This is a genomic window from Bacillus sp. FG16 (assembly GCF_057809515.1).
On sequence record NZ_JBMDKC010000042.1, the window covers coordinates 1 to 47,098 of the forward strand.

Annotated in this window: 56 protein-coding genes, 1 pseudogene and 1 riboswitch; of the genes and pseudogenes, 39 read left to right on the forward strand and 18 right to left on the reverse strand. The window is 36.6% G+C overall.

Annotated elements, in window-relative coordinates; all coding sequences use genetic code 11:
* Window positions 1-324: 324 nt before the first annotated feature.
* From ACODS7_RS16410 to ACODS7_RS16445, 8 genes are all read left to right on the forward strand, one after another.
* Window positions 325-2,109, forward strand: a complete 1,785-nt coding sequence (locus ACODS7_RS16410; protein WP_000416293.1) for an acyl-CoA dehydrogenase FadE — start codon at window positions 325-327, stop codon at window positions 2,107-2,109.
* Window positions 2,110-2,247: 138 nt separating this feature from the next.
* Window positions 2,248-2,970: an MBL fold metallo-hydrolase gene (locus ACODS7_RS16415; RefSeq protein WP_029443536.1), complete on the forward strand. Its 723-nt coding sequence runs from the start codon at window positions 2,248-2,250 to the stop codon at window positions 2,968-2,970.
* 3 nt (window positions 2,971-2,973) lie between these two features.
* Complete coding sequence (locus tag ACODS7_RS16420; protein WP_029443535.1) at window positions 2,974-3,522, forward strand: TetR/AcrR family transcriptional regulator; 549 nt, start codon at window positions 2,974-2,976, stop codon at window positions 3,520-3,522.
* Between the two features lie 465 nt (window positions 3,523-3,987).
* A complete protein-coding gene (locus tag ACODS7_RS16425) occupies window positions 3,988-4,701 on the forward strand; it encodes a CPBP family intramembrane glutamic endopeptidase (protein ID WP_001232991.1) in 714 nt (237 codons plus the stop codon).
* Between the two features lie 143 nt (window positions 4,702-4,844).
* The gene (locus ACODS7_RS16430; protein WP_001180555.1) at window positions 4,845-5,030 is read left to right on the forward strand and encodes a hypothetical protein; all 186 of its coding nucleotides are present in this window, start codon (window positions 4,845-4,847) and stop codon (window positions 5,028-5,030) included.
* A 13-nt stretch (window positions 5,031-5,043) separates the two neighbouring features.
* Window positions 5,044-5,292, forward strand: coding sequence for a spore coat protein (locus tag ACODS7_RS16435; RefSeq protein ID WP_001002992.1), 249 nt, complete (start codon window positions 5,044-5,046; stop codon window positions 5,290-5,292).
* 246 nt (window positions 5,293-5,538) lie between these two features.
* Window positions 5,539-6,489: an L-lactate dehydrogenase gene (locus ACODS7_RS16440; RefSeq protein ID WP_016079827.1), complete on the forward strand. Its 951-nt coding sequence runs from the start codon at window positions 5,539-5,541 to the stop codon at window positions 6,487-6,489.
* Between the two features lie 22 nt (window positions 6,490-6,511).
* Window positions 6,512-7,525: a PTS sugar transporter subunit IIC gene (locus tag ACODS7_RS16445; protein WP_243168256.1), complete on the forward strand. Its 1,014-nt coding sequence runs from the start codon at window positions 6,512-6,514 to the stop codon at window positions 7,523-7,525.
* Window positions 7,526-7,587: 62 nt separating this feature from the next.
* Here ACODS7_RS16445 and ACODS7_RS16450 read toward each other — a convergent pair whose 3' ends face one another.
* Entirely contained in the window at window positions 7,588-8,235 is a 648-nt protein-coding gene (locus ACODS7_RS16450) for a phosphatase PAP2 family protein (RefSeq protein ID WP_016079828.1), read from the reverse strand.
* 144 nt (window positions 8,236-8,379) lie between these two features.
* On the opposite strand from ACODS7_RS16450, the gene ACODS7_RS16455 reads away from it, so the two are divergent.
* The 18 genes from ACODS7_RS16455 (at window position 8,380) to yunB (ending at window position 24,352) form a co-directional block, all read left to right on the forward strand.
* Entirely contained in the window at window positions 8,380-8,907 is a 528-nt protein-coding gene (locus ACODS7_RS16455) for a hypothetical protein (protein WP_000826910.1), read from the forward strand.
* A gap of 494 nt (window positions 8,908-9,401) precedes the next feature.
* Window positions 9,402-9,767 (forward strand): arsenate reductase family protein, encoded by a 366-nt coding sequence (locus tag ACODS7_RS16460; protein WP_000218968.1) that lies wholly within the window; start codon window positions 9,402-9,404, stop codon window positions 9,765-9,767.
* A 41-nt stretch (window positions 9,768-9,808) separates the two neighbouring features.
* Window positions 9,809-10,192, forward strand: coding sequence for a glycine cleavage system protein GcvH (gene gcvH / locus ACODS7_RS16465; RefSeq protein WP_000026896.1), 384 nt, complete (start codon window positions 9,809-9,811; stop codon window positions 10,190-10,192).
* A 556-nt stretch (window positions 10,193-10,748) separates the two neighbouring features.
* The gene (locus ACODS7_RS16470) at window positions 10,749-11,093 is read left to right on the forward strand and encodes a toprim domain-containing protein (RefSeq protein WP_000640870.1); all 345 of its coding nucleotides are present in this window, start codon (window positions 10,749-10,751) and stop codon (window positions 11,091-11,093) included.
* A gap of 3 nt (window positions 11,094-11,096) precedes the next feature.
* Entirely contained in the window at window positions 11,097-11,405 is a 309-nt protein-coding gene (locus ACODS7_RS16475) for a thioredoxin family protein (protein ID WP_002025020.1), read from the forward strand.
* Between the two features lie 152 nt (window positions 11,406-11,557).
* Window positions 11,558-11,902 carry a hypothetical protein gene (locus ACODS7_RS16480; RefSeq protein ID WP_029443533.1) on the forward strand — a complete coding sequence of 115 codons (345 nt, stop codon included), beginning with the start codon at window positions 11,558-11,560 and terminating at the stop codon, window positions 11,900-11,902.
* 125 nt (window positions 11,903-12,027) lie between these two features.
* Window positions 12,028-12,135, forward strand: a riboswitch (SAM riboswitch).
* Between the two features lie 177 nt (window positions 12,136-12,312).
* Window positions 12,313-13,338 carry a methionine ABC transporter ATP-binding protein gene (locus ACODS7_RS16485; RefSeq protein WP_029443532.1) on the forward strand — a complete coding sequence of 342 codons (1,026 nt, stop codon included), beginning with the start codon at window positions 12,313-12,315 and terminating at the stop codon, window positions 13,336-13,338.
* Window positions 13,331-13,996 carry a methionine ABC transporter permease gene (locus tag ACODS7_RS16490; protein ID WP_000359401.1) on the forward strand — a complete coding sequence of 222 codons (666 nt, stop codon included), beginning with the start codon at window positions 13,331-13,333 and terminating at the stop codon, window positions 13,994-13,996. The genes ACODS7_RS16485 and ACODS7_RS16490 overlap by 8 nt, the downstream gene beginning before the upstream one ends.
* 23 nt (window positions 13,997-14,019) lie before the next feature.
* Entirely contained in the window at window positions 14,020-14,832 is an 813-nt protein-coding gene (gene metQ, locus ACODS7_RS16495) for a methionine ABC transporter substrate-binding lipoprotein MetQ (RefSeq protein WP_043935771.1), read from the forward strand.
* 73 nt (window positions 14,833-14,905) lie between these two features.
* Complete coding sequence (gene metQ / locus ACODS7_RS16500) at window positions 14,906-15,712, forward strand: methionine ABC transporter substrate-binding lipoprotein MetQ (RefSeq protein ID WP_224413682.1); 807 nt, start codon at window positions 14,906-14,908, stop codon at window positions 15,710-15,712.
* Window positions 15,713-15,950: 238 nt separating this feature from the next.
* Entirely contained in the window at window positions 15,951-16,736 is a 786-nt protein-coding gene (sufC, locus tag ACODS7_RS16505; RefSeq protein WP_000929163.1) for a Fe-S cluster assembly ATPase SufC, read from the forward strand.
* 15 nt (window positions 16,737-16,751) lie between these two features.
* Window positions 16,752-18,044, forward strand: a complete 1,293-nt coding sequence (sufD, locus tag ACODS7_RS16510) for a Fe-S cluster assembly protein SufD (RefSeq protein ID WP_000152173.1) — start codon at window positions 16,752-16,754, stop codon at window positions 18,042-18,044.
* Window positions 18,044-19,264 (forward strand): cysteine desulfurase SufS, encoded by a 1,221-nt coding sequence (gene sufS, locus ACODS7_RS16515; protein ID WP_001020767.1) that lies wholly within the window; start codon window positions 18,044-18,046, stop codon window positions 19,262-19,264. Before sufD ends, sufS begins: the two co-directional genes overlap by 1 nt.
* Complete coding sequence (gene sufU / locus ACODS7_RS16520; RefSeq protein ID WP_000009523.1) at window positions 19,254-19,685, forward strand: Fe-S cluster assembly sulfur transfer protein SufU; 432 nt, start codon at window positions 19,254-19,256, stop codon at window positions 19,683-19,685. Before sufS ends, sufU begins: the two co-directional genes overlap by 11 nt.
* Before the next feature lie 48 nt (window positions 19,686-19,733).
* Window positions 19,734-21,131 carry a Fe-S cluster assembly protein SufB gene (gene sufB, locus ACODS7_RS16525; RefSeq protein WP_001118824.1) on the forward strand — a complete coding sequence of 466 codons (1,398 nt, stop codon included), beginning with the start codon at window positions 19,734-19,736 and terminating at the stop codon, window positions 21,129-21,131.
* Window positions 21,132-21,806: 675 nt separating this feature from the next.
* Window positions 21,807-23,198, forward strand: coding sequence for a bifunctional metallophosphatase/5'-nucleotidase (locus tag ACODS7_RS16530; protein WP_289668894.1), 1,392 nt, complete (start codon window positions 21,807-21,809; stop codon window positions 23,196-23,198).
* Between the two features lie 65 nt (window positions 23,199-23,263).
* Window positions 23,264-23,566, forward strand: a complete 303-nt coding sequence (locus ACODS7_RS16535; RefSeq protein ID WP_000248466.1) for a YunC family protein — start codon at window positions 23,264-23,266, stop codon at window positions 23,564-23,566.
* 54 nt (window positions 23,567-23,620) lie between these two features.
* Entirely contained in the window at window positions 23,621-24,352 is a 732-nt protein-coding gene (gene yunB / locus ACODS7_RS16540) for a sporulation protein YunB (RefSeq protein WP_243168254.1), read from the forward strand.
* Between the two features lie 73 nt (window positions 24,353-24,425).
* Here yunB and ACODS7_RS16545 read toward each other — a convergent pair whose 3' ends face one another.
* Window positions 24,426-25,409 (reverse strand): M23 family metallopeptidase, encoded by a 984-nt coding sequence (locus tag ACODS7_RS16545; protein ID WP_016079836.1) that lies wholly within the window; start codon window positions 25,407-25,409, stop codon window positions 24,426-24,428.
* A 189-nt stretch (window positions 25,410-25,598) separates the two neighbouring features.
* Between ACODS7_RS16545 and lipA the strand changes: the two genes are divergently transcribed.
* Complete coding sequence (gene lipA / locus ACODS7_RS16550; RefSeq protein WP_000166367.1) at window positions 25,599-26,495, forward strand: lipoyl synthase; 897 nt, start codon at window positions 25,599-25,601, stop codon at window positions 26,493-26,495.
* A 20-nt stretch (window positions 26,496-26,515) separates the two neighbouring features.
* Here lipA and ACODS7_RS16555 read toward each other — a convergent pair whose 3' ends face one another.
* Together ACODS7_RS16555 and ACODS7_RS16560 are read right to left on the reverse strand one after the other, a co-directional pair.
* Entirely contained in the window at window positions 26,516-26,995 is a 480-nt protein-coding gene (locus ACODS7_RS16555; protein WP_098138467.1) for a YbaK/EbsC family protein, read from the reverse strand.
* A gap of 74 nt (window positions 26,996-27,069) precedes the next feature.
* Entirely contained in the window at window positions 27,070-27,624 is a 555-nt protein-coding gene (locus ACODS7_RS16560; protein WP_243168252.1) for a histidine phosphatase family protein, read from the reverse strand.
* Window positions 27,625-27,757: 133 nt separating this feature from the next.
* On the opposite strand from ACODS7_RS16560, the gene ACODS7_RS16565 reads away from it, so the two are divergent.
* Window positions 27,758-28,201 (forward strand): hypothetical protein, encoded by a 444-nt coding sequence (locus ACODS7_RS16565; protein ID WP_043935767.1) that lies wholly within the window; start codon window positions 27,758-27,760, stop codon window positions 28,199-28,201.
* Between the two features lie 25 nt (window positions 28,202-28,226).
* Here ACODS7_RS16565 and ACODS7_RS16570 read toward each other — a convergent pair whose 3' ends face one another.
* The gene (locus tag ACODS7_RS16570) at window positions 28,227-29,042 is read right to left on the reverse strand and encodes a YhfC family intramembrane metalloprotease (protein WP_016079840.1); all 816 of its coding nucleotides are present in this window, start codon (window positions 29,040-29,042) and stop codon (window positions 28,227-28,229) included.
* Between the two features lie 100 nt (window positions 29,043-29,142).
* Between ACODS7_RS16570 and ACODS7_RS16575 the strand changes: the two genes are divergently transcribed.
* On the forward strand, window positions 29,143-29,877 hold the full coding sequence (locus tag ACODS7_RS16575) for a MerR family transcriptional regulator (protein ID WP_098138464.1): 735 nt from the start codon (window positions 29,143-29,145) through the stop codon (window positions 29,875-29,877).
* Between the two features lie 34 nt (window positions 29,878-29,911).
* Here the strand turns inward: ACODS7_RS16575 and ACODS7_RS16580 are convergent, their stop codons facing one another.
* The gene (locus ACODS7_RS16580) at window positions 29,912-30,490 is read right to left on the reverse strand and encodes a YhcN/YlaJ family sporulation lipoprotein (RefSeq protein WP_016079842.1); all 579 of its coding nucleotides are present in this window, start codon (window positions 30,488-30,490) and stop codon (window positions 29,912-29,914) included.
* A 115-nt stretch (window positions 30,491-30,605) separates the two neighbouring features.
* On the opposite strand from ACODS7_RS16580, the gene ACODS7_RS16585 reads away from it, so the two are divergent.
* Complete coding sequence (locus ACODS7_RS16585; protein WP_000970508.1) at window positions 30,606-30,917, forward strand: YutD family protein; 312 nt, start codon at window positions 30,606-30,608, stop codon at window positions 30,915-30,917.
* Window positions 30,918-30,962: 45 nt separating this feature from the next.
* Here the strand turns inward: ACODS7_RS16585 and ACODS7_RS16590 are convergent, their stop codons facing one another.
* From ACODS7_RS16590 to glpX, 3 genes are all read right to left on the reverse strand, one after another.
* Window positions 30,963-31,460: a hypothetical protein gene (locus ACODS7_RS16590; RefSeq protein WP_016079843.1), complete on the reverse strand. Its 498-nt coding sequence runs from the start codon at window positions 31,458-31,460 to the stop codon at window positions 30,963-30,965.
* A 372-nt stretch (window positions 31,461-31,832) separates the two neighbouring features.
* Window positions 31,833-32,099: a DUF3055 domain-containing protein gene (locus ACODS7_RS16595; protein WP_000392611.1), complete on the reverse strand. Its 267-nt coding sequence runs from the start codon at window positions 32,097-32,099 to the stop codon at window positions 31,833-31,835.
* 16 nt (window positions 32,100-32,115) lie between these two features.
* Window positions 32,116-33,087 carry a class II fructose-bisphosphatase gene (gene glpX / locus ACODS7_RS16600; RefSeq protein ID WP_000439090.1) on the reverse strand — a complete coding sequence of 324 codons (972 nt, stop codon included), beginning with the start codon at window positions 33,085-33,087 and terminating at the stop codon, window positions 32,116-32,118.
* Between the two features lie 147 nt (window positions 33,088-33,234).
* Between glpX and ACODS7_RS16605 the strand changes: the two genes are divergently transcribed.
* The 3 genes from ACODS7_RS16605 to ACODS7_RS16615 all read left to right on the forward strand — a co-directional run bounded on the left by ACODS7_RS16605 (window position 33,235) and on the right by ACODS7_RS16615 (window position 35,262).
* Entirely contained in the window at window positions 33,235-33,675 is a 441-nt protein-coding gene (locus ACODS7_RS16605; protein WP_016079844.1) for a DUF86 domain-containing protein, read from the forward strand.
* 80 nt (window positions 33,676-33,755) lie between these two features.
* A complete protein-coding gene (locus tag ACODS7_RS16610) occupies window positions 33,756-34,388 on the forward strand; it encodes a helix-turn-helix transcriptional regulator (protein WP_016079845.1) in 633 nt (210 codons plus the stop codon).
* Between the two features lie 109 nt (window positions 34,389-34,497).
* Window positions 34,498-35,262, forward strand: coding sequence for a TIGR01457 family HAD-type hydrolase (locus ACODS7_RS16615; protein WP_000276470.1), 765 nt, complete (start codon window positions 34,498-34,500; stop codon window positions 35,260-35,262).
* Window positions 35,263-35,431: 169 nt separating this feature from the next.
* Here ACODS7_RS16615 and ACODS7_RS16620 read toward each other — a convergent pair whose 3' ends face one another.
* The 5 genes from ACODS7_RS16620 to ACODS7_RS16640 all read right to left on the reverse strand — a co-directional run bounded on the left by ACODS7_RS16620 (window position 35,432) and on the right by ACODS7_RS16640 (window position 40,892).
* Entirely contained in the window at window positions 35,432-36,013 is a 582-nt protein-coding gene (locus tag ACODS7_RS16620; RefSeq protein WP_016079846.1) for an NAD(P)H-dependent oxidoreductase, read from the reverse strand.
* Window positions 36,014-36,561: 548 nt separating this feature from the next.
* Window positions 36,562-37,383 carry an HAD family hydrolase gene (locus ACODS7_RS16625; RefSeq protein WP_016079847.1) on the reverse strand — a complete coding sequence of 274 codons (822 nt, stop codon included), beginning with the start codon at window positions 37,381-37,383 and terminating at the stop codon, window positions 36,562-36,564.
* Window positions 37,380-38,492, reverse strand: coding sequence for a cysteine protease StiP family protein (locus tag ACODS7_RS16630; RefSeq protein ID WP_029443525.1), 1,113 nt, complete (start codon window positions 38,490-38,492; stop codon window positions 37,380-37,382). Before ACODS7_RS16630 ends, ACODS7_RS16625 begins: the two co-directional genes overlap by 4 nt.
* A 5-nt stretch (window positions 38,493-38,497) precedes the next feature.
* Window positions 38,498-39,844: a phosphoribosyltransferase family protein gene (locus ACODS7_RS16635; protein ID WP_042969147.1), complete on the reverse strand. Its 1,347-nt coding sequence runs from the start codon at window positions 39,842-39,844 to the stop codon at window positions 38,498-38,500.
* Complete coding sequence (locus ACODS7_RS16640) at window positions 39,789-40,892, reverse strand: HpcH/HpaI aldolase/citrate lyase family protein (protein WP_029443523.1); 1,104 nt, start codon at window positions 40,890-40,892, stop codon at window positions 39,789-39,791. The genes ACODS7_RS16635 and ACODS7_RS16640 overlap by 56 nt, the downstream gene beginning before the upstream one ends.
* A 162-nt stretch (window positions 40,893-41,054) precedes the next feature.
* On the opposite strand from ACODS7_RS16640, the gene ACODS7_RS16645 reads away from it, so the two are divergent.
* Complete coding sequence (locus ACODS7_RS16645) at window positions 41,055-41,534, forward strand: GNAT family N-acetyltransferase (protein WP_029443522.1); 480 nt, start codon at window positions 41,055-41,057, stop codon at window positions 41,532-41,534.
* A 23-nt stretch (window positions 41,535-41,557) separates the two neighbouring features.
* On the opposite strand, the gene ACODS7_RS16650 is transcribed toward ACODS7_RS16645, so the two are convergent.
* The gene (locus ACODS7_RS16650) at window positions 41,558-42,049 is read right to left on the reverse strand and encodes a phosphatidylglycerophosphatase A family protein (RefSeq protein WP_016079852.1); all 492 of its coding nucleotides are present in this window, start codon (window positions 42,047-42,049) and stop codon (window positions 41,558-41,560) included.
* Window positions 42,050-42,169: 120 nt separating this feature from the next.
* Between ACODS7_RS16650 and yutH the strand changes: the two genes are divergently transcribed.
* On the forward strand, window positions 42,170-43,171 hold the full coding sequence (gene yutH / locus ACODS7_RS16655; protein WP_016079853.1) for a spore coat putative kinase YutH: 1,002 nt from the start codon (window positions 42,170-42,172) through the stop codon (window positions 43,169-43,171).
* A 61-nt stretch (window positions 43,172-43,232) separates the two neighbouring features.
* Here yutH and ACODS7_RS16660 read toward each other — a convergent pair whose 3' ends face one another.
* Together ACODS7_RS16660 and ACODS7_RS16665 are read right to left on the reverse strand one after the other, a co-directional pair.
* A complete protein-coding gene (locus tag ACODS7_RS16660) occupies window positions 43,233-43,448 on the reverse strand; it encodes a hypothetical protein (RefSeq protein WP_001125507.1) in 216 nt (71 codons plus the stop codon).
* 195 nt (window positions 43,449-43,643) lie between these two features.
* Window positions 43,644-43,880 (reverse strand): NifU family protein, encoded by a 237-nt coding sequence (locus tag ACODS7_RS16665; protein ID WP_000431159.1) that lies wholly within the window; start codon window positions 43,878-43,880, stop codon window positions 43,644-43,646.
* A 195-nt stretch (window positions 43,881-44,075) separates the two neighbouring features.
* On the opposite strand from ACODS7_RS16665, the gene ACODS7_RS16670 reads away from it, so the two are divergent.
* From ACODS7_RS16670 to ACODS7_RS16685, 4 genes are all read left to right on the forward strand, one after another.
* Window positions 44,076-44,384: a YuzD family protein gene (locus ACODS7_RS16670; protein WP_000248590.1), complete on the forward strand. Its 309-nt coding sequence runs from the start codon at window positions 44,076-44,078 to the stop codon at window positions 44,382-44,384.
* Between the two features lie 52 nt (window positions 44,385-44,436).
* The gene (locus ACODS7_RS16675) at window positions 44,437-45,231 is read left to right on the forward strand and encodes a nucleotidyltransferase domain-containing protein (RefSeq protein WP_029443521.1); all 795 of its coding nucleotides are present in this window, start codon (window positions 44,437-44,439) and stop codon (window positions 45,229-45,231) included.
* 98 nt (window positions 45,232-45,329) lie between these two features.
* A complete protein-coding gene (locus ACODS7_RS16680; protein ID WP_029443520.1) occupies window positions 45,330-46,007 on the forward strand; it encodes a CPBP family intramembrane glutamic endopeptidase in 678 nt (225 codons plus the stop codon).
* 113 nt (window positions 46,008-46,120) lie between these two features.
* Window positions 46,121-46,789: a hypothetical protein gene (locus ACODS7_RS16685; protein WP_029443519.1), complete on the forward strand. Its 669-nt coding sequence runs from the start codon at window positions 46,121-46,123 to the stop codon at window positions 46,787-46,789.
* A gap of 50 nt (window positions 46,790-46,839) precedes the next feature.
* Here ACODS7_RS16685 and ACODS7_RS16690 read toward each other — a convergent pair.
* Window positions 46,840-47,046: pseudogene (locus ACODS7_RS16690) on the reverse strand (DUF4304 domain-containing protein); the annotation flags it as partial.
* Window positions 47,047-47,098 lie beyond the last annotated feature (52 nt).

Consider the following 47,098-nt stretch of genomic DNA (forward strand, 5'->3'; position numbering starts at 1 on the left):
TGCCTCACAGGAAGGGGTGAAACGACCGACTGTTCTAGCCACTGGAACTGGATTAGATAAAAAGTGCAGGTGGCTCGCTCAGAACAGAAGGGCGTTGGAAGCCCTGACGAAGAGGCGCTTTTTGCCTCACAGGAAGGGGTGAAACGACCGACTGTTCTAGCCACTGGAACTGGATTATAAAAAAAGTGCAAGCGGCTTGCTCAGAACGAGACGACGCTAAAGCAAAGAATGGAAGCAACAAAGGTTTATAAAAAATAAACGGGAGAGCCAGCTTCTTTCAAAAAGAGAGAAGCTGCTCATGAAAATATGAAGGAGGAAATTTTCATGGAAAAAACAGTAGGAAATGCGGTTAAAGGCGGTAGCTTTTTAGTTGATGAGATTACGATTGATCAAGTGTTTACGCCAGAAGATTTTTCATCTGAGCATAAAATGATTGCAAAAACGACAGAGGACTTTATCGTAAATGAAGTTCTTCCAGAGCTTGAATATTTAGAGCAACATGAATTTGATCGTTCAGTTCGTCTTTTAAAAGAAGCTGGGGAGCTTGGTTTATTAGGCGCTGACGTACCAGAAGAGTACGGCGGAATTGGTCTTGATAAAGTAAGTTCAGCGTTAATCGCAGAGAAATTCTCTCGCGCTGGTGGTTTTGCAATCACTCACGGTGCTCACGTAGGTATCGGATCTTTACCAATCGTATTATTCGGTAACGAAGAGCAAAAGAAAAAGTATTTACCATTACTTGCAACTGGTGAAAAATTAGCTGCATACGCATTAACTGAGCCAGGTTCAGGATCTGACGCATTAGGCGCAAAAACAACTGCACGTTTAAATGCAGAAGGTACACATTATGTATTAAACGGTGAGAAACAGTGGATTACAAACTCTGCATTCGCTGACGTATTCGTTGTATATGCAAAAATTGATGGAGAGCATTTCTCAGCATTTATCGTAGAGAAAGAATACGCTGGTGTATCTACAAGCCCTGAAGAGAAGAAAATGGGTATTAAATGTTCTTCAACTCGTACGTTAATTTTAGAAGATGCGTTAGTACCGAAAGAAAACCTACTTGGTGAAATCGGTAAAGGTCATATTATCGCATTCAACATTTTAAATATCGGTCGTTATAAATTAGGTGTTGGTACAGTTGGATCTGCAAAACGTGCAGTAGAAATTTCAGCACAATATGCAAACCAACGTCAACAGTTCAAGCAACCAATCGCTCGCTTCCCATTAATTCAAGAGAAACTTGCGAATATGGCAGCAAAAACATATGCAGCTGAAAGTTCTGTATATCGTACAGTAGGTTTATTCGAAAGCCGCATGAGCACATTATCTGAAGAAGAAGTAAAAGACGGTAAAGCAGTAGCAGCTTCTATCGCTGAATATGCAATCGAGTGCTCTTTAAACAAAGTATTCGGTTCTGAAGTATTAGACTATACAGTAGATGAAGGTGTTCAAATTCACGGTGGTTACGGATTTATGGCAGAATACGAGATTGAAAGAATGTACCGCGATTCTCGTATTAACCGTATTTTCGAAGGAACGAACGAAATTAACCGCCTAATCGTACCAGGTACGTTCTTACGTAAAGCGATGAAAGGTGAATTACCACTTCTTCAAAAAGCACAAAAATTACAAGAAGAGTTAATGATGATGATGCCAGAAGAAGTAGGCGATGAGCCATTAGCACTTCAAAAGTATTTAGTAACTAATGCGAAGAAAATAGGCTTAATGGTAGCTGGATTAGCTGCTCAAAAATACGGTAAAGCATTAGATAAAGAGCAAGAAATTCTTGTGAATATCGCTGACATCGTAAGCAACCTATACGCAATGGAATCAGCTGTTCTTCGTACAGAAAAAGCAATCAAAACAACTGGTCTTGAAAAGAATAAACAAAAAGTGTTATACACTGAAGTATTCTGCCAAGAAGCATTTAACGAAATCGAAGCAGACGCGAAAGAAACACTTATCGCAGTTGAAAACGGCGACATGCTGCGCATGATGTTATCATCATTACGTAAATTAACTCGCCACACACCACTTAACGTAATTCCGAAGAAACGTGAAATCGCTGCGAAAATTTTAGAAGATGAGCGTTACACAGTTTAATATCTTTAAAGAACAGTAGTCGTTTATACGGCTACTGTTCTTTTTTTTGAAAAAAAGAAATTTTTAGTGACATAAAACTAATACCATTAGTATAATAAAACTAATGGTATTAGTTTTCGTGAAAAGGGAGATGGGACTATGAGGATGATACATGAAAAAACGTTATATCAATTGTCATTTTTGCCAAGAGCGTTTCCTGTAAATTGTTACTTTGTAGAGGAAGATGATGGTTTAACTTTAATTGACGCGGCTTTGCCATATAGCGCAAAAGGTATTTTACAGGCGGCTGAGAAAATAGGAAAACCAATTACTAAGATTGTATTAACACATGCGCATGATGATCACATCGGTGCATTAGATGCATTAAAGGAAGTACTTCCTCATGTTCCAGTCCATATTTCTAAGCGGGACGCAAAGCTGTTAGAAGGAGATACGACGTTACAAAAGGATGAACCGAATATACCGATAAAAGGCGGTGTACCTAAAAAAGTAAAAACGGTACCTGATGTTTTATTAGAAGATGGCGACCGAGTTGGATCGCTTCTTGCGATTATGACACCGGGACATACACCAGGATCCATGTCGTTTCTTGATATACGAAATAAAGCTCTTATTGTTGGGGATGCATTTCAAACAAGAGGAGGTATGGCTGTTTCGGGACAAATGAAATTTTGGTTTCCGTTTCCAGCGATGGCAACGTGGAGCAAAGAAATATCATTACAAAGTGCACAGAAGCTAAGTGAATATGAACCTTCCTTGCTTGCGGCAGGGCACGGAAAAATGATAAAAAATCCAGGGGCCGTCATAGAGCTTTCTATTAAGGAAGCGAAGCGGAATATAGAAAGTAAGAGAGAGGGGTAATTTATGTCACCGAGAATCGGACTTACATTACAGAAAATTGTAGAAACAGCTGCAGAAATTGCAGATACAAATGGAATACAAGAAGTAACGTTAGCTTCATTAGCGCAAAGGTTAGGGATACGTTCGCCCTCACTATATAATCATGTAAAAGGGTTACAAGATGTACGGAAACATCTTGGTATTTACGGAATACAACAGTTGCATAACAAACTGGAAGAAGCGGCCGAGGATAAACAGATGGATGAAGCAATTCATGCATTAGGAGAAGCATATGTAGCATTTGTCCGAAAACATCCTGGACTATATGAAGCAACTTTTTTACGAGATGAAGAAGTAAGAAAAGCAGGTGACGGAATTGTAAAGCTTTGTCTTCAGGTTTTACAACAGTATGGCTTAGAAGGAGAGAATGCACTTCATGCGACACGTGGATTTAGAAGTATTTGTCATGGGTTTGCGTCAATTGAACAGCAAGGTGGATTTGGTTTGCCGTTAGATTTAGATACAAGTTTACATGTATTATTGGAAACGTTTATTAAAGGATTACGTGAATAAGAAACGAGGCAAACAAAAACCTTAGAAGTGATTCTAAGGTTTTTTAGTGCATATGATTCGAAAAGAGCGGTAGGCTTTTTCTCATTACATGATATTATTTAGCAGGTTTGAAAAATGTGTATATAGCTACGGAAAGGCAAACGAAAATAAAAGCAATAGGATCTTGATATGGACTAGGCTCAGAGCCCTTCTGGATTCCTGTAAGGAAGTCATGTGTTTTCATGTTCATTGCTCCTTTAACTAATAAATTTTATATGATGCGAGAGTTATGGTGGATAGATAAGAAATTTTTGGAATTTCATCTAATAATTATTCTATAGTAATCTAATTCCAAAAACTATATAATACAAAGCTTTCATGATATGTAAAATTGCATATTATTCTTTTTGAAAAAATTGTTATATTATCTATATATTTGTATTAAGGGTTTTTTGTTAAGGTAATGAAAACAAATGGAGGAATAGTATGAGAAAAACAGTATTAGACGCGTATAATGCAGAAAGAGAAGTAGATAACATAACATATAAAAATCTAGTTGTAACGATTGCAAGCATTCTAGGGTTCTCACTCTTAGGGGGATTATTCCTTGCTTTAGCCCTTGGAATTTTTGGAGAAGAGGTATTACGTGCTAATTTAGAGGGATATTATTTACTTCTATTTGATGCAGCTGTTGTTACTATTGTTTTATTTGCGTATAAACCAGTGCTTCATTTTATTAAGAACATATGGGATGTATCTATTTTAAAAAATGGGAAAACCTACTTGTATTTATTAATAGGTTTTATCATCATTGCATTAACTCAGTATGTAATGTTAGAGTTGTTTAGCTTTGAAAGTGCAGAGCAGCAAAGAGATCAATTAGGGAGCTTAGGACTTCAAAATAGTCTACAAAGTATTATATATGTGTTAAGTGTTGCTATAATTACACCAATTAAAGAAGAAATTTTATATAGAGGTATTTTGTATCGATTTTTTGAAAAGAAATATAGTTTTCTAGTTGGTATTATTATTTCTTCCTTTATCTTTGGGATTCTTCATGGTGGTTTTCCGGTTACGGCAATGATTATGGGGATTGTATTTGCTATGTTATATAAGAAAACACAATCTATTTTACCTAGCATCATTTTACATATTGTATGGAACCTACTTGTGAGTATAAGTATGATTGTTTCTTTATAAAATTGAATGAATATTTAGCATAAAAGATGAATGGCCTAGCTATTCATCTTTTATTTTGTTTATATGTGGGAAAAGTTGATGAATACAATCCAAAAAGAACCAAATACTAATGATGAATGAACAAAGAAAGGCGGGTATGTTATATGCAAAACTTAACAGAGCTTGAAGTAGAAAACTTACGTCATTTAATTGGTGGACATGCAACGATTATTAACAAGTTGGAGCAGTATGCACAGACGTGTACAGATCCACAACTGAAACAAATGCTACAAAAAGATGCGCAAGATGCAAGAAATACGAAACAGCAATTAATGACTTTCCTAGGATAGGAGGAAGAGAAAGATGAATGAAAAAGATATGGTAAATGATTATTTAGCAGGATTAAATGCAAGTTTAACAAGTTATGCAAATTATATTTCTCAGTCTGATAATGAACAGTTACATCAAACGTTAATCCAAATTCGTAATCAAGATGAAATGCGTCAACGTAATATGTATGAGTACGCAAAGCAAAAGAGTTATTACAAACCGGCAGCACCTGCGAATCCGATGATCGTGCAGCAATTAAAAAGTCAGTTAAGTGCAGAATAATAGGATGAAAAAACGGGCGAAAATAGATTCGCTCGTTTTATTTTTTTGTATGTCAATAAATACATAATAAATATTTTTCCAGTTGTAACAAATATGACGAAAATGTAATATAACAATTCACAAAAAGGACAAATACTTTGATCAATATTTCACAAAGTATCCATGGTTTCTATCGTGAGAACCTCTATAATTAAGAGTGTAAAGAACAAAAGAAATAGATTATATGATCACTTAGGAGAGATTGCTATGAAAAGACATACAAGAAAAATTGCAATTATCGGTACTGGATTAGTTGGATCAAGTTGTGCGTATTCCATTGTAAATCAAGGAATTTGCGAAGAACTATTATTAATTGATATAAATCATGAACGTGCAGTTGGGGAAGCAATGGATTTATCACATTGCATTAACTTTACAAATACAAGAACAAAAGTATATGCAGGAAGCTATGAAGACTGCAAAGATATGGACATTGTCATTATTACTGCAGGACCAGCACCAAAACCTGGACAAAGTCGCTTAGATACTTTAGGAGCGAGTGCGAAGATTATGGAAAGTGTTGTTGGCGGCGTAATGGCAAGTGGATTTGATGGTATTTTCTTACTCGCATCGAACCCAGTTGATATTATCACATATGAAGTATGGAAATTATCTGGATTACCTAGAAATCGCGTAATCGGTACAGGAACATCATTAGATTCTTCTCGCCTAAGAACAATTTTATCTGAAATGTTACATGTAGATCCTCGTAGTATTCATGGGTATTCATTAGGAGAACATGGTGATTCTCAAATGGTTGCTTGGTCTCATGTAACTGTTGGTGGAAAGCCAATTCTGCAAATTTTAGAAGAACAAAAAGAACGATTTGGTGAAATAGATTTAGATGAAATCGTTGAGAAGACTGCAAAAGCCGGATGGGAAATTTATAAACGTAAAGGAACTACTTATTACGGAATCGGAAATTCTCTAGCATATATTGCAAGCTCAATCTTTAATGATGATCACCGTGTCATTGCTGTATCAGCTATTTTAGATGGTGAGTACGGTGAATATGATATTTGTACAGGAGTACCAGCTATTATTACTAGAGACGGTATAAGAGAAATTGTAGAACTCAATTTAACAGAGGATGAAGAATCTCGATTCGCAAAATCAAACGATATTTTACGTGATTATATGAAAACAATTGGTTACTAACTTATAGGAGAAGGTGAAACAAATGAAGGAATATATAATGTCTCGTGTATTTAAAGCATCTGCTGGTATCGCACAAGGTATTTTCGTATCCCTCGGAATTGGTTTACTAATCGAAAATATAGGAAGAATTGTTGATATTCCGTTGCTTATTACAATTGGAGTTGTTGCAAAATCACTAATGGCACCAGCGATTGGTGCAGGAATTGCTTTTATGCTCGGTGCAAATGGTCTTGTAATCTTCTCGGCTATGGTGGCTGGAGCAATTGGTGCCGGATCCATTTCAATTACTGAAGCTGGTCTAATTATTAAAACAGGTGAGCCAATCGGTGCTTTATTAACAGCAACTTTAGCTGTATATATTGGTAAACGTTTAAGCGGAAAAACTGCTTTAGATATGATGCTCGTTCCATTTGCGGCCATATTAGGTTCTGGTTTAGTTGGTATTTGGTTATCTCATAATATTACTCCTGTTTTAAATGCAGTTGGAGCGTTCATTAAAGATAGCTCAGCTGGTAGCCCATTCATCGCTTCTATCGTCATTGCAGTAGTTTGGGGACTATTACTTATCTCGCCAGCTTCATCAGCTGCGTTAGCGATCGCACTTAGCTTAGACGGTGTTGCAGGTGGTGCAGCTCTTGCCGAATGCGTCGCTCAGTTTATCGGATTCTCTGTCATATCAGCGAAAGAAAACAATTTAGGTGGCATATTAGCTCAAGCTCTTTGTACTCCGAAAGTACAGTTGCCAAATATCACTAAAAATCCAATGATTCTCGTCCCAACTGTCGTCGCCAGTGCTATAGTCGGTCCGGTATCCGCATTAATTTTCCAACTGGAAGCAGGAAAAGAAATTGCAGGTCTTGGATTAAGTTCTCTTATCGCACCAATTAATTTAATTTCCAGCGAAGGATGGGAAGTTGTCCCGGCGATGGTAATTACTTATATCGTCATTCCAGTAGCTGTTTCTTATATACTTTACATTGCTCTTAAAAAAGCAGGTCGTATTCATTCTGGTGATATGACTGTACCGCAATCTTAAATTGAAAATCTCCTTAATAATAGATAAAAGCAGACTGAGAAGCCACAGTCTGCTTTTTTATGTTACATTTTATGATTTTGTTTTACTGGAACACGTACTGTTTCTTTTGCTAATAAAAGTTGAACACCGAAGTAAAGTATGCTTGCAAGTGTCATTCCAGAAACGGCATCTACAAAGGCATGTTGCTTCGTAAATAGCGTTGATAAAATAATAAGTGTACCGAAGAAAGTAAGGATGTAATATTCAAAAGCATGTTGTTCTCTACGCTTAAAGGCAGCTAACATAATTACAAATGTAGTAAGAACGTGAATGCTAGGGAAACAGTTTACCGGTTGATCGATACTATAAATATAGCGAACTAGTTCAGAAAATACATCTGTTCCAACGACAGTCGGACGCGGTACAGTTGTTTGCCAAAAATAATAAATAGAAAAACAAGCAAGCTTTCCAAAAATAACACTACTTAAAGTGACATAATATTGCTTTCGGTCAGCGAAGCAGTAATAAATAAGTGCACCGTATAAGTATGGAAACCAAAGTAAATAAGGAATAATAAATGCTTTTACAAATGGAATCCAATCATCTACTACAGTTGTAACGTCTACTGCGTGAACAGTTGTTTTATTTAATACATCGTAAAGGGGACTTACGAGTACGAGTAGAAGTATATAACTTAACGGAAGAAAAGATGAAAGTTTAAATTTCTTCATGTTGATCTCCTATGTTTAGTAATGTAAGTAAATTCAATTGATTATAATATAGAAACGTGAATTGGGCTATCGATTTTACTTACATTTTCTTGAATTAACCTTACGTTTTTGTCACTTGACTAAAAAGAAGGGGGAGGGTGCTAAATGAAGCGTTTATCATATTTTTTAGTTTTTATATTGTTATGCCTAGTAGGTGCTGGGTGTGCAAAGAATAACGAAGGAGAAAAATTAGAATATAACGGAAGAGCACTCGTAATTGGAGTTGTTGGAGAAAAGCCGAAAGATACGTTTAGGAATGTAAAGTTTGAAAGTATAAAGTTAGAAGAAATGCAGGAGAAATCAGCAAAAGTTGATGGTTTTTTCGTTATGAAAGAATACTTTAAAGAGGCATCAAAGGAGCAGTATACGGACTTATTTTTATCGTTAAAGAAGCCGGTATTTTTTATTGGTTTGCAAGATAGACCGTATTTAATTTTTACTAACAAGGATTTAGATTATGATAATACCCCAAAGGATAAAACGATGACGTATACGCAAGGGTTTGTAAATATGGGGAACCCTGAAGGTCAATATTGGGGTATGGGATTATATAATGATACTGTTTCCGATCGAAATATTCATAATATGTATATAGTAGTATTTCAAACCATTTCGGATTACTTAAGTCGATGATGAAGGAGCCTGTAAAAAAGGCTTCTTATTTTTTTAAAATAAACGTTTGTTTAAGCTGTATGTTCGGTAGAAAGAAACTCATGTAGTTCAAAGGTTAAGAAAGAAAAATAAGAAATTAATCAAACGTTTGTTTAAGCTGTATGCTCGGTAGGAAGAAACCGATGCAGCTCAAGGGTTAACAAAGAAAAATGGAGAATTAATCAAACGTTTGTTTAAGCTGTATGTTCGGTAGAAAGAAACTCATGTAGTTCAAAGGCTAACAAAGAAAAATAAGAAATTAATCAAACGCTTGTTTAAGATATATGTTTGGTGCAGAATTTTAAAAAATTTATATATTTATTTTTTTCTTAACAAATGGCGGAAAAATAAGAAAAATTCGCAGGATTATTAAAAATTATCACGAAATAAGTAAAAGTTTAGCGAATAATGGTTTGAAATAATAAAACGTTTTCTATATGATAAAGGTAAAGGTTAGTAAAAAAGTAGGTGAATTTATGACAGTAACATTTTATTCATATCCAAAGTGTGGCACATGTCAAAAGGCAAAGAAATGGTTTGAGGCAAACGATGTAGCATATGAGATGATTCATATTGTTGAAAATCCACCATCAAAAGAAGATTTACGTAATTTACATGAAAAAAGTGAATTACCATTAAAAAAATTCTTTAATACAAGTGGAATGCGTTACCGTGAACTTGGTCTAAAAGATAAGTTGAAAGATGCAAGCGAAGACGAAATGTATGAGCTTTTAGCATCTGATGGCATGTTGATCAAACGTCCAATTGTAACAGATGGAACGAATGTAACACTTGGTTTTAACGAAGAGCAGTTTGAAAGTGTGTGGAAAAAGTACCAATAAGGTATTTTTACATAATTAATACATTCACTGGAGGTACAGTCATGAGCATTCCAAATAATTTACGTTACTCTGAAGAACACGAATGGGTAAAAACTGAAGGTAATGAAGTTGTTATCGGTATTACTCACTTTGCACAAGGTGAGCTAGGCGATATCGTATTCGTTGAACTTCCTGAAGTAGGTGCAACAATCGAAGCTGACGAGCCATTCGGAAGCGTAGAATCTGTTAAAACAGTTTCTGAGTTATACGCACCTGTAAGCGGTAAAGTTGTAGCAGTAAACGAAGAATTAAGTGACCAACCAGAACTTGTTAACGAATCTCCATATGAGGGTGCATGGATGGTTAAAGTTGAACTTTCTGATGCAAGCCAAGTTGAGAAGTTATTAACTGCAGAAAAATATGCAGAAATGACAAACCAAGACTAATTATAGTCGACTAAAGGACAGCCTTTGTGCTGTCCTTTTTTATTTTGTGTAAAATAATGAATGTAGAATCATATACTAATTATCGTGTAGGAGAACGTTTTTTGAAAAAACTTTTTTGTTTAATCTTTATGCAGGTCTAGCCGCTTTTGTTTTTCGTTGTCTAGCTTTTCACGTCTAAGAATCTTCTGCACAAGAAGACAAAAAAGCGTTTTCTGTGCGAAAGAACTTTAGCCAAAAGGAATAAAAAGTTGGGCATTTCACTCCTTCACTTGAGGCGAAAAGAGCCTTGAGTGAAGGAGTTCGGGTACATTCTTGTTCTAAACGAGCCGCTTCCGCTTTTCATTGTCTAGCTCCACCTCCTAGCCCTTCATGTCTAAGAACCTTCCGCACGGGAAGAAAAAAAGCGTCTTCTGTACGGAAGAACCTTAGCCAACAGGGCTAAACAGTCGCTTCCGCTTTTCTTTTGCAAAAATAAACAGGAAACAACATGAAAATAACGAATATACTATATACTAAGTTCAAGGTTATATAGTATATGGTGATCGGGTGATGACATATGATTTATGTAGAAAAAGTCATTATTGTAGAAGGTACATCAGATAGAAGAAAGATTGAATCTATTATTCGTGAACCAGTGGAAATTGTTTGTACAAATGGTACAATTGGTTTGTCGAAAATGGATGAGCTCGTTGATCAGTTTTTTGATAAGGAAGTGTATGTGCTAGTGGATGCTGATGATGCTGGAGAAAAGTTAAGGAAACAATTTCGAAAAGAATTTCCGCAAGCCGAGCATATCTATATTGATCGCTCGTACCGAGAAGTGGCAACTGCGCCATCTACACACTTAGCAAATGTATTATGGGGAGCCGACATTGACGTTTATACAGAATATTTACGGTAAGGAATGATAGAAGTGATTGATTGGACAGGAGCCGAAGCTACAGCCCTAATAGAGAACGAAGAAAAAACAGTGTTATATGTATATACTCCAATGTGTGGAACATGCCAATTAGCAAAAAAGATGTTAACAGTCGTTGAGATGACAATTGAAGGCCTCAAAATTGGGATGTTAGATTTAAATTATGCTCCGCATTTAGCGAAAGAGTATGGGATTGAAAGTGTACCTTGTTTACTTGTTTTTGAAAATGGGACACTGATGAAGAAGATATATGCATTTCATTCGGTTGAATATTTATATACGGAATTAAAGTAGGCGGCAAAATTTTTGCCGCCTCGACATATTTCTTGGGAAATATGTCGAGATGCAGGATGGATACAGTATTTGTCGAGCGAAAATAACAGGATTGCTCTTTAGTGAGAGGGAATGGTATGTAATAGAAAGTGATATGAAGGATGTGATTTAGGGTGAGATTATATTCTTTGCTTCAATCATTTGTAAATTACGCTAATGGTCAATATCATTTAGAACCGCTTTTAAGACGAGAGGAAAAAACTGTTAATTTCCGTTTTAGAGATGAAAGTTGTTCGTTACAAATTTCAAGAGATTATATAGAGCTGCTACATGAGGAAAGAGGAACGGAACAAATCATTTGCTTAGATGAAAAAGATATAGAGCAATTGGTGAATGGAAATGTACGATTGCAAATGTTAATGAACGATGGGCGTGTACAATATTCGGGAACGTACCGAACGATGTTATTAGTTGAATCAATGTTTCATATATGTAAACCGATGTCAGTAGGTGCTTAAAATTCTGAAGTTTCATTTTTTACGAAAATTTCTGTTGACATGGTAAGTGTATATTGATACAATTCAAGTCATAAAATATAGACAATTTCATAAATTTCAAATCAGACGAAAATTGAATCTGATTTCTCTTATCAAGAGAGGTGGAGGGACTGTGCCCTGTGAAGCCCGGCAACCGTCAACTTATGTTGAAATGGTGCCAATTCCTGCAAAGCGAATGCTTTGAGAGATGAGAGAGAGGGATAATGTTGTTATATACGCATATAAACCTTTCTGCTTCTCTAAAGCGGAAAGGTTTTTTGTTGTTTGAATGTGGAGGACATTCAAATAATAAAAGTAGTGATAGCGGTGGACTACACGCATCAAAAATAAAAAAATGCGGAGTCTATCTAAACAAAAAAGGGGTGAACATCATGATTCTATTAGAGAATGTAAGGAAAATATATAAGGCGAAAAGCGGTGATGTCACTGCTGTAGATAACGCCAATTTAAAAATAGAAAAAGGCGAAATATTTGGTGTTATCGGATATAGCGGCGCTGGGAAAAGTTCTTTAATCAGATTGTTTAATCAGTTAGAGAAACCGACTTCTGGCCAAATTACAATTGCGAATCGTGTTATATCAGCAATTACAGGAAGTGAACTTCGTAAGGCAAGGCAAGAAATCGGAATGATTTTTCAGCACTTTAACTTACTTTGGTCACGAACTGTACGTGAAAATATAGAGTTTCCACTTGAAATTGCAGGTGTTGATAAAACGAAGAGAAGAAAACGTGTTAATGAATTAATTCATCTTGTTGGATTAGAAGGAAGAGGAGACGCGTACCCATCTCAGCTGAGCGGGGGACAAAAACAACGCGTTGGGATTGCAAGAGCATTAGCTAACAACCCACAAGTACTTTTATGTGATGAAGCAACGTCGGCTCTTGATCCAGAAACGACAGATCAAATTTTGGATTTACTATTAGACATTAATAAGCGCCTTGGTTTAACAATTGTACTCATTACACATGAGATGCACGTAATTCGAAAGATTTGTAATCGAGTGGCGGTAATGGAGAGAGGAAAGATTGTAGAAACGGGTCCAGTACTTGATGTATTCCGTAATCCGAAGCAAGATATTACGAAACGATTTGTACAGCAGTTAACAGATTCTGAAGATACAAATGAAACGATTGAAAGTTTAATTGAAAAATATCCAGATGGAAAAGTGATTCGTTTGCAGTTTATCGGTGAGGCTGTAGAAAGACCGGTGCTTCAACGATTAATGCAACGTAGTGATATAGAAGTTAGCATTTTGCAAGGAAATATCGCACAAACGAATAACGGTTCTTACGGTAGTTTAGTTGTTCATTTAAATGGTGAGGAAACAGCGATCCAGCAAGCAATAGAAGGAATTCATCAAGATCAAGTAGAGCTGGAGGTGATTGCACATGGATAAGTTACTCGCAAATGTTGATTGGAATCAAATGTTAGAAGCAACTGGTGAAACGTTATATATGACGGCAATCGCAGCTCTTGCGACATTTGTTTTAGGACTAATTTTAGGATTGTTACTTTTCATGACAGCAAAAGATAATTTATGGGAAAACAAATCAATTAATACGGTGATTGGAGCATTCGTAAATATATTCCGTTCTATACCGTTCATCATTTTAATTATTTTATTAATCCCATTCACAAAGATTCTTCTTGGAACAATTCTTGGAGCAAGTGCAGCGCTGCCGGCTTTAATTATTGGAGCGGCACCATTCTACGCGAGAATGGTTGAAATCGCACTTCGCGAAATTGATAAAGGTGTAATTGAAGCTTCAAAAGCAATGGGAGCAAAAACAAGCACAATTATTTTAAAAGTATTGATTCCAGAATCGTTACCAGCATTAGTATCTGGTATTACGGTTACGACAATTGCTTTAGTAGGCTATACAGCAATGGCGGGAGTTGTTGGTGCTGGTGGCCTTGGGACACTTGCTTACTTAGAAGGATTCCAGAGAGGGAATAACGATGTAACAATTGTTGCGACAATTTGTGTATTACTAGTTGTATTTTTAATTCAGTGGATTGGTGATAGTTTAACGACTCGAATAGATAAACGATAATAAAAAACGGGAGGATGTTTCAAATGAAAAAATTATTACTTACGGCACTTATTTCAACTTCAATTTTTGGTTTAGCTGCTTGTGGCGGGAAAGATAAAGATGAAAAGAAACTTGTTGTTGGTGCTTCTAACGTACCTCACGCTGTTATTTTAGAAAAGGCAAAACCGTTACTTGAGAAAAAAGGAATCGAGTTAGAAATTAAAAAATTCCAAGACTACGTATTACCAAATAAATCGTTAGCGGATAAAGATTTAGATGCAAACTACTTCCAGCACATTCCGTATTTAGAAAAAGAAATTAAAGATAAAAAATATGATTTTGAAATAGCAGGAAAAATTCATTTAGAACCGATTGGTGTATATTCTCAAAAATATAAGAGCTTAAAAGAGCTTCCAGACGGTGCAACAATTATTATGAGTAATTCAGTTGCTGACCATGGACGTGGTTTAGCGATTTTACAAAAAGAAGGCATTTTAAAAATTAAAGACGGAGTAGATCCAGTTAAAGCAACTCCAAAAGATATTGCAGATAATCCGAAAAATCTAAAATTCAAAACGGATATCGAGCCTGGTTTATTGCCACAAGTGTATAACAATAAAGAAGGCGATGCTGTTTTAATTAACTCTAACTATGCAATTGATGCAAAGTTAAATCCGGAAAAAGATGCAATTGCAATTGAAGGAAATGATTCACCGTACGCAAACATAGTAGCTGTTCGTAAAGGCGATAAAGATAAGAAAGAGATTAAAGCTCTTGTGGAAGTATTACATTCTAAAGAGATTGAAGACTTCATTAATAAAGAATATAAAGGGGCAGTTGTTCCTGTAAAAGAATAATTGCTGAAAAGGGCTGGTCTGATGCCAGCTCTTTTTCATAACTACATAACTATTGGGGAGAAGGGGACATCATATGAAAAAGATTCTATTGTCAGTTGTTACAGCGCTGTCTGTATTTACATTAGCTGCTTGCGGAGGGAAAGAGGAGAATAAGCTTGTTGTTGGAGCTTCTAACGTGCCGCACGCTGTTATTTTAGAAAAGGCACAGCCGATATTAGAGAAAAAGGGTATTAAATTAGAAATTAAAAAATTCCAAGATTATGTGTTGCCGAATAAAGCGTTAGCGGATAAGGAAATTGATGCGAACTACTTCCAACACATTCCTTACTTAGATAAAGAAATCCAAGAAAAAGGATATAAAATTGTAAACGCAGGAAAAATCCATTTAGAGCCAATGGGCATTTATTCTAAGAAATATAAAAGCTTAAAAGACTTACCAGATGGCGGGACAGTGATTATGAGTAATAACGTAGCGGAGCGTGGCCGTATGTTAGCATTGTTACAAAAAGGCGGCGTGATTAAGCTTAAAGATGGTGTAGATGTGGTTAAGGCGACAGTAAAAGATGTAGTCGAAAATCCGAAAAACTTAAAATTTAAAACAGATGTTGAACCTGGACTTTCACCGAAGTTGTATGAAAATAATGAGGGAGATGCTTTATTCGTTAATTCGAACTATGCAATTGATGCGAAGTTAAATCCAACAAAGGATGCAATTGCGATTGAAGGATCAGACTCTCCGTACGCAAATATTATTGCAGTTCGTAAAGGTGACGAGAAGAAAAAAGAAATTAAAGAATTAGTAGAAGTACTGCATTCAAAAGAAATTCAAGACTTTATTAATAAAGAATATAAAGGTGCTGTACTTCCGGTAAGTGAATAAATATGAGGAAAGGACTGGAAAATTACCAGTCCTTTTTTCTTTATATAAATAAGAAGAAAGGTGTATCATATAAGGATGCAAGGGAAATACTTATATACATTTGTGAAAAAATTGTTACTTTTTTTCGTCGTTTGCGATATCATTTTATTTGATATAAGATTAGAATGAGAATAAAATGAGAATATGAACGTTTTAGGAATTTTTAAAATGTATATATAGGATTAATGGAGGTATTGAGATGGCTGGTTCTACATTAACGGTTAAAGACTTACACGTATCAATTGATGGCAAAGAAATTTTAAAAGGTGTAAACCTTGAAGTAAAAGGTGGAGAAATCCACGCAATTATGGGACCTAACGGAACAGGTAAATCAACTTTATCTTCTGCGATTATGGGTCACCCAAAGTATGAAGTAACAGAAGGTAGCATCATCATCGACGGTGAAGATGTATTAGAAATGGAAGTAGACGAGCGCGCACAAGCAGGTCTATTCCTAGCAATGCAATATCCAAGTGAAATTAGCGGAGTAACAAACGCTGACTTCTTACGTTCTGCAATTAACGCACGTCGTGAAGAAGGCGATGAAATTTCTCTTATGAAATTTATCCGTACATTAGATAAAAACATGGAATTCCTAGAAATGGATCCAGAAATGGCACAACGTTACTTAAACGAAGGTTTCTCTGGTGGAGAGAAAAAACGTAACGAAATTCTTCAATTAATGATGATTGAGCCAAAAATCGCAATCTTAGATGAAATCGACTCAGGTCTTGATATCGATGCATTAAAAGTTGTATCTAAAGGTATTAACCAAATGCGCGGCGAAGAGTTCGGTTGCCTAATGATTACGCATTACCAACGTTTATTAAACTACATCACTCCAGACTTCGTTCACGTTATGATGAACGGTCGTATCGTTAAATCTGGTGGCCCTGAGCTTGCACAACGTCTAGAAGCTGAAGGTTACGACTGGATTAAAAAAGAATTAGGTATTGAAGACGAAACAACAGAGCAAGAAGCGTAAGAGAGGAGCATAAACATGACAATCGGTACATTACCTTTCGATCAAGAAACAATCCGTCAACGCGCAAGCGAAGTAAACGAAGCTGCTTGGTTGACTGAGTTCCGCTTACAAGCTCTTGCACAAGCAACAGAACTTCCAATGCCAACGCCTGATAAAACGAAAATTGAAAAATGGGACTTTATCGGAAAAGGCGACGCTGCTAAGCAAGAGCCTGTAAGTTCTTTAACAGAGCTTCCAGAAGCAGTGAAAAACTTAATCGATGAAAATAACAGCGTATTAGTGCAACGTACTGGTACAACTGCGTTCGTTTCTTTAGCAGACGAAGCAAAAGACAAAGGTGTTATTTTCACAGATATCGTAACAGCTGCAACAGAGCATGCTGAACTACTACAAAAGTATTTAATGAAAGACGGCGTGAAAGTAGACGAGCATCGTCTAACTGCACTTCATGCTGCATTAATCAACGGCGGTGCATTCGTATATGTTCCGAAAAACGTTGTTCTTGAAACTCCACTTCAAGCTGTATTCTTAGTAGACGGCGAAGAAGCTAACGTATATAACCACGTATTATTCGTAGCTGATGCGAACAGTACTGCAACTTATGTAGAAAACTATGTTGCAAATGAAAATGCTAAAGGTATTGCAAATATCGTAGCAGAAGTAATCGTGGAACAAGGCGCACAAGTGAAATTCGGTGCGGTTGATCTATTAGCAAAAGACGTAACAACTTACGTTAACCGCCGCGGTGTTGTTGGACGCGACGGCCGTATTGATTGGGCTCTAGGCCTTATGAATGACGGAAACACAATTTCAGAGAACGTTACGAACTTAATGGGCGACGGTTCATATGCTGATACGAAAACAGTAACAATTGGCCGTGGTAACCAAACACAAAACTTTACAACTAAAGTTGTTCACTTCGGTAAACACTCTGAAGGTTGGATTTTAAAACACGGTGTACAAAAAGATAGTGCAACATCTATCTTTAATGGAATTGGTAAGATTGAACACGGTGCATCTAAATCAAATGCACAACAATCTTCTCGCGTTCTTATGTTAGATGAGAAAGCTCGCGGTGATGCGAACCCAATTCTTTTAATTGACGAAGATGATGTAATGGCAGGTCACGCAGCTTCAGTAGGCCGCGTAGATCCGTACCAATTATACTACTTGATGAGCCGTGGTATTCCAAAACGCGAAGCAGAACGTTTAGTCATCCATGGATTCTTAGCACCTGTAGTTAATGAGCTTCCAATTGAAGGAGTAAAAGCACAGCTTGTTGAGGTAATTGAAAGGAAAGTTCGCTAATGAATATTCATGAAATACGCAAACAGTTTCCAATTCTTGATCAAAAAGTGAACGGCAAACAACTTGTTTATTTCGATAGTGCAGCAACTTCTCAAAAACCAATTCAAGTCATTGAAACGTTAGAACGTTACTATAAAGAATATAATTCTAACGTGCATCGCGGTGTTCATACGCTCGGTACGAAAGCTACCGACGCGTATGAAGGTGCACGTGAGAAAGTTCGCAAGTTTATTAACGCGAAATCAATGGAAGAGATTATTTTCACGCGCGGAACGACAACTGCATTAAATACAGTAGCGGCTAGCTATGGCCTTGAAAATGTAAAAGAAGGCGATGAAATCGTTATTTCTTACATGGAACACCATAGTAACATCATTCCGTGGCAACAAGTTGCGAAGAAAACTGGCGCAACTTTGAAATACCTTCCGCTTCAACCAGACGGTACAATTTCTTTAGAAGATGTTCGTCAAACTGTTACACCGAATACAAAAATCGTTTCTATTATGCAAGTATCAAACGTACTTGGAACGATTAACCCTGTAAAAGAAATCGGAGCAATCGCACACGAAAACGGAGCAATTATGGTCGTTGATGGTGCACAAAGTACACCTCACATGAAAGTGGATGTACAAGATTTAAACTGTGATTTCTACGCATTATCTGCTCATAAGATGTGCGGACCTACAGGTATCGGCGTATTATATGGTAAGAAAGAATTGCTAAACAATATGGAGCCAATTGAATTTGGTGGTGAAATGATTGATTTCGTAGATTTACAAGAATCTACTTGGAAAGAGCTTCCGTGGAAGTTTGAAGCGGGTACACCGATTATCGGTAATGCAATCGGACTTGGTGCGGCAATTGATTTCCTAGAAGAAATCGGTCTTGATAATATTGAAAAGCATGAGCATGAATTAGCGCAATACGCTTTAGAAAGACTATCAGAAGTAGATGGCGTTACAATTTATGGTCCAAAGCATCGCGCTGGTCTTGTTACATTTAATATTGAAGACGTACATCCTCACGATGTAGCGACTGTATTAGATGTAGAAGGCATTGCAGTTCGCGCAGGACATCACTGTGCACAACCGCTTATGAAGTGGCTAAAAGCTTCTTCAACAGCACGTGCGAGCTTCTATTTATATAATACAAAAGAAGAAATTGATACATTTGTTGAATCGCTAATCAAGACAAAGGAGTATTTCACAAATGTCATTTAATAATTTAGATACGTTATATCGTCAAGTTATTATGGATCATTACAAAAATCCTCGTAACCATGGCGTGTTAGAAGATAGTGTTACCGTTAACTTGAACAATCCAACTTGCGGCGATCGTATTCAACTTACGATGAAAGTAGAAGAAGGTATTGTGCAAGAGGCGAAGTTTGAAGGCGAAGGATGTTCAATCTCAATGTCTTCAGCTTCAATGATGACACAAGCAGTAAAAGGTAAGAAAATTGAAGAAGCACTTCAGCTTTCGAAAATTTTCTCTGACATGATGCTAGGAAAAGAGTACGATGACAGCATCGATTTAGGAGATATTGAAGCATTACAAGGCGTATGCAAGTTCCCTGCACGTATTAAATGTGCAACATTAGCGTGGAAAGCGTTAGAAAAGGGCTTAAACGAAGATAAGTAATGTTAAAGGTTCCTAAAAATGAGGTTATCTAAGGAGGGACACACCAACATGGCGAAGCAACTGCCAGATATCGGCGATTACAAATATGGTTTCAAAGACAAAGACGTTTCGATTTTCCGTGCTGGACGCGGTTTAACAAAAGAGATCGTTGAAGAGATTTCACGTATGAAAGAAGAACCACAGTGGATGTTAGACTTCCGTTTAAAATCACTGGATAAGTTCTATGAAATGCCAATGCCACAATGGGGCGGCGACTTAAACGACTTAGATTTCGATGAAATTACGTACTACGTAAAACCATCTGAGAAATCTGAGAAGTCTTGGGATGAAGTACCTGATGAAATTAAAGCAACATTTGATAAATTAGGTATTCCAGAAGCTGAGCAAAAATATTTAGCTGGTGTATCTGCACAGTACGAATCTGAAGTTGTATACCACAACATGAAAGAAGACCTAGAAGCTCTAGGAATCGTCTTCAAAGATACAGATAGCGCATTAAAAGAGAACGAAGATATTTTCCGTGAGCATTTCGGAAAAGTAATCCCACCAACAGACAACAAATTCTCTGCATTAAACTCTGCAGTTTGGTCTGGTGGATCATTCATCTACGTTCCAAAAGGTATTAAAGTTGATACACCACTTCAAGCGTATTTCCGTATTAACTCTGAAAATATGGGACAATTCGAGCGTACGCTTATCATCGTAGACGAAGGCGCACACGTACACTACGTAGAAGGTTGTACAGCACCTGTTTACACTACTAACTCACTTCACAGTGCGGTAGTAGAAATCATCATTAAGAAAGATGCATATTGCCGTTATACAACAATCCAAAACTGGGCGAACAACGTATACAACCTAGTTACAAAACGTGCGGTTTGTGAAGAAAACGCAACGATGGAATGGATTGACGGTAACATCGGATCTAAATTAACGATGAAATACCCAGCAGTTATCTTAAAAGGCGAAGGCGCTCGTGGTTTAACATTATCAATCGCGATTGCTGGTAAAGGCCAACACCAAGATGCTGGTGCGAAAATGATTCACTTAGCACCAAACACGTCTTCAACAATCGTTTCTAAATCGATTGCGAAGCATGGTGGTAAAGTAACTTACCGTGGTATCGTACACTTCGGACCAAAAGCGAAAAACTCTCGCTCTAACATCGAGTGTGACACGTTAATCATGGATAACCAATCTACATCTGATACAATTCCTTACAACGAAATCAAAAACGATTACGTTTCACTTGAGCACGAAGCGAAAGTATCGAAAGTATCAGAAGAACAATTATTCTACCTAATGAGCCGTGGTATTTCTGAGCAAGAAGCTACAGAAATGATCGTAATGGGCTTCATCGAGCCATTCACTCGCGAACTTCCAATGGAATACGCAGTTGAAATGAACCGTCTAATCAAGTTTGAGATGGAAGGTTCTATTGGTTAATATTTAAAAGTGGAAGCGGCTCGTTCAGAATGTGAGGGGGATGGAGCTTCTGACGTAGAGGCGCTTTTTGCCTCATAGGAAGAAGTGAAGCCACCGAACATTCTAGCCGCTGGAACTGGATAATATATGTATGGAGAAAGCGCCCTGCTGTGCAGGGCGCTTTTTTGTTTTGCGGATTTGTCTTGGCTTGGGAGAGGATACCCGGGTGGGTGTTCAGCTAAATATATCAACGATTTTTCAAATATATCGATCATAAACGGGAATATATCAACGATTATTTCAATATATCAACGTTTCGACAAGGAATATCGATTTGTCGACAAGATAAGACAAAAGAAAATCCTCACATACCCCAAACATTTTATAAGAACAGAGAACGACTAGGTTTAAGACAAAGATACTGACAAATCCACTTGAACAACCATCCACTGAATTCTCTATTAAACTTTTTGACAAATCCACCCCTCCCTCCACTATCTGGAATTCTTTCCTGCATTAGCAAAAGTTTCTCATATAAAAAAGGACAATCTTTTGCTTTTTCTCACAATGCGAGTACAATGTAAAATAGCAAGAAAAGACGAAAAGTATTTACAGGATTATTGTGTGCGCATAGCGTAAATGGCAGTAAGGAACTGAGAGGAGGTTTTTTCTCTGAATACAAATAAAGAAACAATCATCCACCTTTATCATACAAACGATATACATAGTCATTTTGAAAATTGGCCGCAAATTTCTCGGTTTGTTCTAGGGGAGAAAAAGCGAAGACAGGAAGCGGGAGAGACTGTTTTGACGGTTGATATCGGCGATCATGTGGATCGTTTTCATAGTATTTCGGAAGCGACAAATGGGCTTGGGAATACGAAGCTTTTAAATGAGGCGTTATATGATTATGTAACAATCGGAAATAATGAAGGCATTACGTTAGCGAAGGAACATTTAAATCGGCTCTATGATGATGCTGGATTTGAAGTGCTTGTCGCAAATTTATTTGAAAAAGAAGGTGTACGTCCATCATGGGCGAAGCCTTATAAATTACATACGACGACAGATGGGATTACGATTGCCTTTATCGGATTAACGGTAGCTTATCCAGAGTTTTATCATATGCTCGATTGGCATATTGAAGATCCGCTTATCCATTTAGAGTCTATTTTAGAAGAAGTGAAAGATGAGGCGCATATTACAGTTGTCCTATCTCACCTTGGGAAAAGTATGGATGAGTATATGGCGGAGCATTATGATATAGATGTTATTTTAGGTGCGCATACGCATCATTTATTTGAGCGTGGTGTTCTACTGAACAATACTTTACTTTGTTGTTGTGAAAAGTGGGGGCGCTACGTTGGTCACGTGCAGCTTAATGTGGATATAGAGACGAAGAAGCTGTTGAAAAAAGACGGTAGAGCGATTAAGACGGAACGGTTAGGTGCTTATAGCGATCCGTTATCCACAATTGAAATACTGGAGGAAGAAAGTAAGCATATAATGGCAGAGCCTGTCGTTCATTTAAAAGAGTCATTACCGGTTGATTGGTTTCAGGAGACGCCGTTTTCTCATATGTTAGCAAGTGCACTGAAAACATGGTGCGGTGCAGAAATTGGAATGGTGAATGCCGGTGTACTTCTTGAAGGGCTAGAAGAGGGTGTTGTAACGCGCGGAGATATTCACAGAATTTGTCCACATCCAATTAATCCGTGTGCTTTGAAAGTTCCAGGAAAGATATTAAGAGAAGTTATTTTGAAAGCACGTAAGCCGAATATGGAGAATCTTGAGGTGAAAGGATTCGGATTTCGGGGAAAAGTGATGGGGAAAATGATTTATGCTGGTGTTGAAGTCATTCCAGATACGATTCCTGGCAATAAAATTTTATTAGAAGATGTATTGATTAACGGCGAATCGCTGGAGTTAGACCGTATATATACGGTAGGAACAATCGATATGTTTACGTTTGGATACTTATACCCAGAGCTATCCACACTTTCTGGCAAACAATATTATATGCCAGAACTACTTAGAGATGTGTTAACGGATATGTTAATAACTCATACAACTTCCGTTAAACTATAGGCTAGTTAACTTGTAACACTCATTTTTCTCTTGTCATACAGATAAGAAAGAGAGGAGTGTGAACTATGGTTAATGTGGAGCCAATTATAATTGATAATTATACGTTTATTGCGGTTAGCGTGAAACTTCCAAAGACGAATTTGCTAGCTGTAATGAGCGATAAAGGATATATTATGTGTGGTGCATTAGATGTAGGTCTTTTAAATGAGAAGTTAGGTGATCGGGGAATTATTGCTGGTCGTGCGGTTGGTGTAAGAACGATTGAACAACTTCTTGAAGCGCCACTAGAATCGGTAACGACTGGAGCTGAAGCATTAGGCATTCCAGCAGGAACGATTGGAAAAGAAGCATTATTAAAAATGAGATAAGCATATATCGTCCCTCCTTCTTGCATAGAAATGATATAAGAAGGAGGTTTTTTTATGAGTATATTTCGCTCGAAAAATTCGCGGTTTCGAAGGGGACCTATTGCCTTTCGGTATATACTGCTTATGTCGTTTATTCTTTTTGTTGTATTACTTACGCAAGGGTTGTGGATTGTGAATAATAGTATTCAGCCGACCTTAATTAAATATGGGGAAGCAGAGACGCATAAAATGGGGACGGCAATTATGACGAAGGCGGTAAAGGATCGAATTAATGAAGGATTCGATGTCGATTCATTAATGAAAGTACAGAATGATAAAAACGGGAAAGTATCCACAATTAATTTAAATACAAAGCAAGTAAATGAAATCGTAACGTCAACGACCACGTACATAGAAAAATATTTGCAGCAAGTAGAACAAGGGAATTTGAAGGAGCTAGGTATTTCAGAAAAAAACGGGGCGACTATGGCAGTGCCTTTTGGGCGTGTAACTGATAATGCGCTTCTTGGTAATATAGGACCAGATATTCCGATTCATTTCACGCCAATTGGGCATGTGAATACAGATATTAAACAAAAAATTGAGCCGCATGGGATTAATACTACAGCGATTCAAATTGTTATGGAAATGGAAGTAACGCTGCAAGTAATTATTCCATTTCATACGAAAGAGATAACTGTGAAACAAAATGTTCCGATTGCGACGCGCATCGTTCAAGGGGAAGTGCCTACGTATTATGGAAGCGGAAGTGTTGCTGTACCTGATAAAAAGAAAACAGATAGTTAGTTGCATATAAAGTGAAACTCGGCTCAGCCTGGCTTTTACTGGATAAAAAATAACCGTAGCAATGCAGCTACGGTTATCTTTTTGTATTTGCTCGTTCTTTGCGTTCCCAAAGGCTTAAATGCATGTATGGATCGAAGGCCCATTCTGTATAGCCATTGTCTTTATATATGCCAAAATGTAAGTGGGGTGGGAATTTTCCGGCTGTACCAGGAGGGCCGTAACCGGTGCTACCAACAAATCCGATTACTTTTCCGGGCTCGACAATTTGTCCAAGCTGTATTTCTTTTGAGAACCCGCCTAAATGAGCGTAATAATGGTAATTGTTATGAAGGTCTCGAATACCAATGCGCCATCCACCAAGGCGGTTCCAGCCTTTTGTTTCAATAATGCCATAGCAAGTCGATCTTACTGGCACGCCATATCCGGCGAAAATATCGGTTCCTTCATGAACTCGTCTGCCGCCAAAACTTCTTCCAGCACCGAAAGTACTACGGTAGCTATGGTCACTACGGATCGGAAGAGGAAAAGCATTTCCTTCTAAATTAATACGTCCATAATGTTTATAAATTTGGGCGTATTCGCTAATTAAATCAACTGTTTTTGCACGTCTATAATATTCCCAGAGCATAATTTTAATACGGTCTTCTGAAGTTCCTTGTTTCCTTAAAATAGTCGCTGCGGTATGCAGAAGATCACGGTCGCTATTTGCATTTGCAAATCCATCTTTGTCACCATCTAAACCTATTCCGCCAAATAGAGAAATTGTATGGGGGAGAGTATCGTTGCTATTAATAGGTCCAGCCCATATTTCTGGTTTGAAATAAAGGGAAATGATGGCATCTGGTTTTTTTGGAATATCTTTTCTTACGCTCCGTATATTTCTTTCATATTGATCCATTGCAGCTAAGTAATACCATGGAATGCCTGAAGACTGCTCGGTTTCTTTATATAGTGCCATGCGCTTTTCATATATGCTTTGCTGATTATCTTCACCGTAAGCGATGTTTTGGTGGAGAAGAAAACAAATAGAAAGCAAAAGAGAAATTTTTCGAAGCATGAAATAGACTCCTTTCACAACATCACTCTTTTTAGTGTGGGATATACGGAGTATTTCATTATAGGGAACGATTGGAAAAAATCTTAGAATCTTCATTTGAGCAAATCGCTTTCATACGTTAGAATAGATATGTTACATTGTAAGAAGCGAACACGGTAAACTATTTCATATTGTGCGGAGTTGATAACCATGACAAAACAAACAGAATATAAGCGCAAGCCCGAATGGTTGAAAATTAAGTTAAACACGAATGAAAACTATACAGGCTTAAAGAAAATGATGCGTTCTAAAAATCTTCATACCGTTTGTGAAGAGGCAAAATGTCCGAATATTCATGAATGCTGGGCTGTAAGAAAAACAGCAACATTTATGATTTTAGGTGCGGTTTGTACACGTGCTTGTCGTTTTTGCGCGGTTAAAACAGGCTTACCAACTGAGCTTGATTTACAAGAGCCAGAACGCGTAGCAGATTCAGTAGTACAAATGGGCTTAAAGCACGTTGTTATAACAGCGGTTGCACGTGATGATTTAAAGGACGGCGGAGCAGCTGTTTTTGCTGAAACAGTACGAGCAGTACGCCGTAAAAACCCATTCACGTCTATCGAAGTATTACCATCTGATATGGCTGGGGTAGAAGAAAACTTAAAAATGTTAATGGATGCAAAACCAGATATTTTAAACCATAACATTGAAACAGTACGTCGATTATCTAACCGAGTTCGCGCTAGAGCAAAATATGATCGTTCATTAGAGTTTTTACGTCGAGCAAAAGAAATGCAGCCTGATATTCCAACTAAATCGAGCATTATGGTCGGCTTAGGTGAAACAAGAGAAGATTTAATTGAAGCAATGGATGACTTACGTGCAAACAATGTGGATATTTTAACTCTTGGACAATATCTACAACCATCTAAGAAGCATTTACCAGTTATTAAATATTATCCACCAGCAGAATTTGCAGAGCTTAAAGAAATTGCACTTAGCAAAGGATTTAGCCACTGTGAAGCTGGCCCACTTGTGCGTTCTTCTTACCATGCGGACGAGCAAGTACGTTCTGCAAAAGAAAAAACAGCAGAAGCTAAATAATGAAAAAAGAGAGCTAACGATTAGCTCTCTTTTTGTTTATACTCTAAAACGGTATTTGTACATGTTAATAAAATCTTTTTTAATTCTTCTGTGGATAATTCAATTGTAAATTCAGGTACACCAGGTGTAATTACAATTTTATCGTACGTATAAACGGAACTGTCCACAATAATTGTTACTTCTTGTGAATAACCAAAAGGAGCTACACATCCTGGAGTACAGCCAGTTTCCATTCTTAGTTCATCAGGGGAACAGAGCGATAAGCGTTCTCCGGTTATTTCTTTCATTTCTCCGCGGTTAAGCCGAGTTCCTTCTAACGTAAAAAACACGTAAAAATTTCCAAATGCTGATTTTAAAAATAAGCTTTTACTTGGAGCACCTTGTAAGCCAAGTCTTTTACGTACAATCCGATCTGTCTCATAATCGAGTACCGGTTCGTGTTCGAATTTTTCATAAGAAACATTTGTTTTATGTAGTAGAGCAAGTACGTCTTCATACATATGAAATAATACCCCTTTCTATTGTTAGAACAGTCTCTTCTCGTGGCGTCAACTGAATGTTTTGGAAAGGGATATTACTTGGACGATGCTTCCCATAAGCGTGTTATGATACATTGTTCGTCGATTGTAATTTCGTAAATATCAAGATTCGTTAAAGTTCTCCATTCATTAAAGCCAATCGTATGATCAAAATGCTTTAAAATGAGCGTAAGTAAATTGCCGTGTGTAACAAGTAGTGTTGTCGTATGGTTTAACTGTAAAACGTCTTGAATAAGCGATATGGCACGGTCTGTTGCTTGTTTTGTTGACTCTCCGCCTGAAAAGGCAATATCTATGTTTGTAAAAGTGGATTCTAGTTTTTGCATCCAATCATCCATTGGAACGTTGCTCAATATGCGTTCAGTTAATCGTTCATCTTCTTGGATAGATAAGTTGGCTTGGAGCGCATAGGGCCGAATGGAATCGATAGCTCGGACAAATGGGCTTGAAATAATATGATCGATTTGTAGAGTATTTTCTAAGAGGAATGTAGCAAGGGTATTTGCTTGGTCTTTTCCATCGGTCGTTAATTCAGCATCACATTCTTGTCCAGTTGCTGAACAATGTCGTATTACAATAATTTTCTTCATAATTCATCCCCATCTTTCAAGTTGACGCTATATACTTCGACAAATGTGGAAATAATTCCTTTTTATTGGAAACAGCATATGGATTTAAATATGTGGAAAAGTAATGTGGATAATAAAAAATTGAGGTGCAATGATGAAAAAAATGATATGTATCGTAATCATTATTTGTTTTCTTGCGCAATTGTCCACAATATATGCAGAATCCAACCGAAAACTAAATTATCCAAGCAATCGAAATAAGTCATTTGTGAGTGAGGATGTTTTTTATAAACAGTTAGATAAGAAAATTTATAAAGAGTACAAAAATGCAGCATATAGTGTTCGGAAAAAAATTTCATTTAAAGAAGTGGCTGATGAGGAATTTTCTTTCTTACAAAAAACAGCAGTCGGTTGTCGAAGTAGAGTGGTGCTTCAAGATTTTTTTGTTCACCCTGATCGCCAAGTTTATTTTTTCGCTTCTTTTACTCAAAATGCAGTAGAAGAGTTTCATAGGTACATCGTTATAGATGCAGAAACAAAGAGGGAGTTGCGGGAGGGTAAAAGTTATCATCAGTGTGGTAATCCATATGAAAAATAAACCACCAATTTTGGTGGTTTATTTTTTACTCCGGTACACTCATTAATTTCTCTTTCATTTTGCGAATAAGAACGACAGCGCCAATTGTACAGAGAAGTGTAATTCCTTCGGCAACAAAGATGTTGATTGTTTTTGTTTGGTAAAGTGCCGCGAAAAAGTCTACAAATGCGTGGAATAGTATAGCGTATACTAGGAAGATGTATTTCTTCTGTTTTACTGCGTATAAAACAAGCATTGTAAAGGCGATTTGAAGCACGAGTGCCATAATTCTTTCTAAGCTACCAAGGAAGTATAAGTAGGCAGGTTGCTGAATTAGCATGTCCTGTAAAATGCTGAGCTCGGGTTTTTGTTCAATCAGTCGAGCGAAGCTACCATCGTTAATAGAATTAGCAAAGATTAATGCTTGTAATGCAGAAAAACCGCCAATTAAAATAGATTCAATTCCGCCGTGACCAATTCCATAAGCGAAGCCATCTTTATATTCTAGATATTTTTTTAGTAAGAAGAAGAAGGCAACGAAGCGTCCTAATTCTTCAAAAATACCAGCAGTCAATCCGCCATAAATTGCGAAGACAAACGGATTTTCTAAAAATGGAGCGATTGTTGGATTACCGCGCATAAATAGGTGGAATGGTGTTTCAAGAATTTGGGTAAATCCGATAAAGATAAGAACACCAACGCCGACCACTTTCCAATTAATATTATATTTTTTACGGAAATAAACGAGTACGATAATTGGGACCAGAATCGAGACAATGAGTTGAAAGATGATGCTGGCAATTACAGTATTTGAAACCATACTTTCACCGCTTTCTAATATATGTACATATCTATTATGCATGAAATATGGGAGAGATGAAACTTTTAGAAAGAAAATGAATTTACTTATTGACTCTAACGTTGCGTCATACTTTATCGTATGTACTAAGGGGGAGATACAAATGACAATGAGAGTAAAAGAAGTAGCTGATTTAGTTGGAATTAGTGTGCGCACACTGCATCATTACGATGAAATTGGGTTATTAACCCCAGACGAGACGACAGAGTCTGGATATCGTTTGTATTCCAATGAAAATTTAGAGACATTGCAGCAAATTTTGTTTTTTAAAGAGCTTGGCTTCCCTTTGAAGAAAATTAAAGAGATTATCATGAGTCCATCATTCGATCGCGAAGAGGCACTACAGCTTCATAAGAAAATGCTTCTTGAAAAGCGTGCCAGATTAGATAAGGTGATTGCGACGATTGATAAAACAATTCAGCATACAAAAGGAGAGATTGAAATGACGAATAAAGAGAAATTTGAAGGATTCGATTTCAGCCATAACCCATATGAAGAAGAAGCACGTGAAAGATGGGGAGACGCAGCTGTAGATAAAGCGAACGAATATGCAAAAGGTATGTCAAAAGAGAATCAAGAGGAGTTTAATGCTATTTATAGAAATTTAGCAACGCTTAGACACGGTGCACCAGATTCTAAAGAAGCGCAGGCAGCTATCAAAGTATGGTACGATTACTTGCAAAACTTTAGTCACTATTCATTAGACGCTTTTAAGGGCCTCGGTCAAATGTACGTCGCTGATGATCGCTTTACGAAAAATATCGATAAGTTTGGCGAGGGGTTAGCGCAGTTTATGTGTGATGCGATGGAGGTTTATGCGGATCGTAATAAAAAATAAAAAGTAAAACAGGTGGAGATTTTCTCCACCTGTTTTACTTTTTAATCATGTCATTCAAAGTCTGATCCCCCGTATTGTTCAAATGAGGATTTTTACTCATTTCACGTTTTAACATATCGAGGCTTTGCGTATATTCTGTATCATTTAATGCGCCAGATTGAAGGCCTTGAATTTGGGAAATCAACTTTTGGTCTGTTGATACATATGCTTTATAATAGCGAGGGACGATGGACAAAGCGGTTTTATATACTTGATCTGCTACAAGTTTTGGATCCGTTGTGTTTGCGCGGTATACAACGAACACTTCATCATCAGTAACGAGTGTAGCAGCGTTTGTAACGTCAGGAAGTTTGACTGTCATGCTTGTAATCATTTCAGCGACCTTCTCGCGATTAATGGCCCCTACTTGCTTGTTAGATACTTCATGTTTTTGTTTAGAAGAATAACCGACTCTCGTGAGTCTTGTATTTGTATTTTCTGTATGATACATGTCGTTTTTATTGGAAACAAGAACACGGCTTCCTTCTTCGCGCTCCATTTCGGCTTTATTATTTGTTTGGCAGCCTGCAAATAAGGAAAGAGTGAGAAGGGAAAGTAAAATTTGTTTTTTCACGATGTATCACCTCCTTCTCCATAGCATGTACTAATTTGCAATTTTTTGTATTTGAAATTGTTGGTTGTTATGCTTTGTGATACGATAAAAAGAAGAATGCTTAGAGAGGAAGTTAATGATGGAGCAAAAGCAAGAGCAAGAGATTCATGCTACGGTGAGCATTAATAATGTTCAGTACGAAGTAATTAAAAACTTTCGTGACGGTTTTAGTGAAGAAGCATTTAAAGAGCGCTATGCAGAAATTTTAAATAAATATGATTATATCGTTGGAGACTGGGGATATGAGCAACTTAGATTGCGCGGATTCTTTGATGATAGTAACCAACGTGCGACATATGATACGAAAATTAGTACGTTAACGGAGTATTTATACGAGTACTGTAACTTCGGTTGTGCACACTTCGTATTACGAAAAGTGAAGAAATAAAAAAATCCTCTTACAATTGTAAGAGGATTTTTTACATATTCTCGCTTATAAACAAATCGAGATATGATCGCCTTCAGAAAGTATTGTATTTGGCTTCATTTGTTGTCCGTTCAATTGAATATCCCCATTTTTAATTTTATCCACAATGAGTGTACGGCTCCAGTCGGAAATATATGTGGATAAGGCTTTATCAATGCGGTGAGAACCGAAAACGATATCTAATACGATCGTGATTTCGGCTAAGCCACTTTCTTTATGTTGCGTAATGGAAATGGTAGTAGTTGTTTCTGGTTGATCATGCTGCGTCATATCGACTGTTTCAACGTGATCAGTAAATGATTTATAAATACGCAGTTTTTGATTCCACGTATGGTCTTTCGGACATTTATAAATGGCAAAGCGGTATATGTTTTTTCCGTTGGCGTTATGCCTACGAATATTTGTGTCGGTAAATAGGGTAGTACGTCTGCAATTTTTACAATATTTTTCGATTGTGTTTTGCTCGTTTTCATATAAACTCCAAGAAAGTTGTACTTTCTGCATTTTTCTTCACCTCTTATAGTAGTGGCAAAGAAACGTAATACAGCTATTTGGATGTTTTGTAGTATGAAGACATGAGAAATAGACAAAAATAAAAGGAGTTCCCCAAAGAGGAACCTCCGTAAACATCATACTACAGATGCGTTACGTTCCTTTGTAATGGGAATGGGCAGACTACTCCCTTGAAAAAGCGAGGTGCTTTTTTGAGAGTAATGCTATCCGATTGCTGGTCCATTACAAAGTAAATGTTGGCATACGTAGATAACGTCCTTTCTATCCAAATAGATTTATTCTTAATTATAACATAGAAGATTGAAAATTCAAAACTCTTATAACAAAAAAACACCAGCTAAAATAGCTGGTGCATACGATAAATTATATAAGTTCAAATAAAAATGAGCGTAGTTCTTCTGCAATTTCTTCAGTCATAGAAAATGCGTGCTCTAAGTAGCCTGGTTCGTTTAAATCGTCAGCACCGATAATTGCAAATTTATTACTTTGCATATCAAGTACAATTGTTTTACCGTAATGACGATCGGAGTATAAAAGCGCTAAATCATGACGCTCATTTTCTCCCATAAAGCTAACGAAACGAGTTTTTGTAGCGACAGTGTCGTCGTACAGAAAGAAACGTTCTTCCATACACATGGCTCCTTTATTAAATATCTAAGTTTAAGTGTGGTTTATGATCTAAATGGTGATGCGTTTTAATGAATCGTACTGTTCTTGTTTTGTAACGCATTACGATAGAGTATGTTTCAGCTAAATCTCCGCCAAGGAATTTAACACCGTCTAATAACTCACCAGCAGATACACCAGTTGCTGAGAAGATTGCATCATCCCCAGATACTAAGTCATCTAACATAAGAAGTTGACGAGGGTCTTCTAATCCCATTTCACGACAACGAGCTTCTTCTTCTTCGTTCATTGGAACTAAGCGAGCTTGCATTTCACCTTCAAGGCACTTTAATGCTGCTGCAGAAATAACACCTTCTGGAGCTCCGCCAATACCTACGAATAAGTCGATACCCGTTCCAGGTAGTGCTGTTGCGATTGACGCACCAACATCACCGTCACCAAATAATTTTACGCGTGCACCTTTTGCACGAACACGGTCAATAATATCTTGATGACGTTCACGTTCTTGAACGATAACCGTTAGGTCACGAATCTTTTTATTGTTAGCTTCTGCTACAATTTCAATTGTTTTTTCAATTGGATCATCTAAGCTAATTTTACCAGCTGCTTTTGGACCAACCGCGATTTTTTCCATGTACATATCAGGAGCATGAAGAAGGTTCCCTTTGTCTGCGATTGCAATAACTGCCATTGCATTTGCAAGACCTTTTGCAACGATGTTTGTACCTTCTAATGGATCAACGGCGATATCTACTTCTGGACCGTTACCTGTTCCTAGTTCTTCACCAATATACAACATCGGTGCTTCATCAAGTTCTCCTTCACCAATTACAACTGTACCTGCCATGTTTACTGAATCGAACATATCACGCATTGCTGTAGTTGCTGCATCATCTGCTTCATTTTTCTTTCCGCGGCCCATCCACTGTGCGGATGCTAAGGCTGCTGCTTCTGTTACACGGACAATTTCTAGTGCGAGTTCACGTTCCAAGATTCCATTCCTCCAATTTCAAAAATCATACAAATATAACTATAACAAATAACGGAGAAAAGGTGAATTCGAAAAATTGTCGATTTTTTCAGAAGAAAGCGTTACAATTAAAATGTAAATGCTTTAATTTCCAGGTAGGTGACATTCATGTATTTTGTAGACAGAAAGAAAATAGAACAAATGCTAGTATGTTTAGAACGAGCAACAAGTACATTTCAAAAGAAAAAGATATATGAAACCGAGTTTGAATTTTACGCATTAGAGCGCATAGCCCATCTTATTATTGATACTGTATTAGATGTAGGAAATGCGATGATTGATGGATTTATTATGCGCGATCCAGGAAGCTATGAAGATATTATTGATATTTTAATGGACGAGCGAGTGATAAGTGAAGAAGATGGACAAGGGATGAAAGAAATTATCCTTCTTCGAAAAATGCTTACGCAAGATTATATTCAAATGAATCATGATGAATTATATAAGACGATTCAAAAACATATTGCAGTGGTAGAAAAGTACCCAGCAAATATTCGCAGTTATTTAGAAAAGGAATTAGGACCTGTATCTGCATTTGTACCAGAATAATTATGCTTATAAGATCCCCAGAGAATACCTTTTGGGGATCTTATATTGTATGTGAGAAAGAAAAGGGAGAAGGGTGAAGTATGGGGGAAGCACGTACTACGAAAGACGAGATTGTGCAATTGTTGAAAGTAAAGGGAGAGCACACAGTAGCTGAATTGGCTGACGTTTTAGAGATTACAGAAATGGCAATCAGAAGACATTTAAGTAATCTTGAGAAAGACGGACTCATTTATTCTAAGATGGTAAGGCAACATGTCGGAAGACCAACTTATTTGTATGGATTAAGTGAAAAGGGAGAAGATACATTCCCGAAAGAGTATAAGCAATTTGCGATTGATATGCTAGAAGATTTAGCTCGAATGGGCGATGAAAAAATACTTCATTACGTTTTAAAAGAGAGAACGAAGCGTATGGAAGAACAGTTGCAAAAGAGAGTAAGTAATCAAAAGAATTTAGCATATAAAGTGCAAGAGATAGCAGCTATGCAAGAGAGAAATGGTTATATGGTTCAAATAAAGAGAGACGGAGAGAATTCTTTCGTAATTGAAAAACAAAACTGTCCGTTAAAAGAAATTGCAGAAAGATTCCCGCAAGTATGTGAAGATGAAAAAGAGATGTATAAGCGTTTATTTACGAACGCAGATGTGAAAACGCTAGCAAACATGTGCGAGGGCGATTGTAGTTGTTCTTACCAAATAAAAGAGAAAAAATGAACGTTATGGGGCGCTTTAAGGTAAAGCGTTTTTTTCTTTTGGAAAAGCGGGTAATATAAAAGTGGTATGATAAGGTGAGAACGTTAGCATAGAAGGAGAGACATAATCGATGTATAAAGGTTACTTAATTGACTTAGACGGTACGATGTATCGCGGAGAAGAACAAATTGAAGAAGCAAGCGACTTCGTCAAAGCATTAGGAGAGCGCGGCATTCCATATTTATTCGTTACGAATAACTCAACTCGCAAACCAGAACAAGTGGCAGAAAAACTTGTTCGTTTCGATATTCCAGCGAAAGCGGAGCAAGTATTTACAACGAGTATGGCGACAGCGAACTTCATTTATGAACGTAAACAAGATGCAACTGTATATATGATTGGTGAAGAAGGCTTACACGATGCTCTTGTGGAAAAAGGATTTGAACTTGTGGATGAAAATCCTGATTTCGTTGTTGTTGGTTTAGATCGTGACATCACATATGAAAAGTTAGCAAAAGCGTGTCTTGCTGTGCGTAACGGCGCAACGTTTATTTCCACAAATGGGGACATTGCCATCCCAACTGAGCGAGGATTATTACCAGGTAACGGTTCATTAACATCGGTTGTAGCAGTATCGACAGGTGTGGATCCAATCTTTATCGGAAAACCAGAATCAATCATTATGGAACAAGCTTTAAAAGTTCTTGGTATAGGAAAAGATGAAGCATTAATGGTTGGGGATAACTATGATACAGACATTTTAGCAGGAGTAAATGCTGGTATGCATACGCTTCTTGTCCACACTGGAGTCACAACTGTGGAGAAGTTAACAGAATACGAAGTTCAACCGACGCAAGTTGTGCATAACTTGACGGAGTGGATTGAGAAGATGTAATGAAAAAAGCTGTTCCAAACTTTGGAACAGCTTTTTTTATTTCGTTGTGACTAGTGTCGATTTTTGTCGGTAAGTCGATATATTTGAAAAATCGCCGATATATTTAGAAAATCGCTGATATAATCTGAGTTGCGCTGATATATTAAAAAAATCGCTGATATAAATTTATTTAAAACGCACGATTCACAACGTCTTTCACTTCTTCAAGATATTGCTTACGCACACTGTCATCCACAGAAGGGACACTTGTATAGAATGTATGCTCAATTGTTTCAATGCCTGTAAATTCAAAAATACCAACATCCGCTGTTTTCTTCATTGCATCAAACATGCCGCCTGCTGTGTATGCTTCTTTCGTATTGCCCATTGTAGATAATAACAATCCTTTTTTACCGCTTAATAACTTTTCAATGCCGTTTTCACCGTAAGCATAAGCGAAGCCATGGCTAAATACACGGTCAACGTATCCTTTTAAAATAGCAGGAAGTCCCGCCCACCAAACTGGATAAATGAATGTAATGCTATCCGCCCAAGAGATATGCTCTTGCTCTTCTTTAATATCTTCTGGTGTATTTCCTTGAGCAAATGAGATGAAATCGGAAGCGCCTAATACTGGATTGAAGTTTAATTCGTATAAATCACGAACACGTACTTCGTGACCTTTTCCTTCTAATTCACTTTTTACTGTTTCTAAAATCGCATGGTTGAAGCTTTCTGTATTTGGATGTGCATAAACGATTACATGTTTCATTGTTCTTCCTCCTATTTGTGGATAAGTGAATAGTTATTTGTATATCTGTAACTATTATGGTTACTTGTATTACGGAAGTCAAGGAAGACATATGTATGTATAAAAAGACGCCCAAAATCGCCTTTCTATACCCCACTCATACAAAGAACAAAGAAAACAAATAAAATGATGACAATACCAATGCCGAAGTTAAATACGAGAGTACTATCCATATATGTAGCCTCCTTGTTTGAAAGTAAAAAGCACTCTAGTGAAGAGTGCTTTTTTATTTTGAATCTATTTCATAACTTTTAGAAAGTGATTTATTCGTGTAACGATTTACATTATTTTATGTATTTATACTTTGAAATGAGTAAGTCCTTGTGGAATATAGAAAAAAAGACACTCTTTCGAGTGTCTTTTAAGATGACAAAATGTGCCAATTGCTTGAGGTTGATAAGACGCTAATTTCCGTGTTAACGCCTTTTCTTTAATCAAGAAGTGTAGCAACAGCGATTCAAATAAATTGTACCATTTGTTTAATTGCGGTGCGTATGCAATTGTGCATATTATGACCGTGAGGTAGGTAATGAACTGTGAATAATTTGAAGTGATTTATTTACGATTTCTTCTGCGGCATATATGCCGATTGCGTCTGTTTTTAAAATATGGGATTGTAAGTTGTCATGCATTGCCCCTAATTCACCATGAAGTGGTGCGAAGGCATGGTTCGCCTTTTCAAGCATGCATAAATCAAGTAAAGAATCCCCAGCTGTAATAATCGTATCTATTTGCAAAATTTCTTTTATATATTGCACGGCGTCCCATTTGTTAATTGGTTTTGGTACAAAGTATAGCTTTCTACCTTGAAGTGAATGATTCCAGCCTTGTTTGTCTAACCAGGAAGTGAAGGATGATAATTCATCATAAGGAATGTTCTCTCGTTTAACGATGCAATAATGGAATAGATCATCAGCTGTTTTTTGTGATGTAACCCAATCTTTATGAGCTATTTGTCCAAATTCCTTTAGTATGTCGTTTCCCTCTATACATTCAAACGATAGTCTTTCTTTTACTATCCTGTTCCAAGTACCATCTTGTTTACCGTTATGAAGGATATTACCGCCGTTACTTGTAATTGCGTATTCGGGAATGATTTCGTCTTGGAATAAAGAAATACGCTGAAACTGCTCAATAGTTCTTGTTGTAACTGGGATGAAATGTGAGTGCAGTTGCAATTTTTTTAGTAGTGAAATGGTTTTATGTGATATGAAAGAAATTTCTTTCCCATCTAAAGTTTCAATGAGTTGAATTGATTCATCTTCTATAGGGGCACGAAACGATTTCCGGGAATAAATAAGCGTCTGATCAAGATCACTGGCGAAAATCATATCGTTTCCCTCTTAAGAGGCTTAATGAGCCCGCAACATGAATAAGCCATATTCTCATAGATTTCAATAGGGACATTCTTTTCTTTAGCAAGAAGTAAAATATGCTTTAAATCGGGATTATTTTGCTTACGTATTAAAATTTTCCACGGTATTCTTCGGAGTAATACGCGAGTTGTTTCACCGACTCCTGGTTTAATTAAGTTACTATCGTCAATTTCAAAGTGATTTTGGATAGACTGTATATCTTTTAATCCTTGCCAAGAGGGATCAGTGTAAGTTGAAGCAATATAACGTAATTGATTATCTATATGAGAATGAACAGAAGGGAATAAATCTGTTACCTCATCAATGAAGAAATTTGATAAATCTTCTTGTTCTAGCTCTTTATAATATTTAACACCATGAAAATCATTTGGACCGATATAGGTGTCATTTAGTACAGTGCGGCTAATTAGTCCAGAGACGGTTGCATTTAAGCAAGCGCTAGGAATAAGGAAATCTTCACGTGTACCGTAAATTGAAGTACAGTAACCGGGATCAGCAAGCACAGCCATACAATGAGAAATGTGTGTATTATTTCGTTCGTTAAATGTGTGTACTGCATATTCTAATTCTTTTTTTATTGCACCTTTCCCAGTCCACCCATCAATGAATTGAATTGTTTCTTTAGGGTGATGTTCCAAAATATAATGGAGTGCATTTTCATCAATACCGCGTCCGCGAACAATAGAAATACAATAGTGAGGTACATCAAGGTTGTATTGATAGCGTATGTAGCGTTTTATAAGAATGCCAATAGGTGTACCAGCACGAGCTAATGAAACGAGGACAAGGTTAGTTCCTTTAGTCTGTATAATTTGTTCGGCGACAACTCCAACAGCGATGGCTAGTTTGTGTTTGTATTGTTGCAGGGAAAAAAAGAATAAATCCATATACGCTTTAGATGGTTTATATTCCATTGGTAACATTTCGGAATAATGTGTGCCAGCTTGAATTGCTTGTTCTCTAGTTTCCGTGGAGCTTTCTTTCATTAAATCACTAATATCTTTTAATAGAAAAATAGCATCATTTGGATTGTAACTACTAATATGAGAATTTACTTTTACCATAATTATCAACCTTCCTTTTCTATGCTATTTGAAAATGAGACGATATGAATAAAGGGAATAACTGTTTGTAACTGCTGTAGAAGTGGAGATAGGGCTTCTTCTCCTAAATCACGTTCAATAAAAACAAATACTTCATCGTAATCATAAGGTGAAATATTATAGAAGTAATTTGTAATAGTAGAATCTTCAGGACTTGGATATGAGAAATGATTATGAATGGCGTAGTTCACATCATTTGAAACAGGATGGATAGGGCTTCGTGTTGTAGATTGATATAAAATATTTTCGCCCATTTCAGCAGCAATTTTCATTGGGATATACATAAATTCACCCGTTCCGAGACAAAGTGTTCGTTTTCCAATTCTTTCTCTATTTAAAGTTCTTCCTGCTTCTTGAGCGAAAGAATGAATGTGCTTTTGTTCATATGCTGAAATGCCGAATCGCCCAGTATATTTTATATAATTTGATGTATAGGGTGATGTTGGGCAGGTAAGGGTATGCTTTTTGAAATCAGGTTTTGTTTCTTTAATTTGAATATCTGTTTTTGCAATATTTAATGGTTGGCCAGTTGTATGAATACTGCCTTCTAATAAAGAAATAACATGAATCTTAATTTGAAGTTCTTCTTCTAATTGTTTAAATTGTTTTCTATTAGTATGAGAACGCCAGTCTAATAAAGAAGCAATTATATATTCTTCTCTTGGGAATTTATTTTGAATAGATCTAATAATATTTAATGCTGTTTTTCCTGTTGTCATCTCATCATCTACGAGAACAATTGGATTGTTGTTTTGAAAAAAACTTTCATCTACATAACAACGGTGCGATGTTGCATGAGAATGTTCTTCCTCAAATGTAATGACAGATTCTAGGTTGGGTATCGATTCCCTAGTTGTATGCACATACTTTGCATTTTGAAAGCATTGAAACATAGAATGACCAAGTGCTGTCGCTGTTTCAGCGAATCCGATGAACAAAACTTCTTCTTGCAGAGGATATTGATAACGAGATACTTCCTCTGGGATTTCATCAATTTCTAATGAAATGAGATTTAAAATTTCTTTTTGAAATGGATGAGAAGTATTATGTAGCATTTCCATATATCTTGCAGCGAGAGCAAATCCACTTGATAGAGAGACTGCAGGTTTAATAGGAAGATGCTTTCCAAGGATTGTACTCACAAATAAAAAACTACGTTTCTTATTTATTCTCGCAGCCATTTGAAACAGATTGTCTAGCGCTAAGTTATATGGATTATCACGTACTTCTACATGAACTTGTATATTATTTAAAACGTTATACGTGTTGCTTTGCGTTTGTAATAAGGAGATCGGTAAATTGTTTGTTTTCATGTAGCACCCCGTAAATATTAGATTTTAAAATGGTCTTGCGAGCCCAGCCATAATGTGGCTTTACTTCATTCATTTTGTTAGAAAAACTACTTTTTAGCACTCCATTATACGTATCTGCATTTTGTAAAATTGATCTCGCATCTAAATAATCTTCCATTGTGACAATATGCATTGCCTGTACAACTTTAATATGAGATGGGTGAATAACTGTCTTACCAATTAAGCCATTTGCATGGTCGAGTGATACCTCTTGGATGAGCCCTTCTTCATAATCATTAGAAAAATATTCCCATACACATCCTGAAATAATATATTCATTTGTTGCCCTTGAGAAAACGTTAATAATGTCCGAAATACAATCACGAACAACAGTAATATGATAGATAGGTGTGTATTTATTACGCCGAATACTAAATATACTTGAAAAGTCAGTAGCACCAATACGTACATTTAAGATGTGATCACGATAGGAATCTAGTAAATCCTTTATTTGTAATAATGATTCTATCCGTGTTTCTTTATACATAATTTCTGGTGATTCTAAAATCGGCATTCCATAAAGTGATAATGAGTATAACTCGTTTATATATGCAAGCTGATCGATATAAGCTTTTCCATTAATCGGTGTGAATTTTGGAAAGACAAAACCACATAAACAATGAACAGCACTACCTAATTCAGTAACAATTGTCTTCATTTGACTTGGCTGTCGAACTCTAATAAAAACAAGTGGGATGTTTGCTTGATTTAGTATGTTGGCACTGACTAAGTTGGCGATTTGCTGTATTTGAACGACGATGTTTTGCTCTGCAAGTTTTACTTCCTCATCGCTGATAGCGTCTTCTAGACAAAGAATAATTGAGGTAGCATCCACATGTTTCTTTCTAATTATATCTTCCGCAATCGTTTCTTTCGTGCCAGGAGTATATAGTGTAGCGCCTAGTGCGTAAGCTAGTTGTTCTTTCCCTATATTTTTTGAAAAACTAAGAGGTTCTTTATAGAAAAAATTTTGCCGTTCTTCTAAGGAGAGGTAAGAAAAGTAATTCACATTGTCACCACCTTATTCGTAATGATTCTGTTTAATCGTAACATAATAAGAAAAATATTCCATTAAAATGAAGCGATAAATTAAAAAAACATATTGAGAAAGATGAATTATAAGATGAATATCGAATATTGTTAATAGAAATATAATAGGGGGAAAGAGAAAGTGGATATACATAAGTTAACAGAGGAAGAAGCAAATGAGATAAATATGTGGGCGTACGAGGAACCATATAATTTATATAGTTTTTCAGGCGAGAAAGAAGTAATAAAAGAATTATTAGATGGAACTTATTATGGCTGTTGTGACGATCAAGGAGAGTTCATCGGCTATTTTTGTTTTGGAGAAAATGCACAAGTACCAGGTGGAAGAGATGCTAATTTATATGGTGGAGAAGATGTGATTGATATCGGACTTGGTATGAAGCCGGCGTTAACTGGGAAAGGAATGGGGAAAGAATTTTTCCAAGCTGGAATAGCGTTTGCTGCTAAGGAATTTAATTCGAAAATGTTTCGATTAAGTGTAGCAACATTTAATACAAGAGCAATTACGCTATATAAAAATATCGGATTTAAGCAAGGGCCTATTTTTTCGAGTCGTGGAAGAGAATTTATGCTTATGGAATACGAAAGGCCGTCAGCATGAAACTGACGGCCTAGAAAACATTATTACTCTGAGTGCTCAGATCGGTGCGCTAAACGGCTTGATGCAGCGGCAGCGATTCCGCCAACGATATCATCAAGGAACGTGTGCACCTTTCCAGTTGATTTATCATTTAAGTATTCTAAAATACCAGGTTTTAATTTATCGATATATCCAAAGTTCGTGAAACCGATAGAGCCGTATACGTTCACGATAGAAAGTGCGATAACTTCATCAATTCCGTATAAGCCTTCATCACGTTTTACGATATCTTGTAACGGCGCACTTAGCATTCCCTTTTCAGCAAGGACATCAAGTTCGATACCAGTAATCAGTGCGTTTTGTACTTCACGTTTTGATAGTACACGTTCTACATTGTAACGGCATTCTGACATCTCTAAATTTGGATGATATTTTTTTTGAAGAAAATGAACAAGTTCAGCAATATCGTCAATTGTTACACCGCGTTCTTGTAATAGTTGTAATGCTCTTTCTTGTAGTTGATTTGATTCTTTCATGTTTATCACCTTTTTTTCTTTTTAGTATTTGTATACGTTTCGTTGCTTTATCATGTGCATAGGAATGAAAGGCGAGCACAAGCTCATATATATATAGAAAAACCATAGGTGGCGACTGCGATGATTCATCATATTTATGAGCATTATCACATGCATGTTAAAGAATTAATCCCCCTTGGCCCCTATAAAAGCTTTTGGATTCGCAACAAAATTTATGTACTTGTTCCAATTGGAGAAATGGAGGAAGAAGTACTTGTAGAGATGAAAAAGCTCAGTGATTATATGAACCAGCAAGGGGATATAACTGTAGCGACTTTCGTTCCGACTATACACGGCTACTATGTAAGTGAGATAGAAGAACAAAATTACTGCTTATTAAAAGGTATGCGCACGTTAGAACGACATGCTATGTCATTAGGAAGTGAGCTTTCTATATTCCATAAACGAGGTGCATTCTTTCCAGAAGAAATTGAGCAATTAAGCCGTATTGGTGAATGGAAAGCGTTATGGGAAAAAAGGCTCGATCAATTAGAAAAGTTTTGGCAATCACAAGTGATGAACCACCCTTCAGATGTATTCGATCAATTGTTTATTGAATCCTTCCCGTATTACTTAGGAGTTGCAGAAAATGCAATTCAATATGTTGTCGATACAGAAATGGATGATACGCCGCAACTAACGGATGCAGCAACAATTTGCCAAGAACGATTCACACCTTTATTATGGCATCAAACGAAGCGGCTCAAACTTCCTTTTGATTGGGTGTATGATCACCCGAGTCGAGATATTGCAGAATGGATCCGCCATATGATGATAGAAAAAAAGAAAGACTGGGAGCAAACAATTGTTCAATTTGTTACAGATTATGAACGTAATTATTCGCTATCCTCATTTGGTTGGCGCTTATTATTTGCAAGGCTCCTGTTCCCGCTTCACTATTTTGAAACGGTCGAACGATATTACCAAACTGGAAACGAAGAACAAAAAAGCATATATAGAGATCGCTTAGAAGCCATTTTACATGATGTGAACCGCTCAGAGCAATTTATGAAGCATTTTTATGGCTCACTTCGTTTACCAGTAGATAAGCTTGGGATTAGAAAATTAGATTGGTTATCTTAAAAATATAAAAAAGAGACCGAGTGAGGTCTCTTTTTTATATACCACAATTTTATGTAATACATTATGCCCCTACCTGCTGATCTGTACATATATTTAAAACGAATTGATGCCTTTCGAGCTTTTCATTTACTTTACCTAATAATTCTTGCTGGATTTCTTTAAATAAAAATTGATAGCTTGTATTCCATGTTGGTATAACGGATGAAAGGCCTAATAAATACTCTTTTTTCTTTTCTAGTTCTTGAATTGTTACAAAAGTGTTCCCCATTTTTGGCATCTGTCGTCCCCCTATGTTTTTTTACTGTATATGTGTGAACGATTCACTATATAGTATTAATTATCGCATTTTTTGAGAGGGATTTCCAATTTTGTTTTATGATGTTAAAGCGGAATAGTTATGTGAATAAAAAAAGAGACCGAAATTGGTCTCTTTTTAGGAAGCGGCTCTGAACGAGCCGCTTCCGCTTTTAGATTAAAATACTTGTTCTACTTCGATAACGCCTGGTACTTCTTCAAGTAACGCGCGCTCGATACCAGCTTTTAGTGTGATTGTAGAACTTGGGCAGCTTCCGCATGCACCCATAAGGCGTAGTTTTACGATACCTTCTTCAATGTCTACTAATTCAACGTCTCCGCCATCGCGAAGTAAGAATGGACGTAATTTATCTAATACTTCTAATACTTGTTCTTGCATATGTGGGTTTTCCATTTTTATCGACTCCTTTCATCAGTTTTATTATAATCAAGATAGAGGGGAAAATCTATTTTTTCTCTTCTTGTTTTATTGTCGAAATATTGTATCGTGTTTTTTCAGTATAGGGGTATGGAATAAGTTTGTAAAATGATGTGCTTATGTAATAAGACATCTGAATATACTGTTGAAACAAGAGGCGGGGGAGAAGAAATGGTTAATGTTCAAGTGTATGGGACGAAAGTAATTTGTGCGAGCTGCGTCGGAATGCCATCTTCAACAGAAACGTTTGAATGGTTGCAAGCGGCAATTGGTCGTAAATATGAAGGACAAGAAAATAAATTTAATTTCGAGTATATTGATTTCCAAGAAGAACAAGAAGATGAAGATAAGAAAGCATTCGCAGAGCGCGTAGTGGAAGAAGATTTATTTTATCCGGTCGTTCTTGTAAATGGAGAAATTGTTGGAGAAGGAAATCCTCGTTTGAAGGATGTTTACGAAGAAATCGAGAAATATTTATAAAACAAGAAGTCTTTGCGAATTTGCAAAGGCTTTTTTTATTGGAGGGATAGATGTGAAAAATGGAGTGAAGCATGCGTTACCAATGGAAGTACAACAGTTAATGGAGCGGTACACAGTAGAATTAAAAGAAATTTTTTTGGATGAAAAAATAGTTGGGGTATATATTTACGGATCCATCGCACTAGGTGCATTTCATAAGGAAACGAGCGATGTTGATTTTGTTACAGTGATAAATGATTCCGTGAATAGAGCTGAAAAACAGCAGCTTGTGGAACTACATAAGAAACTTAGTGATAATACGCTAGGTAAAAGAATGGACGGTATGTATATTCCGCTTGCTGACTTAGGGAAATACAATGATGAAATGAACGAGTACGTGTATTGTGCAGAAGGAAAAGCGGACATTGGTTATTGGGATATTAATGCGGTCACATGGTGGACGTTGAAAAATCAAGGCATTACAGTTACCGGAAAAGAAGCAGAAGATCTTCCGCTGCAAATACAATGGAATGATGTAGTAAATACGATGAAATACAACGTAGAACAGTACTGGAGTGAAAAAGCGAAGAAGCCATATTTATTTTTTGTAGAAGAGTGGGTAGAATCAGCTGTCGTTACGATGGGACGTATTTTATATACACTAGATCATAAAACAATCGTTTCAAAAGATAGAGGATTGCAATACTTGTTAGAATGTTCAGCGGAGGAATGGGAGCTCTTATTAAAAGAAGTAGCGAGAATACGGGAGAATTCAAAAGAAAAGAGAATGCTCTCAAGGTGGAGAAGGGCAGATATGACGAAGAGGTACTTACTGCATTTAATTGAGACGTGTAGAGAGAAATGGTAGGGAAGAAAATGGACAATACAGTGGGGTGTATTGTCTTTTTTTACGTTGAATTTGGTATATAATGGTTTAAAAGGTTTAATTATACTGGAGGGGATATAATGGAAACGGAATTAGTTACATATAAAGAAAAGAATGTAAAAATGAGTATGCTACAGGTAATCAGTATGATAGTAATTATTTTTGGGGTAATGTATGGAATTGGTTATTTGAACTTTTTATATGACTTCTCATTATATCCGTGGTATGTAAATCATCTCATTTCACCTTTTACATTTTTTATAATTATTTTAATATATGCACCAGCGAGAAATTACTGTTTACATTTAATAAAATCATTACAATTCAATAATCTTAAACATTATGTAACGATAGTAATAACAACGATTGTAATGCTTATGTATCTTGCGGTATTAAATGTAGTTTTACCACATGGGCTTGGTGTGGATGAATCTAATATAGTAATAGAACCTACTACAAGTGAAATCATTCTATACGTAGTTGTGCTCACAACTTTTGCGCCTATTTGGGAGGAAATTGTATTTCGAGGTATGTTTTTTATGAAATTATCTCAGCGCTTCTCTACACTTAGTAGTGCTGCTATAAGTGCTTTCATATTTACTTTAGGGCACCCCCTTACAGTAGGGAGTATTTTATATATTTTTGGTATGGGCATATGTTTAGCATACACATATAAGAAAACGAAGAATTTACTCGTTCCAATTGGGATTCATTTATTAAATAATTCGTTTTATTTATTAGTAAATTTTCAACTATAAAAAGACGCCTTTTAAAAAGGAAGTCTTTTTTATTTTGTAGTAGATAGAAAAGTATTTACAAGTATTGTGTAGAGGAAAGATAATAGAAAAAAATATGCGCATGGGGGAAGATGATGAGTAAATATAAATTACATATAGATAAAGAACAACTATGGAAAGGCTGCATTTTAAATGCGATTGCCCATGCAATTAATGTAGCGCATTGTCCAGATTTCTCACATGAAAGTTCATGGGATGGATTTAACTATAGTATGCAAGATAGCCAAGGCGGACAAGGGACAATTACGTTTCATCCGAATTACACGATTGTATGTCTTCAAGATGTGAATAGCGAGAGAATTGATGAGTGGATTGATGCGAAAAATTATTTTGAAGGGGCACCTTCGGAAGTAATAGATATTGCGAAAGAAGAAGCACTTCAATACGTATTAGAAGAAGTAGAAGGCGAAACAGTTCCTTTTATTACAACTGCATTTTGGATTGAGGATAGCGGTGCGTATTCAATTGATTCATTTGAAGAGATGGAAGAGCACGGCGGATTCTTATTAGAAATTCCATTACTTGATACAGAATCAGCAATAGAAAGACTGGAAGAAGAGTATGAACTGACAGAGGAACAAATAGAGCTTTTACAACTCGTGTATAAGAAAAAAATCCAAAGTCCAAATGAGGAAATTAAGTTGTCTAAAGAAGAAATAGCAATGATTGGAACGGAAGATAGCGAAGGATTGGAAGTTAGTAAGGACTCATTTGAAGAAATGAATATTACTTGGGAGTTGTAGGATAGGATATAAAATTGTGATAAAGCACTAGTAGAAAGCACAATGTGAAATCACATTGCACTTTCTACTAGCTTTTTCATATACATATCAACTTCATGAAAGAATACAGGCTCTTTTTCCTCGGTATTCAGATGCACGGCGCAATGTAAATATTGCTGTAAGTAGCGAGTAGCTTGTTCGTACTGTTTTAATTTGTAGAAAGAAAAACAAGTAAGAAGTAGAAACGCTTTTTCTCGTAATATTGGAACGACAGCCATGCCCATCAACTTAAGGATAGACACAATATTAACTTTTGTTCATTTGAACTAA

Bases quoted from the DNA above. Each gene is read 5' to 3' on its own strand.
- metQ (WP_043935771.1), top strand. From the start codon at position 14,020: ATGAAAAAATTATTACTTACGGCACTTATTTCAACTTCAATTTTTGGT.
- ACODS7_RS16535 (WP_000248466.1), top strand. From the start codon at position 23,264: ATGGTTAATGTGGAGCCAATTATAATTGATAATTATACGTTTATTGCG.
- sufS (WP_001020767.1), top strand. From the start codon at position 18,044: ATGAATATTCATGAAATACGCAAACAGTTTCCAATTCTTGATCAAAAA.
- ACODS7_RS16620 (WP_016079846.1), bottom strand. From the start codon at position 36,013: ATGAAACATGTAATCGTTTATGCACATCCAAATACAGAAAGCTTCAAC.
- ACODS7_RS16460 (WP_000218968.1), top strand. From the start codon at position 9,402: ATGACAGTAACATTTTATTCATATCCAAAGTGTGGCACATGTCAAAAG.
- ACODS7_RS16490 (WP_000359401.1), top strand. From the start codon at position 13,331: ATGGATAAGTTACTCGCAAATGTTGATTGGAATCAAATGTTAGAAGCA.
- ACODS7_RS16680 (WP_029443520.1), top strand. From the start codon at position 45,330: ATGGAAACGGAATTAGTTACATATAAAGAAAAGAATGTAAAAATGAGT.
- ACODS7_RS16660 (WP_001125507.1), bottom strand. From the start codon at position 43,448: ATGCCAAAAATGGGGAACACTTTTGTAACAATTCAAGAACTAGAAAAG.
- ACODS7_RS16420 (WP_029443535.1), top strand. From the start codon at position 2,974: ATGTCACCGAGAATCGGACTTACATTACAGAAAATTGTAGAAACAGCT.
- ACODS7_RS16630 (WP_029443525.1), bottom strand. From the start codon at position 38,492: ATGGTAAAAGTAAATTCTCATATTAGTAGTTACAATCCAAATGATGCT.
- ACODS7_RS16670 (WP_000248590.1), top strand. From the start codon at position 44,076: ATGGTTAATGTTCAAGTGTATGGGACGAAAGTAATTTGTGCGAGCTGC.
- ACODS7_RS16605 (WP_016079844.1), top strand. From the start codon at position 33,235: ATGTATTTTGTAGACAGAAAGAAAATAGAACAAATGCTAGTATGTTTA.
- gcvH (WP_000026896.1), top strand. From the start codon at position 9,809: ATGAGCATTCCAAATAATTTACGTTACTCTGAAGAACACGAATGGGTA.
- ACODS7_RS16650 (WP_016079852.1), bottom strand. From the start codon at position 42,049: ATGAAAGAATCAAATCAACTACAAGAAAGAGCATTACAACTATTACAA.
- ACODS7_RS16425 (WP_001232991.1), top strand. From the start codon at position 3,988: ATGAGAAAAACAGTATTAGACGCGTATAATGCAGAAAGAGAAGTAGAT.
- yunB (WP_243168254.1), top strand. From the start codon at position 23,621: ATGAGTATATTTCGCTCGAAAAATTCGCGGTTTCGAAGGGGACCTATT.
- ACODS7_RS16430 (WP_001180555.1), top strand. From the start codon at position 4,845: ATGCAAAACTTAACAGAGCTTGAAGTAGAAAACTTACGTCATTTAATT.
- ACODS7_RS16545 (WP_016079836.1), bottom strand. From the start codon at position 25,409: ATGCTTCGAAAAATTTCTCTTTTGCTTTCTATTTGTTTTCTTCTCCAC.
- ACODS7_RS16555 (WP_098138467.1), bottom strand. From the start codon at position 26,995: ATGTATGAAGACGTACTTGCTCTACTACATAAAACAAATGTTTCTTAT.
- ACODS7_RS16410 (WP_000416293.1), top strand. From the start codon at position 325: ATGGAAAAAACAGTAGGAAATGCGGTTAAAGGCGGTAGCTTTTTAGTT.
- ACODS7_RS16470 (WP_000640870.1), top strand. From the start codon at position 10,749: ATGATTTATGTAGAAAAAGTCATTATTGTAGAAGGTACATCAGATAGA.
- ACODS7_RS16625 (WP_016079847.1), bottom strand. From the start codon at position 37,383: ATGATTTTCGCCAGTGATCTTGATCAGACGCTTATTTATTCCCGGAAA.
- ACODS7_RS16665 (WP_000431159.1), bottom strand. From the start codon at position 43,880: ATGGAAAACCCACATATGCAAGAACAAGTATTAGAAGTATTAGATAAA.
- sufD (WP_000152173.1), top strand. From the start codon at position 16,752: ATGACAATCGGTACATTACCTTTCGATCAAGAAACAATCCGTCAACGC.
- ACODS7_RS16445 (WP_243168256.1), top strand. From the start codon at position 6,512: ATGAAGGAATATATAATGTCTCGTGTATTTAAAGCATCTGCTGGTATC.
- ACODS7_RS16450 (WP_016079828.1), bottom strand. From the start codon at position 8,235: ATGAAGAAATTTAAACTTTCATCTTTTCTTCCGTTAAGTTATATACTT.
- ACODS7_RS16570 (WP_016079840.1), bottom strand. From the start codon at position 29,042: ATGCATAATAGATATGTACATATATTAGAAAGCGGTGAAAGTATGGTT.
- ACODS7_RS16635 (WP_042969147.1), bottom strand. From the start codon at position 39,844: ATGAAAACAAACAATTTACCGATCTCCTTATTACAAACGCAAAGCAAC.
- ACODS7_RS16575 (WP_098138464.1), top strand. From the start codon at position 29,143: ATGACAATGAGAGTAAAAGAAGTAGCTGATTTAGTTGGAATTAGTGTG.
- ACODS7_RS16565 (WP_043935767.1), top strand. From the start codon at position 27,758: ATGAAAAAAATGATATGTATCGTAATCATTATTTGTTTTCTTGCGCAA.
- ACODS7_RS16610 (WP_016079845.1), top strand. From the start codon at position 33,756: ATGGGGGAAGCACGTACTACGAAAGACGAGATTGTGCAATTGTTGAAA.
- ACODS7_RS16485 (WP_029443532.1), top strand. From the start codon at position 12,313: ATGATTCTATTAGAGAATGTAAGGAAAATATATAAGGCGAAAAGCGGT.
- ACODS7_RS16455 (WP_000826910.1), top strand. From the start codon at position 8,380: ATGAAGCGTTTATCATATTTTTTAGTTTTTATATTGTTATGCCTAGTA.
- ACODS7_RS16415 (WP_029443536.1), top strand. From the start codon at position 2,248: ATGAGGATGATACATGAAAAAACGTTATATCAATTGTCATTTTTGCCA.
- ACODS7_RS16615 (WP_000276470.1), top strand. From the start codon at position 34,498: ATGTATAAAGGTTACTTAATTGACTTAGACGGTACGATGTATCGCGGA.
- ACODS7_RS16560 (WP_243168252.1), bottom strand. From the start codon at position 27,624: ATGAAGAAAATTATTGTAATACGACATTGTTCAGCAACTGGACAAGAA.
- ACODS7_RS16435 (WP_001002992.1), top strand. From the start codon at position 5,044: ATGAATGAAAAAGATATGGTAAATGATTATTTAGCAGGATTAAATGCA.
- sufC (WP_000929163.1), top strand. From the start codon at position 15,951: ATGGCTGGTTCTACATTAACGGTTAAAGACTTACACGTATCAATTGAT.
- ACODS7_RS16590 (WP_016079843.1), bottom strand. From the start codon at position 31,460: ATGCAGAAAGTACAACTTTCTTGGAGTTTATATGAAAACGAGCAAAAC.
- sufB (WP_001118824.1), top strand. From the start codon at position 19,734: ATGGCGAAGCAACTGCCAGATATCGGCGATTACAAATATGGTTTCAAA.
- yutH (WP_016079853.1), top strand. From the start codon at position 42,170: ATGATTCATCATATTTATGAGCATTATCACATGCATGTTAAAGAATTA.
- ACODS7_RS16585 (WP_000970508.1), top strand. From the start codon at position 30,606: ATGATGGAGCAAAAGCAAGAGCAAGAGATTCATGCTACGGTGAGCATT.
- ACODS7_RS16440 (WP_016079827.1), top strand. From the start codon at position 5,539: ATGAAAAGACATACAAGAAAAATTGCAATTATCGGTACTGGATTAGTT.
- lipA (WP_000166367.1), top strand. From the start codon at position 25,599: ATGACAAAACAAACAGAATATAAGCGCAAGCCCGAATGGTTGAAAATT.
- ACODS7_RS16595 (WP_000392611.1), bottom strand. From the start codon at position 32,099: ATGGAAGAACGTTTCTTTCTGTACGACGACACTGTCGCTACAAAAACT.
- sufU (WP_000009523.1), top strand. From the start codon at position 19,254: ATGTCATTTAATAATTTAGATACGTTATATCGTCAAGTTATTATGGAT.
- metQ (WP_224413682.1), top strand. From the start codon at position 14,906: ATGAAAAAGATTCTATTGTCAGTTGTTACAGCGCTGTCTGTATTTACA.
- ACODS7_RS16685 (WP_029443519.1), top strand. From the start codon at position 46,121: ATGAGTAAATATAAATTACATATAGATAAAGAACAACTATGGAAAGGC.
- ACODS7_RS16475 (WP_002025020.1), top strand. From the start codon at position 11,097: ATGATAGAAGTGATTGATTGGACAGGAGCCGAAGCTACAGCCCTAATA.